Genomic DNA, 55851 nt, shown 5'->3' on the forward strand with positions numbered 1-55851 from the left:
GCTGGAACAGTCGCGCAACCGCCAGACCGGCGGTCTCGGCCTCGGCCTGACCATTGCCCGCAACATCGCGCGTGCCGCCGGCGGCGAGGTCCACCTGTCCAACCATCCCGGCGGCGGCCTGCAAACGGAACTGCGCCTGCCACTGGCAGTATAAGGCAGCAGGCTACCGTCTCGATGAGCGCCGGGCTGGATCGGGCCGCCCTACCTTGCAATAGTGCGGCCGCTCGAACGCGAGGAGATCGCCGCATGTTCTACGCCATCCTGGCCTATCACGTCGAACAGACCATCCAGGCCCTGACGCCGCAGCAGGATGCGGCGCTGATGCACGACCTGCTCGAGGTCAATGCCAGGCTGACCCGTGAGGGCAAGCTTGGGCCGGCGGCAAGGCTGGGCGCGACCGCCGACGCCGTCACGCTGCGCGGCCCGGGAGACGGCATCGTCATCGACGGGCCGTTTGCCGAGACCAAGGAACAATTGCTGGGTTTGTATGTCCTCGACTGCGCGACCCAGGAGGAGGCCATCGCGGCCGCGCGCGACTTGCGCCGCGTGAACCCCTCGGCCGTCTACGAGATCCGACCGATCACATTCTACCTGCCCGGCCTGACGTTCCCCGTCACGGAAGGGGCCGAGTGAGGGCGGCAAAGCCGCCTCCGGCAAGGCAGCGGTAGCGAGCAACTGAGGACATCCAGCAACGGCCCCGACCGCGGCAAGATCAGGCAGCCGCGATCTCGTTGCCCAAGCGAACCGTTTCGGCGACCAGAAGGTCGAGGTCTTCGCGCCGGGTCCGGTGGTTGTTGATTGCTACCCGCAGGCAATGCCGGCCTTGCACCGTCGTGTCGGAAATGGCGGCGATGCCCTCTTCTTGCAACCGCAGCATGATCTCGGTGTTGAGCGCCTTCGAGCGCTCACCATCCAGCCCTCCCGCGCGATAGCGGAAGCAGACGATGTTGATGCTGGTCGGCGCCGTCAGTTCGAGCGCCGGTTCGGCCTCGATCAAGCCCGCGAGATAGTGCCCTTGCGCGATGTTCTGGTCGATCAGGAGGCCGAACTTCTCGACGCCATGTTCCCGCAGCGCCATCCACACTTTGAGCGCGCGAAAGCCGCGTGTCGTCTGCAGGCCGTAATCGTGCAGCCATTGCCCGGAGGCGAGACCCCGCGGCGTCGATTCGAGATATTCCGGCGTCACCGCGAAGGTCTTGCGATGCGCCGAGGCATCCCTGACCAGAGCGCAGCCCGCCTCGAACGGCGCATGCAGCCATTTGTGCGGATCGAGCGCGATGGAATCGGCCCATTCGATGCCGGCGACGCGATGCGCATTCTCAGGCGCGATCGCAATCAACGCGCCGATGCAGCCGTCGACATGGAACCACATGTCTTCCTCATGCGCCAGCTTGGCCAGCGCCTGCAGATCGTCGATGGCGCCGGTGTTGACGGTGCCGGCATTGCCGATGATGCAGGCCGGCTTGAACCCGGCCGCGCGATCCTCAGCAATCGCCGCCCGCAAGGCCGCGATGTCAACGCGCAGGCTGGCGTCGCTGGTAATGCGGCGCAGCGCCCTGTTGCCGAGGCCGAGTGCTTCCATTCCCTTGCGATGACAGGAATGGATCTGGTCCGAACCATAGAAACGCAACGGCTTCTCGATGGCGGCAACGCCATGCTCGCGCACGTCGATGCCGGCCTTGGTGTTGCGCGCCACGGTCAGCCCGATGATGTTGGCCATCGAGCCGCCGCTGACCAGCGTGCCGCTGGCCGAAGCCGGCATGCCCATCATCTGCTTGCACCAGTCGACGACCTGGCCGTCCATCAGGGCGGCGGCATGGTTGCCGCCGCCGAGATTGGAGCCCTGGATGGCCGCCAGGAAATCGCCGAGCGCACCGGTAAAATTGCTCGACCCCATATACCAGGACCAGAAGCGCGGATGGATGTTGCCCATCGGATAGGGCATCACCTTGTCGACGACATCGCCATAGATTTGGGCAAGCGGCGTCGGCGATTGCGGCAGGGCCGCAGTGAAGAAATCCCTCACATCTCCAGGCATCTCCTGCCACACGGGCCGTTGCCTGACGTCGCGCAAATAGGCAACGGCATCGTCAACGATCCGATGCGACAGGACCTGCACATCGGCCCAGTCCGAGGGGTCAAGCGTTTCCTCGGTACTGGTAGCCGAGTGTCCAGACATCGCGTCCATGCAGATTGCTCCCGCGCCATCATGCCGGGAACTGGCAGCCGGGCGTCGAGCGCGAGAGAGCAAGCTCTTCCGCATTCATCTCGGCCTCGATGCCATCGAACAGCGGCGTCGAAATATAGCGTTCGCCGGTATCGGGAAGCATGCACAGGATCACCGATCCGGCCGGCGCCGTGCCGGCGATCTGGCGTGCAACGGCAAAAGCCGAACCGCCGGAAATACCGGTGAAGATGCCTTCCTGCTGCGCCAGCGCCTTGGCCCATTTCATGCCCTCCGGCCCGGCGATCGGCATCACCTCGTCATAGAAGTTGCCATCGATCGCTTTCTGCAGGACGTTCGGGATGAAGTCCGGCGTCCAGCCTTGGATCGGGTGCGGCTCGAAGGCCGGATGGCTGGCGGCCGGCGCGCCACCGGCGCCGCGCTCCTGCGGCTTGCCGCTGCCCACAAGCTGTGCGTTGGCTGGCTCGGTCAGCACGATCCTGGTCTCCGGCCGCTCGCGGCGCAGCACACGCGCCACGCCAGCGACAGTGCCGCCGGTGCCGTAGCCGGTGACGAAATAGTCGAGCCGCGAACCGGCGAAATCGTTGATGATCTCGCGTCCCGTGGTCGCTTCATGAATGTCGGCGTTGGCCTTGGTCTCGAACTGGCGGGCCAGGAACCAGCCATTGGCTTCGGCCAGTTCGACCGCCTTCTTGTACATGCCGAAGCCTTTTTCGGCGCGCGGCGTCAGCACCACCTTGGCGCCCAGCATGCGCATCAGCTTGCGGCGCTCGACCGAAAAGCTGTCGGCCATCGTCACCACCAGCGGATAGCCCTTCTGCGCGCACACCATGGCAAGGCCGATGCCGGTGTTGCCGCTGGTCGCCTCGATGACGGTCTGTCCCGGCTTGAGCGCGCCGGTGCGCTCGCCTTCCTCGATGATGTTGAGCGCCAGCCGGTCCTTCACCGACGCCGCCGGATTGAAGAACTCGGCCTTGACGTAGATGGTGGCGTGCGCCGGGCCGAGATTGTTGACGCGGATGACCGGCGTGTCGCCGACCGTGTCGAGAATGCTGTCGAACAGGCGGCCGCGGCCGGCCGTGGTTCTGATTTTCTGCTTATGCAACATGGATGAACTCCTGGTTTTGCTCACGGGCCGGTTACACACCGGCGGTTTGGGCGACGAGGTTTCGACACCTTGCCGCACTACAGGTGCTTGACGTGTCGCAATGTGGTAAATCCCACATTCGGCGCGCACATTTTGCGAGCCGGGTGCACTTTGTCGTGTTCGGTGATAAAGCAAGGGCTGGAGGCCCAGCGTGGGAGCAGGCGTGGAAACTGGCGTGGAATCGAGCCAGGCGAAAAGCCATAAAGGTCTTAGCATGCGCCTGTTTGGGTCGCCGGCGATTGTGCGCGACGGCGTCCCGGTGGCTTTGCCTGCCTCGCGCAAGCTGCGCGCGCTGCTGGCCTATCTGGCCTTGGCGCCTCACCCGGTAGGACGTGGCAAGCTGTGCGAATTGCTGTGGGATGTCCCAAATGACCCACGGGGCGAGCTTCGCTGGTGTCTGAGCAAATTGCGGGCCGCTCTCGACGAACCGGGCCGCCGCAGGATCCAAACCGCTGATGATACGATCGCGCTTGATCTCGACGGCATCTCTGTCGACGTGCTGGATGTCGCGTCGGCGGCTGCCGCGGGCATCGAAACGCTCGACCCCGAGCGACTGCAGGCGCTGTCAAAGCTCTTCGCCGGTGATTTTCTGGAGGGGCTGGAGATCGACCGCAGCCCGCTCTTCAACAGCTGGCTAACCGCGCAGCGCCGCCGTTTCGGCTCCTGCCACGCGGCCATACTGGAGCACCTGGTCAAGACGCTCCCGGCCGAGTCCGAAGACGTCTCCGCCCATCTCGAAAAATGGCTGGAGCTGACCCCGTTCGACAGCTGCGCCCACATCGCGCTTCTGGCAAGGCTGGCGCGGCGCGGCCAGTTCGGCGCCTGCGAGGACCATCTTGCCGCCGCAGCAACGCTCTTCCAATCGGAAGAGCTGGATTTCGGTCCTGTGCGCCAGGCGTGGCTGGCCATTCGCGCGGAACGTCCCGGCGCAACTGCGCCGGCACGGCCGGCGGCCCCACCCACGCCGAACCAGAGCCCGATCATGCTTGCCGGCTCCGAAGCGGCAACGCCGCACAAGGCTTCGCTTGCCGTGATGCCGTTCGCCGAAGACGCCGGCGGCGTTCGTGGTGGGCTGGCCGACGGCTTGACCCACGACATCATCACCCGCCTCGCCAAGCTCCGGGATTTCTTCGTCATTGCCCGTGGCTCGGTCTTCGCGCTGGCTGAAAAGAACATCGCGCCGGAGGATGCCGGCCGCAGGCTGAATGTCGACTATGTCGCCACCGGCACCGTGCGTAGCCTAACAGGCCGCGTCATCGTCACGGTCGAACTGGTCGAAGTGCGCACCGCCAGGATCGTCTGGGCCGAGACCTTCGAGCGCAAGCCCGAGGATATCTTCTCCGTGCTCGACGATATCGGCAACAGCATCGTGGCCTCGATCTCATCCGAGATCGAGACGGTCGAGCGCAACCGCGCCATGCTGAAGGCGCCCAATTCGCTCAATGCCTGGGAGGCCTACCATCGCGGCCTCTGGCACATGTATCGCTTCACCCGCAGCGAAAACGATCAGGCCAGGCATTTCTTCGGCATCGCCCTGAGCCAAGACCCCACCTTCACCCGCGCCTATGCCGGCCTGTCCTTTACCCATTGGCAGAGCGCCTTCCAGCGCTGGGGCGACCGCGACCATGACACCGCGCTCGCCTTTGAGGCGGCCGGCCAGAGCCTGCTGATCGACGATCACAATCCGGCCGCGCACTGGGCGATGGGGCGGGCGCTGTGGCTGCGCGGCGAAGCCAACGCGTCCCTGCTCGAGCTGGAGCAGGCCGTCGACCTCAGCCCCAATTTCGCGCTCGGCCACTATGCGCTGTCTTTCGTGCAATCGCAGTCGGGCGACCCGCAAGCCGCAATCGGGTCGTCGGATCATTCGCGCCATCTGTCGCCGTTCGACCCGATGCTGTTCGGCATGCTGGGCGCGCGCGCCATGGCCCATGTCCGCCTCGGCCAGTTCGACGAGGCAGCCGAATGGGCGCTGAAGGCAGCCGCTCGCCCCAACGCCCACATTATCATCCTGTCGATCGCCGCCCACTGCCTGGCGCTGGCCGGGCGGCTCGACGAGGCGAAAACCTTCGCCGCCGCCATCCGCAAGACGCTTCCGGGCTACCGCGCCGCCGACTTCATCGACACCTTCCGCTTCGACCCGGACGCCACAGCCCTGTTCAAGCTCGGCGCCACGCGCATCGGACTGAACTGAAGTCCTACCGCCGCAACACCGCGCTCAGCACATCGCGTATGCCGATGGCGCCGACAAAGCGCGATTGGTCATCGAACAGCGCCACCGGTGCCGTCTGCGAGCGGTGCATGGCCAGCATCACCGTCTTCAGCGACGTCCCGGGATTGGCCCAGAACACCTGGGCCGTCTCTTCCTTCTGGGCCTCGACATCGGCGCATGACACCCATACTGCCGGTTTGCCGTCGCGCTCGGCCGCCGCCACCAGCCCGTGCTCATCGATCTTGAAGCGCGTCGTCCTGCGCCGGTCGAGCCACACCCAACCGTTATCGCCGTGCTCGAGGTCGCGGCTGTCGCGCATGACGTTCCAGGCGGTCAGCACCGAGAGCGGGTTCACATTGGCGATGAAGTCGCGGACATAGTCGTTGGCGGGCCGCAGCACGATGTCTTCCGGCGCGCCGGTCTGCACGATGCGGCCGCCTTCCATGATGGTGATGTGGCTGCCGATCTTCAGCGCCTCTTCCAGATCGTGGCTGACGAAGATGATGGTCTTCTTCAGCTCCGCCTGCAGCTGAAGCAACTCGTCCTGCAGCTTGGTGCGGATCAGCGGATCGAGCGCCGAGAACGGCTCGTCCATCAGCAGGATCGGCGCCTCGGTGGCGAAGGCGCGGGCCAGGCCGACACGCTGCTGCATGCCGCCGGACAGTTCATGCGCGTATTTCTTCGACCACTGGTCGAGGTGGACCAGTTCGAGCTGCTTTTTCACGCGCTCCTTGCGCTCCTGCTCCGGCACGCCGGCAAGCTCGAGGCCGAGGCCGACATTTTCCTCCACGGTGCGCCATGGCAGTAGGCCGAACTGCTGGAACACCATCGCCACCTGCTTCTGGCGCAGCCGCCGCAAAGTGGCCTGGTCGCAGGTCACGACATCGACGATGTTGTCCCCGTCCTTGACCAGCACCTGGCCGCGCGACACCACGTTGAGCCGGTTGACGGCCCTGAGCAGCGTCGACTTGCCTGAGCCGGACAGGCCCATCAGCACCGAAATCTCGCCCTCATGCACGGTCAGGCTGGCGCCCGCACAGCCCAGCACATTGCCGGTCTTTTCGAGAATTTCGGCGCGCGTGGCGCCGCCGTCGATCAGTGCCAGCGAACCGGCCTGGTCGGACCCGAAGACGATATCGACATTCTTGAAGTCAACGGCGACGGTCATTTCTTGCCTCCAACGCCGATACGCGTCATCCGGTCGAGCACGATGGCGAGCACGACAATCGCCAGGCCGGCCTCGAGGCCGAGGTCGATGCGGCGCGAGCCGAGCGCGCGGTTGATTTCAGTACCGAGCCCGCCGGCGCCGATCAGCGCGGCGAACACCACCATCGACAGCGACAGCATAATCGACTGCGTCAGGCCGGCCATGATGGTCGGCAGCGCCGAGGGCAGCTCGACCTTCCACAGCAGCTGCTGTTTGGTGGCGCCGAACGCCTCGCCGGCTTCGATGATCGACTTCGGCACCGAGACGACGCCGAGATGGGTGAGCCGCACCGCGGTCGGGATGACGAAGATGATGGTGACGATGAGGCCGGGCGCATTGCCGAGGCCGAACAGCGTCAACACCGGGATCAGGTAGACGAAGGTCGGCAGCGTCTGCATCAGGTCGAGCACCGGCAGCATGATGCGGTAGACCTTCGGCTTGTGCGCGGCCCAGATGCCGAGCGGCACGCCGATCGCCATCGCCATGGTAGCCGCCGCCACGACCAGCACCAGCGTCTGCACCGTCTGCTTCCAGAGGTTCTGATTGATGATGAAGATCAGGCCGAGAAAGACGCCGATGGCCAGCGGCCGCGAGCGCTGCAGCAGCCAGGCGATGATGGCGACGATCAGCGCCAAGAGCACCGGCGGCACCAACAGCAGGATGTCGACCAGCCCGTCGAGCAGGAAATTGAGGCCGTTCGAAAAAGCCCTGAACACAGTGTCGAAATTGTCGGTGAGGAACCCGAAGAACGCCTTTCCCCAAGCGCCGATCGGTATCTTGTGATCGACCATGAATTTCGAAATCGGATCCATATTGCCCCTCTCATGCGCGAGACCGCCTGCCCCCGGCCTCTGCTGTCGTTACGTCATCTTCTCACAGGATATGAAAAAGGGCAGCCTTTTCTAAATTGGCTGCCCTTCCTGGTTCGGCTTTGCCGAATTCAGTCGGCTCAGCTTCCGAGCGCGGTCTTGACCGCCGCCGCCGCATCGCCGCCATCGAAGGTGGTGACGCCGGCAATCCACGGCGCAACCGCGTCGGGGTGCTTCTTCAGCCAGTCGCTTGCGACCGTGTTGGCGTCGCCGCCCTTCAGGATCGCGTCCATCATCTCGCCTTCCATGTCGAGATTGAACTTCAGGTTGGCGATGAACTTGCCGGCATTCGGGCATTCGGTGGTGTAGCCCTTGCGCACATTGGTGAAGACGGTGGCGGCGCCGAAGCCGCTGTCGCCCATGCCGTCGAGATAGGTGATCTTCATGGCGCCCATGACCGGATGCGGCGTCCAGCCGAGGAAGGCGATCCACTCATTGTTCTTCATTGACTGCTCGGCCTGCGTCAGCATGCCGGCTTCCGAGGACTCGACCAGTTCGAAACCTTCGAGATTATCCTTCGGGTTCTTGATCATGTCGAGGATGATGCGGTTGCCGTCATTGCCGGCCTCGATGCCATAGATCTTGCCGTTGAACTTGTCCTTGAACTTGCCGATGTCGGTCAGCGACTTGACGCCGGCGTCCGCGACATAGGTCGGCACGACGATGCCGTAGCCGGCGCCCGTCAGGTTGGTGCTGATCGTCTCGACCGAACCGTCGGCGGTATAGTCCTTGATGTCGTTGGTCATCGACGGCATCCAGTTGCCGAGGAAGACGTCGAGATCCTTGTTCTTCAGCGACGCCATCGTCACCGGCACCGAAAGCTGGATCGTCTGCGGCTCGTAGCCAAGCGCGGTGAGCAGCACCGAAGCGACGCCGGTCGTCGCCTGGATGTCGGTCCAGCCGACATCGGAAAGGCGCACCGCCTTGCAGCTTTCCGGATCCCCGGCGAGGGCTGCGCTCGTGGAGAGGAAAGTCGCCAGACCGAGGCCGGCGACGAAGGTGTTCATACGCGACATTGGTAGTCTCCCATTGTGATTCTTTGGCGAAGCGTAGTTACGGTTTCTCTGCCCGCCTTGTTTCGTCAGCCAAACACCATTCTGGTGTGGTTTCAAGCGCTAAGGCAATCACGATCAACGGCGCGGACTGGCCAAACAGCGACACGCCTGCCGCTTTTTCGATGGCAGATGGCTTTTCCAGTGAAATGCTGCGGTGCCCCCTCCCCGCGGCGGGACAACTCGGCTTAAAAGGGCGGCATGGCCAAGCTATATTTCCACTATGCGACGATGAATGCCGGCAAGACGACGATGCTGCTGCAGGCGTCCTACAATTATCGCGAACGCGGCATGACAACGATGCTGTTCGTCGCCGGCCATTACAGAAAGGGCGACACCGGGCTGATCTCGTCGCGCATCGGCCTGGAGACCGAGGCCGAGATGTTCCGCGACGGTGACGATCTCTACGCCCGCGTCGCCGAGCATCATGAGCACACGACCGTGCATTGCATCTTCGTCGACGAGGCGCAGTTCCTCGAGGAAGAGCAGGTCTGGCAGCTGGCCCGGATCGCCGACCGGCTGAACATCCCGGTGATGTGCTACGGCCTGCGCACGGATTTCCAGGGCAATCTGTTTTCCGGCTCGCGCGCCCTTCTGGCCATTGCCGACGACCTGCGCGAAGTGCGCACCATCTGCCGCTGCGGCCGCAAGGCGACAATGGTCGTGCGCCTCGGCCCTGACGGCAAGGTGGCGCGGCAAGGCGAACAGGTGGCGATCGGCAAGGACGTCTATGTCTCGCTCTGCCGCCGCCACTGGGAAGAGGAAATGGGCCGCGCCGCGCCCGACGACTTCATCGGCTTCACCAGAGGCTGAGCGGCCGGGGCAACATGAGAATTCTCCAGTTCACAGTCGACTGCCCGTTTCCGCCTGTGTCCGGCGGCGAGATCAGGAACGCCGCCAATGCGCGCGCCCTGGCATCGATGGGCGAGGTTCTGACGGTAAGCCTGACTGGCGCCCCGGCGCCCTCGCCACCGCCGAATATCCGGCACCGGACCATCGAGGCGGCGCGCGGCCGGGCTTCCTGGTCCAGGCGTAGCCCCCACCCGACCATGCACATCCTACCAGACGACGAACTGGCTGAGGCAGACGCGCTGTGGGGGCAATTCGACCCTGACCTCGTGGTTATCGAGGAGGTCGTACTTGCGCAGTTGCTGACGCTGGCGCCGAAGCATCGCGCGCGCACCGTCCTTGACCTGCACAACATCGATTCCCAAACAGTGGCGGACCGGATTGCCGGCCTGACGCTGTGGCAGCAACTTCGAGGCTGGCGCCAAAACAGGCGCAAGAAGGCAGAGGCGCGCGATGCCGACAGGCGTGCGGCAGCCACCGCCGATCAGGTCTGGGTCTGTTCGCGGACCGACGGGACGCTGCTATCGGCTCTCGGCCCCGTCACCGACGTCAGGCTCATCGCCAACCCTATTCCGGACGAGAGCGTGCTTTCCCTGCCGATTGGTGCCGAGCGGTACCGCGCGCTCAGCCTGTGCTTCATCGGCCATCTCGGCTATTTCCCCAACATCGACGCCGTCAAGCAGATCGGCCGCAGAATGGTGCCGCGCCTTGCCGCCTCCGGCCGGCCTTGGTCGATCACCGTCGCTGGCAAGACGCCAGCCGATGTCGTGCGTGGTTTGTGCGCCAGGCATGGTCTGCAGCTGATCGAGAATCCACCGCATCTGCCGGAATTGCTCGGACGTGCCGGCTACGCGCCGATCCCGCTGCGCTTCGGCGGCGGAACCCGCATCAAGGTATTGGAGGCGATGGCGGCGGGCATGGTCGTCGCCGCCACCGAAAAAGCCGTCGAAGGCCTCGGCCTGCAGGCGGGCGGGCATTTCCTGTCGGGCAGCGATGCCGGAGAACTGGCGTCGAAAATCGTCGATCTCGCGAAACGCCCGCAAGCGGCGGCCGAGATGGCGGAGAGCGGCCGTACCTTCGTGCGCGACAACCACTCATCGGCAGCAATTGAAAAAGCGATCCGGCAGGCAGTCGCGGAGTTGCCGCTCCGCCGAACGGGATAGGACCGGCCTTGCAATCCAGCCACCATGCGGCGTTTGTTAAGGCCTGCGGTCTATTTTGCCCGCAGCCAGAGCCAGCCGGGGACCGCCATGCTTCGAGCCATTTCGTCAGCTATTGTCTTTTACTTAGCCGGCATCCTCGCCGCGCAAGCCGACGGCGACGCCGCGATGGGCAAGAAAGTGTTCTACCGCTGCATGGCCTGTCACGAGGCGGCAACGGACCACGACAAGATCGGCCCGCATCTCCTGGGTGTTGTCGGCCGCACCGCCGGCACGGCCGTGAATTTCAACTATTCGCAGGCCATGAAGGACGCCGGCGCCGCCGGCCTCGTCTGGGACGAGGCGAATCTCAAGGCCTATCTCGGCGCTCCAAAACTGAAAGTGCCCGGCAACAGGATGGCCTTCTCCGGCCTGAGCAGCGACGAGGACATCGCCAACGTCATCGCCTATCTGAAGGCCGATCCAAAACCCTGATCCGCGGCTAGAATCGAAAATTACTTGAGAGCGATTGCCGCGCCGGCTGCCAAAGTCCAGCCACAGTTGAATCGGCAGCGGCTGACTTGGTGGCATCGCCTTATGCATGGCCTGCCCGCCATACAATCGCCGCGCCCATCCTTTTGTTTTCGCGGCCTTCGATGTCTTGCGCCTTTCATTCCTGAAATGCCCCACATATATTCGCGCCGACACGAAACTGATGCCGAAGCGGGAGGCTCCTATGGCGACATTGCAGAATTTCGATGCCGAAATTGCCAAGACCAGGCAAGTCGTGCAGGACATGCGCACCAAGATCGAGCAGTCCGGCACCGTGCTTGATACGCTGGCCACGGCCGACAAGAAGATCGGTGACGCCAATTTCGACATCGAGAATGCCCGCATCGAAGACGTGCTGAAGCAGCAGAAGGTGATGGAAGGCAACATCGCCGACCTGATCATCGGGCTGGAAGACGCCACCAACGTCTTCGGCACCGAATTCGAGAGCATGAAGAATTACACCGGCTGGGAAAGCTTCGTCGGCGTCTTCTCGGCACAACGCAAGCAGCGCATGCGCACCGACCGCGTCCGCAACATGTCGCTGGCCGGCAATCTGCAGGAGCTTCTGGTCAAATCCGACACCATCGTCGGCATCCTCAAGGCGCAAAAAGAGGTCCTCGACCAGCGCTACAAGACCTCCGAAGCCAGCCTGTCGCAGGTGATCGAGCGGCGCAAGACCACCATGACCAACCTAGAAGCGGTGCAGAAACGCATCGAGGAGGTGAACCCGCTGCTGCTCGACATCGAGAACAAGATCGCGGCCTCGACCAGCCAGAAGGAGCGCACGCAGCTTGAGGGCGAGCGCTCGAAACTGGCCACCGAATACAATGAAAAGCAGGCCAAGGAGCAGGAATTGCTAGCCGAGAGCCAGACGCTGGAGCGCTACACCTCGATGTTCCAGACCTTCGTCGATTCGCTCAACAACCAGATTGCGGCGCAGTCGACGCTGATCAACAAGCTGACCATCGATACCGAGCAGCGCATCGTGCTCTACAAGGCGCTGGAAGATTCTTTGAAGACCGCCGCCCAGCAGGACGTCGCCCACAAGATCAACACGCTGGGCAGCCAGGTCGACAACACCGCCGAAGAGACCATGGCCGGCATTGGTGCCGCCGCGCAGAAGCACATTGGCGATCTCCTCGAAATGCACGAGAAGAACATGGTCGCCTCCGCCGACATCCAGCGCCGTAAGAAGCTCGCCGACGATGCCTTCGCCCGCCGTTTCGACGACGTGATGAAGAAGCACAATTCGGCGAACTACGTGCAGTCGTAAGGGGCGGCTGTACGCGAGCACACCCGGCATGACTCCCGAAAACGAAGCGGCGGCGCGCTATTTTTCCGCCATTACGGCCGCACTCAGCGGCCTTGAAGTGTTCATGCGCGACGACCGCTCGCCGCTCTACCGGCACGGCATCGTCGCCAAGATCGTTGCCGAATACATTGCCCGGCTGGACAAATCGTTCTCCTGCTGGCGCAACCGTCTCGGCTTCATGGACACATTCCGCATTTCGCGCGCCGACAGCGGTTATCCCGTCTTCCAGAACCTGCTCGAACTGGAAAACGACCGCCGCCAGGCCGACGCGCGCCTGGCCAACATCCCGCTCGCCGGCGAATTGCGCGAGGAAATGGCCGACTTCATCCTGCGCCACAAGGAGTTCCCCGAGGCGCTGCAGAAATCGATGGCCGAGCGGCTCTATCTCGAGGACGTCAAGAGCGAGCAGACCTTTGGCCCATTCTCGCTGGCGCAGACCGCCAAAGTCTCGGTCAATCCAAAAACCTTCCGGCCCTATTACCTCGTCCACTGGGCGACATTCGACGGCAGCGCCAACCTGCCGCTGGTCTACATGGTGACGGTGGAAGATTCCTCCGAAGCCATGATCCGCCAGCTTGTCGACAGTAACGGCAAGCTCAACGAACAGGTCGACATCCCGCTGCCCGTCGACGGCCTGCTCAACCCCGAGCTTGCCCACCGTTTCGACGATTTCACCGAGAAGAATTCCGCCTACACGCTGTCGCCGGCGACGATTGCGGTCAATCTCGACAAGGATTTCGAGCCGCTGCACCCCAAGCAGTTGCGCCGCGTCGTGCTTGGCCCCTTCTATTCCGCAGGGATTACCGACAACAATTCGACGGTGACCGAGGTACTGGCCAAGGTGCGCAAGCCCGAAAATGCCTGGCTGCTCACCTGGACCATCCAGGAGGTCTATTCCAAGGGCGAGAAACCCGGCCGCAAGGGCCTGTTTTCCAGCGAGAAGACGACGCAGGAATTCTTCATCAACACGGACGATCTCGAAGCCGCGCGCCAGGGTGTGTCGAGCTACGAGAACCACGCGCTCATCCCGCATGAAGCCTATCAGGCGCTCTACGCCGCCGGCGAAGCGCAGAAGATCTTTTCCGGCTACAAGGTTCACATCCTGTCCAACGGGCAGGTCATCTCAGACGTCTGACCGTCACACCACGGAGCATCCTTCATGGACACCGGCCTGACCACCATCCCGGAAGCCGCGATCGAAAAGCACCGCGCCACGGCGCAGAGCTTCATCACCCGCGTCGTCGTGCTGGAAGACCCTGCACGGGAATCCGGAACCGCGCTTGCCGGCACCAATCGCCGCTTCGTCTCGACCGTCTCGGTCGGTTCGGTACGCCGCACGCGCGAGGTCGAACTGTCGAAGACAGTCGCCGCCGTTCATCCCAACGATCAGTTGATGACCATCCCGCAGCACACGCTGTTGTTTCGCGCCCGGCGCGGCCTGGCGATTGCGCTGGCCATCGCCGATGTCTTCGCCGAAGGCTCGGACCTCGAAAGCCTGCAGGCCAAGAACACCCGCGCCCCGCTCGAAGGCGACGAGGCCACCACCTTCAAAAAACTTCTGTCAGCCTCGGCTTACATTTCCGCTTTCAGCCTTGCCTCCTATCTGTTCCAGCTGGTCGACAGCGACGGCGAGGCGCCCAACGATATCCCCGAACCCGACTTCCTGTTCGACACGCCGCAGGATGCGGTGAAGTCGATCGTCGCCGGTCTCGACAAGGCGATTGCCGGCTCCAAGGATGATGGCGATCTTACGACGCGAGCACGTGCTTTCGCGCGCGTCGCCATTGACGGGCTCTTGGCCCGCAAAGGCCGTTTCGACGGGATCGGTCCGTTCGAGAACGCCCATATCCGCATCGATGCCGACGATTTTACCCTCGACGGCTTCGACGTAGCACCCGGCAAACGCTCGAAGCCGCTGGTGATGACCTTCAAGAAGCCGGAAGAGGTCGTCGGCAATCACATCGCCAAATACCAGTCGGTCAAGCTCGCCAAGATGCTGATGGCCTATGATTTCGAGCGCGAACTGAACCCGTTCGTCGAACTCGGCGGCTTCCTCTTCACCTTCATCGGCGATGGCGCGCCCGGCACCGGCAAGACGACGCTGATCCAGATGATCGCCGGCCTCGTCAACAACTATTGCCAGGTCGCCGGTTATCCCTTCGCGTACGAGAATTTCGGTGTCGACCAGATCTCGTCCTATCAGGGCAAATCCGGCCAGAACTGCCGCCAGTTCATCAACAACGTGCTCAATCCGCGCGTCATCGGTTTCGGCACCGTTGACGACATCGACCAGGTGGCGGCGCGCCGCTCCGACGACCGCGCCTCGGCCGGCCAGCAGGAAATCACCGGCGTCCTCATGGACGCCTTTGCGGGCGCCGGCACAGTGGTGCGCGGCAACTGCGCCTTCGGCATGTTTTCCAACTATCCCGAAAATGTCGACGACGCGTTGCGCCAGCGCGCCGGCGCCCGCTGGCTGGTCGACGGGCCGCAGACCCGCGACGACTACATCGACATCTTCGTTCTGCTCGCCGGCAAGAACCACAAGATCCCGCTCGGCGACCACAAGCTCTACGCCGCGCAGGAAATCCAGCGCGCCGTGACCGAAGCTTATGAGGAGCACGAAAAGCCGCAGGAAGACGGGCTGATGAAGGTCTACGAGCGCTACATGAAGGAGAATGGCGCGCCGAAATCGATGGCCGACATCGGCACCTATCTGCACCTGATCAAGGACACCGAACCACGCTTCACCGGGCGCGCCATCAAGAACGTCACCGACGCCATCAAGATGCGCGCCATGGACATCGAGCTGCCGGATGAGTGGTTCGAGAAGCCGGAAGCCTTCATGCACAAGGGCTATGACGAGAAGAAAGCCATGATCGAGGAACTGCGCGGGCCGTTCTCGATGGACATGGTCATGCAGGAGATCAACCGCTACGCCGACTCAGAGTTCCGCTATTCCGACAAGTCAGACGACGCGGCTGTGGAGAAGCTTCTGCGCGACGCGAGGCTGCGTGAACGCGCGGCGCGGGAAATGGAGGAGATGAAGAAGAAGGGGCTTTGGAATGCGTAAACCTGTCACCTCTTCCTTCTCCCCGTTCACGGGGAGAAGGTGCCCGAAGGGCGGATGAGGGGCAGCGCGGTGCGAGGCAGTAACGAGCCAAAGGTAGCAAGAGCCCGGCAGCTCCGAAAAGTGGAGAATGATGCCGAAGAAAAGCTCTGGCACGAACTGCGCGGGCGACGACTGAACGGCTACAAATTTGTTCGCCAGCTGCCAATAGGTCCATATTTCGCAGACTTCGCCTGTCGTGAAGCCAATCTGGTTGTGGAAGTCGATGGAAGCCAGCATGCAAATCGATCTCATGATCTATACAGGGATGAGACCATGAACAGGAACGGCTGGTCGGTTTTGAGGGTTTGGCACGCTGATGTTCTGGCAAGCCACAAGAGCGTGTTGGATACGATTGTTGCGGCTCTGGACGGTCGGCTCAACCGAAAAATGATTGCTGTCGATGTGAAGTTTTTGCCATCGTCAGGAGAAAGATGATGAGCGTTTGCGCCGCCCCTCATCCGCCCTTCGGGCACCTTCTCCCCGTGAACGGGGAGAAGGCAAGGTGAGCAAAAAACCCGATCTTCTGCGCGACAACGAGCTGATCTACGGCCGGCTGCTCACCGTCGACGAGTCGCATCTCATCCAGCGCTACAACAAGGCGCTTGTTGCCTTCGGCCTCAAACCCACCAAGCTGAAGAGCTTCCAGATCGACCGCACCGGCTTCTCGCCCGAAGTGGCGGAGGAATGCGGCGACTACGACTATCTCGATCCCAACGAGGTCAACCGCCGCTTCATCATCCTGACGCCGTCGCAGATCGACCTGCCGGTGGTGCACACCGCCTTCTCCAACACCTCGCAGCTGATGTTCGAGTTCATGTCCAAGAACCAGCGCGCCATCGACGCGCTGACCATCAAGGACGTCATCTACGGCGAGATCGAGGATTCCGTCCCGTTGGTCAACGACATCGAGGACCTGCTGTCGATCAGCCAGGTCGAGTTCAGGGTGCTGTCGGCCGAGGACGTGCTGGGCAAGGCCGCAGAGCTCGGCAAGCTGGTCGACCGGCTGAAGCAGGAGCCCGACGCCTGGCGTGATAGCGCCATGCTCAACCGCATGGTCGAGCTGGCCAAGGTCTGCGGCGACATCCGCGAGAATGCGCTGGTGCCCGACCAGGTGATTTTCCGCCACAACGCCTATTGGACCAGCCATTTCGGCGGCCTCTACGTCTTCGTCGATCCTGATATGACGACCGTGATCGGCGACCCGGCGGCACCCGGCTTTCGCCGCTCGCGGCCATGGCAGGTCAGCTACCTCTCGATCAACGATGCCGACAAGGTGTTCAAATTCCTGGCCGGCACAGGCCGCATCGAACTGCCCAGGGCGTCATGGGTCGAAAGCTCGGGCTATCTCGAGCATCGGGCCGAGATGGTGGTGCGCTCGCTGATCCGCGACACCGAGCCAAACCGAAATCTGACCGACGTCGACAAGGTCTGGCTGCAGACCTGGATCCACGGCCATGCCGACCTGATCACCAGCGACGGCAATTTTCCCTTCCTCAACGCCGCCAAGCGCGAGATTGCCCAGCTCGGCCATCTCAAGATCGAGGATGTCCCGCCGCGCCAGCGCTTCCTGGTCATCCGCGGCAAGCCCGACCATCCCGACGCCTGGCTGACCAACCAGCTGATTTCGGATTTCGTGCCGCAGGACTTCGTCTCGCGCTACGTCTTCAACAAGCCCGGCTTCTACAAGGACTATGACGGCTACAGCGACGCCTGGCGATCGCATGTTGTGGACGTTCTGAAAACCACATATTTGAAGGACAAGGTGGCGTTTCGCACGCGCCTTTACGGCCTGACTGACTGAGGGGTGACGTGAGCCATGCTTGATCCGATCGTGAACTTCTTCACCCGCATCTTCCAGTGGATAGGCCGCGGTATCGGCCTCGCCATCGGCGTGGTCCTGTGGCCCTTCCTATGGGCCGGGCGCTGGTATACGCAGCGCGGCTGGATCCTGAAGGCGGTCGTCGGCCTGGCGCTTCTGGTGCTGATCGGCCTCTACGCCAACTTCTTCTACGCCACCCAGTGGTGGAACAAGTTCGACCCCAACTACGTCGACAAATACACCTTCGAGAACCGCAACATTTCCGCCGGCGAGCAGGTCGCCGCCGGTGCCGGCACCGAGACCGCCAAGACCTGCGGCAATTCGGGCATCGCCCAGGTGGCGGCTGACCTCACCGACTTCAACGTGAACCAGAACGCCTGGATCTCGTCGATGATCCTCTACAAGCTCGGCCTGTTCGGCATCGACTGGGATCACACGCCGTTCATGGACAACAAGGCCTCGTTCCAGCGCGGTATCAACCAGGCAGTGCGCCGCACCTCCACCGAGCTTGCCGACAATCTCGGCCGCGTGCGCACGACGTCGCAGATCGACGCCGACCTGCAGGATGCGCGCGGCAATCTGCAGTTCGACGAGGAGACCTGGTATTTCGGCCTCAACCCGTTCGGACCGAAGACGCCGACGCCGAGCTATTATCGCGACGCCGTCACCAAGCTGCGCTCCTTCAACGCCCGCCTGGCCACCTGCCAGGCGACGTTCGACGCCCGCGCCGACAATCTGAAACAGTATATCGACCGCATCTCTTCCGACATCGGCTCGACCTCGGCGATCCTCAAGGAGCGCGCCGAAAACCACAACAATGGCTGGTTCGACTTCCGCGCCGACGACCGCTTCTGGTTCGCCTATGGCCAGCTCTATGCCTATTACGGCCTGATGAAGGGCGCCCAGGCCGATTTCGAGGACGTCATCAAGGAAAAGCATCTCGGCAATCTGTGGGACACGATGGATGCGCAATTCGTCTCTGCGCTGCGCATCCAGCCCTTCATCATCGCCAATGGTCGCGAGGATGGCTGGATCATGCCGACCCACCTGACGACGATGGGTTTCTACGTCCTTCGCGTGCGCTCCAACATGGTCGAGATCAGCAACGTTCTGACGCAGTAACGTCTGTCGCTCGATGCATGTCGCCCAAAAGTGGTCCCGGTTTTGGGATAACGACATGCACAAGAATAATTGCCTAAAGCGCATTGCGCTTTAGGCGTGGCGATGGCGAATTTGCGCCGTCGCCTCTGTCGCATTCCGTGCATTGGGCGGCTGTTTTGAGACGGCGGAACGACGCGTCCTCTGGCTTCTATACGGCGCGGCAACGGAGCCAGGAAGAACCGACGGCAGGTCGGCCCAGCCGCACAGAGATTTTCTTCATAGGAAACATAGTTGCATGCAAGTTGACGCCATGGCAGCGACAGGGTTAGAACATGCCCGCGCCCGGGTTCAACATGCCTGCGAGTGAGACCAAACCCGTCCCCTCCACCGTCCAATCCGAAGGAAAGCCGTCATGGCCGAAGTGAAGTCCGACATCGAGATCGCGCGCGGCGCCAAGAAAAAGCAGATCCAGGAGATCGGCAAGAAGATCGGCATCCCGACCGAACACCTTTTGCCCTACGGCCACGACAAGGCGAAAATCTCGGCTGAATTCATCAAGTCGGTGAAAGGCAACAAGGACGGCAGGCTGATCCTGGTCACCGCCATCAACCCGACGCCGGCAGGCGAAGGCAAGACGACCACCACGGTCGGCCTCGGTGATGGCTTGAACCGCATCGGCAAGAAGGCGATCGTCTGCATCCGCGAAGCGTCGCTCGGCCCGAATTTCGGCGTCAAGGGCGGTGCCGCCGGCGGCGGCTATGCGCAGGTCGTGCCGATGGAGGACATGAACCTCCACTTCACCGGCGACTTCCACGCCATCACCACGGCGCACAATCTGCTCTCGGCGCTGATCGACAACCACATCTACTGGGGCAATGAGCTCGGCATCGACACCCGCCGCGTCGTCTGGCGCCGCGTCATGGACATGAACGACCGCGCTCTGCGCGAAATCATCGCCTCGCTTGGCGGCGTCGCCAACGGTTTTCCGCGCGAGGCCGGCTTCGACATCACCGTCGCTTCGGAAGTCATGGCGATCCTGTGCCTCTCCAACGACCTGAAGGATCTTGAAAAGCGCCTCGGCGACATCATCGTCGCCTACCGCCGCGACAAGACGCCGGTCTATGCCCGCGACCTCAAGGCCGATGGCGCCATGGCGGTGCTGCTCAAGGACGCCATGCAGCCCAACCTGGTGCAGACGCTGGAGAACAACCCGGCCTTCGTCCATGGCGGCCCGTTCGCCAACATCGCGCATGGCTGCAATTCGGTGGTCGCCACCACGACGGCGCTGAAGCTCGCCGACTATGTCGTCACCGAAGCCGGCTTCGGCGCTGACCTCGGTGCCGAAAAATTCTTCGACATCAAGTGCCGCAAGGCAGGGCTGAAGCCAGCCGCGGCCGTCATCGTCGCCACCGTGCGCGCCATGAAGATGAATGGCGGCGTCAAGAAGGAAGACCTCGGCAAGGAGAACATCGAGGCGGTGAAGAAGGGCTGCGCCAACCTCGGACGCCACATCGAGAACATCAGGCAGTTCGGCGTGCCGGCGGTGGTTGCCATCAACCACTTCTATTCCGACACCGACGCCGAGATCCAGGCGATGAAGGACTATGTCGCCTCGATGGGCGAAGAAGCGATCCTGTGCAAGCACTGGGCCCATGGCTCCGCCGGCATCGAGGATCTCGCCAACAAGGTGGTGGCGCTGGCCGAATCCGGTGCCTCGCAGTTTGCACCGCTCTACCCAGATGCCATGCCGCTGTTCGAGAAGATCAACACCATCGTCCAGCGCATCTATCGCGGCTCCGAGGCGATTGCCGACAAGTCGGTGCGTGATCAACTGCATGCCTGGGAGCAGGCCGGCTATGGCCACCTGCCGGTCTGCATGGCCAAGACCCAATATTCCTTCTCGACCGACCCGAACCTACGCGGCGCGCCGACCGGCCACACCGTGCCGGTGCGCGAGGTCAGGCTGTCGGCGGGCGCCGGCTTCGTCGTCGTCATCTGCGGCGAGGTCATGACCATGCCCGGCCTGCCCAAGGCACCATCCTCGGAAAAGATCTTCCTCAACGAAGCCGGCCAGATCGAAGGCCTGTTCTAAAAATTTCGAGATCGTTGCGAGATTCAAGAAGGGCGGCCAATGGCCGTCCTTTTTGCTTTCCGGGACGGATTTGCCTATGCGGCGTTGCGCGCCAGCGCGCGCTGGTTGGACGCATAGGGCGTGTCGCGTTCGGGCAGTGCGCCGGTCTTCAGGCAGTCGATCCATTCGGCGGTCTTGAGTACGGCCGCGAAGCGCGACTGCAGGATGATGCTCACCACGCGGTGGATCTCCTCGGCCGAGGCATAGCCGGCGCTGTTGGCATAGGGCAGCGAGCCGGTTGCGTCGGAGAGGAACTCGACCGTAAAGCCCATATGGACGGCATGGATGATGGTCGACAGGTCGCAATTATGCGTCATGTAGCCAATGACCGTGATCGTATCGATGGCATTGGCGCGCAACCACGCCTCGAGATCGGTGCCGGTGAAGGCGCTCGGCAAGTTCTTTTCGACATAGTGGTCGCGCTTGCGCCTGGCGATTTCGGGATGCAGTTCGCCACCATGGCTGCCCTTGGCGAAGACCGGCGATGTCTCGGGCGCCATTTGCTTGATGACCACCACCTTGACGCCGGCAGCAGTGGCGGCGTCCATGGCCTGGGCCACATTGACGACGCTGTCGCGAAACGGCGGATGCTGGATGGCGAGGTTGCCGCCATCATAATCGTTCTGGACATCGATGACGATGAGTGCGCGGCGCGGCGTGGTGTTGGCGGACATGGTGGTTTCCTCTAGGGCTTGAATGGGACGGGCCGAAAATAGTCGGATCGCCCGGCTGCCAAAAGTGGCCCGATTGACATCATTCGAAAGAATTGGGACAATCCGATCTCACTTGCCGGAAACGCCCATGACTGATCCGATCATTGCCGTCCTCGCCTTTGACGGCATCAGTCCCTTCCACCTCTCCGTGCCGTGCGTGGTGTTCGGCACCGACCGCACCAAGCTCGGCCTGCCGCGTTTCGACTTTCGCGTCTGCGCGCTCGACAATGGGCCAATCCACACCGATGCCGGGCTGACGATCGCGGTGCCACATAGGCTCTCCGCGTTCGACGATGCCGACATCGTCATCATTCCGAGCTGGAAAGATCTCGACGCCCCGCTTCCCACCCCGCTCCTCGAAGCGCTTACGCGCGCGAACCGACGCGGCGCACTGATCGTTGGACTCTGTCTCGGCACCTTCGCCATCGCCGCCGCCGGGCTGCTTGCCGGCCGACGGGCGGCCACGCACTGGTCCTCGACCGACCGGTTGCAGGCGCTGCATCCCGACATCGAAGTCGACGCCGACGTGCTCTATGTCGACGATGGCGACATCGTCACCTCGGCCGGCGTCGCCGCTGGCCTCGACTGCTGCCTGCACATCGTGCGCGCCCGCTATGGCGCCGAAGTCGCGTTGCGGCTGGCCAGGCACATCGTGCTGTCGCCGCACCGGCAGGGCGGGCAGGCGCAATTCATCGAGCGCCCGCTGGCGAAGACCCCGGCAACCGATCGCTTCACCCAGGCGCTCGACACGGTGCGGGCAACGCTCGGGCAAACGCACAGCCTCGACCGCGTCGCCGAGGTCGCCGGCCTGACCCGGCGCACCTTCACCCGCCGTTTCCAGAAATCGATCGGCACCAGCTTTGGCGAGTGGCTGGCCGGCCAGCGCATCGAACTGGCGCAACGGCTGCTGGAGGCGACGGAAAAATCGATGGACATCGTGGCCTTCGAAGCCGGCTTCGGCAGCGCCACCTCGCTGCGCCAGCATTTTTCAGCACGGCTCAAGACGTCCCCGGCCCAATACCGGCGTGAATTCTCACGACGAGCCGGTCCGGATGAACGTATGGCGCGCGTGGCTTCGCACTAATCGCCCTGCGAAGGGTTCAGCCGCGCTTGACCGCCCGCGCCGGATTGCCGACCACCGTGGTGTTGTCAGGCACGTCGCGCGTCACCACCGCACCGGCGCCGACAATGGCGCCATCGCCGATGGTGATGCCGCCGAGGATGATCGCGCTGCCGCCTATCCAGGCGTCATTGCCGATGGTGACCGGCCTGGCGGTCTCCAGCCCCGCCTGACGACCCACCGCCTCCTTGTGGTGCTCGGCGCAATAGATCTGCACATTCGGGCCAAGCAGCGTTCGCCTGCCGATACGCACCGGCGCGGTGTCGAGAATGGTGCAGCCGGCATTGAGAAAGGCGCCTGCGCCGAGATGGATGTTGAGCCCGTAGGCGCAGTGGAAGGGCGCCTCGATGCGGGCGCCCTCGCCCGCGCTGCCGAGCAGGGCCGATAGCGCCGGACCTATGTTGCCGCGTTGCCGGGGCGGCAGCGAATTGTGCTCGAACACCGCATCGCGCGCGATCACCCGCAACGCCTCCAACTCGTCGTCGATGCAGGTGTACCACTTGCCTGCAATCATCTTCGTACGTTCGCTTGCGGACATGGCCACGCCTCCAATTTGATCTCCTGCCAAAGCACAATCCTCATCCGGGGAAAAGCCCGCTGTCCAACTGCCCGGCCTATGCTAGCTTGCCGCGCGGACCGTCCGAGGTTCTGAGGGGATCAACCATGCTCTATCTGCTTGCACTTCTGATCGGCATCATCGCCGGTCTTCGCGCCATGACAGCACCGGCCGCAGTCGCCTGGGGCGCTTATCTCGGCTGGCTGCCGCTTGCCGGCACCTGGGCAAGTTTCATGGGCCATTGGGCCGCCGTCGGCATCTTCACCATCCTCGCCATCGTTGAACTCGTCACCGACCAGCTGCCCTCGACCCCGAGCCGCAAAGTTCCGCAGCAATTCGGCGCCCGCATTCTCATGGGCGCCTTTGCCGGCGCGGTGATCGGCGCCACCGCCGGTTCCACCATTGGCGGCCTGATTGCCGGCGCCATCGGCGCCGTCATCGGCACCTATGGCGGCGCCGAAGCACGCGGCCGGCTGGCGGCCACCTTCGGCAAGGATTTGCCTGCCGCCCTCATCGAGGACGCGGTGGCGATCATTGGCGGCCTGCTGATCGTGGCAGCGGCGGCATGACGGCCCAAGCCTCTGACGCCAAGACATTCGACGCCATCATCATCGGCGCCGGACAGGCCGGCCCGTCGCTTGCCGGCCGGCTGACGTCAGCTGGCATGAGCGTGGCGTTGATCGAGCGCAAGCTGGTCGGCGGCACCTGCGTCAACACCGGCTGTATGCCGACCAAGACCATGGTCGCCAGCGCCTATGCCGCGCATCTGGCTCGCCGCGCGGCGGATTATGGCGTGACGCTCTCCGGCCCTGTCGGGGTCGACTACGCCAGGATCAAGGCGCGCAAGGACAAGGTGACGATCGACGCCCGCTCAGGCCTGGAGACCTGGATTTCAGGCATGGACAAGTGCACGCTCTATCGCGGCCATGCGCGCTTCGAATCCGCCAATACGGTGCGCGTCGGCGACGAGCTTCTGACCGCCGAAAAGATCTTCCTCAACACTGGCGGTCGCGCCTCGGTGCCGGACCTGCCCGGCATCGATGACATCGACTATCTCACCAACTCGTCGATGATGGATCTCAACGTTTTGCCGCGCCATCTCATCGTCGTCGGCGGCAGCTACATCTCGCTCGAATTCGCGCAGATGTTCCGCCGCTTCGGCTCGGAAGTCACCGTCATCGAAAAGAGCCCGCGCCTCACCGGCCGCGAGGATGAGGACGTCTCGGCCGCCATCCTGTCGATCCTCGAAAACGAGGGCATAGCGGTCCATGTCGGCGCCGACGACATCGGCTTCGCCAAACAGGGCAATGACATCGCCGTGACCTTCTCCGCCGGCGAACCGCCGGCCGTCGGCTCGCATGTGCTTCTGGCGCTCGGCCGCACCCCCAACACCGACGATCTCGGCCTCGACAAGGCCGGCGTCGAGGTTGACCGGCGCGGCTTCGTCCTTGTCGACGACCAGTTGCGCACCACGGTGCCCGGCATCTGGGCGATGGGCGACTGCAACGGCAAGGGCGCCTTCACCCACACCTCCTACAACGACTATGAGATCGTTGCCGCCAATCTGCTCGACAACGATCCGCGCAAGGTCAGCGACCGCATCGAGGCCTATGCGCTCTACATCGATCCGCCGCTCGGCCGTTGCGGCATGACCGAGGCCGCGGTGAAGAAATCCGGGCGCAAGGCGCTGGTCGGCCAACGGCCGATGACCCGCGTCGGCCGCGCCGTCGAAAAGGGCGAGACGCAAGGCTTCATGAAAATCCTGGTCGATGCCGACACCAGGGAAATCCTCGGCTGCTCGGTGCTCGGCCCCGGCGGCGACGAAGCCGTGCACTGCGTGCTCGACCTGATGTACGCCAAGGCGCCCGTCGACACGCTGGCGCGCGCCGTGCACATCCATCCCAACGTCTCCGAGCTGTTGCCAACCATCGCCCAGGAGCTGAAGCCGCTCGCCTGAGATAACTCGGCGTCAAGCTCTCGACTTTCTGCATTGGTGCATTGCAGCAATGTGCATTGCGCATGGCTAGGCTTCTCGTTCAGTCTGAAATTGAACCGATTCAGTCTGGACTTTCCATGCCTTTGCCGATCCTTGCGCTTGCCATTGCATCCTTCTGCATCGGCACCACCGAATTCGTCATCATGGGCCTCCTGCCGGAAGTCGCCGCCGATCTCGGCGTGTCGATCCCCTCGGCCGGCCTGCTGGTTACCGGCTATGCGCTGGGCGTCGTCTTCGGCGCACCGATCGTTGCCATGGCGACCGCGCATCTGCCGCGCAAGCCGGTACTGGTCGCGCTGACGGCGCTGTTCGTCGTCGGCAACCTGCTCTGCGCCATCGCGCCCAATTACTGGCTGTTGATGGCCGCGCGCGTCTTCACCGCGTTCGGCCATGGCGCCTTCTTCGGCATCGGTTCAGTCGTTGCCGCGAGCCTGGTGCCGCGCAACAAGCGGGCCAGCGCCATGGCGATGATGTTCGCGGGATTGACGCTCTCCAACATTCTGGGCGTTCCCGCCGGCACCGCGCTTGGCGAAGCGTTCGGCTGGCGCTCCACCTTCTTCGCCGTCGTCGGCATCGGCCTGATCTCTGTTGCGGCCATCGCCTGGCTGGTGCCCTCCAATGTCGCCGAACCCAGCGGCGGCGGCCTGCGCAGTGAGTTGCGCGTGCTGGGCAAATTGCAGGTGTGGCTCGCCATGCTGATCGCCTCGCTGGCCTCGGCCAGCCTGTTTGCCGTCTTCACCTACATCAAGCCCTACCTCACCGAGGTCTCCGGCCTGTCGACCTCCGCGGTCACCTGGGTGCTGCTGCTGTTCGGCGCCGGCATGACCATCGGCAACATCATCGGCGGCCGGCTGGCCGACTGGAAATTGATGCCAACAGTCATCGGCACGCTGCTTTTGATGGCCGTGCTGTTTGTCGGCTTCATGCAGTTCGGCGCCATCGCCAGCGTCGCCATCGGCGTCGTCTTCCTTTGGGGTCTGCTCATCTTCGTCGTCGTGCCGCCGCTGCAGATCCGCGTCGTCGAGGCGGCGTCCGAAGGGCCGAACCTTGCCGCCACGCTCAACCAGGGCGCCTTCAATGTCGGCAATGCCAGCGGCGCCTGGATCGGCGGCGTCGCCTTGTCCGCCGGCGTTTCCTACGCCCATCTGCCGCTGGTCGGCGCGGTGCTGGCGCTACTGGCGGTTACCGTCGCCGTTGTCTCGCAGGCGCTAGAACGCTCAGCACCTGTGGCGACCGTTCCGGCGGCCGCAGAATAATCCCATTGCGCCCATGGCGGCGTGAACTGGACCAATCGACAGCCCTCCGGCAAACGTGCATGTGTTCTGCCTCTTTTCCTGGAGGCATCCCATGCAGAAATCGATCGAACGCATTGCCGGCGACAGCGAAGGCGTTTTCTACGAATTTCCGGTGTTCCGCTTCGCCGGCGCCGACAAGGCCGCACCCTCGGCCTATCTGCAGGCGGCCCTTCATGCCGGCGAATTGCCGGGCGTCGTCGCCATCGACGCGTTGATGCCGGCACTGAGCAAGGCCGAAGCCGAGGGACGCATCAAGGGCAACATCACTGTCGTGCCCTGGGCCAACCCGATTGGCCGCGCGCAATATCATTTCGGCGAGCATCAGGGCCGCTTCCATCTCGGCACCCGCAACAATTTCAACCGCGGCTTTCCACTGCTCGCCGCGCCCGACACCTCGCTGTTGCCGGACACCACGCTCGGCAACGCCGACCAGCGATTGAAGACCCGATTGGTGCAGCTTTCGCTCGGCCACGACATCGTGCTCGACCTGCATTGCGACGATGAGGGGCTGGCCTATCTCTACGTCCACACCAGCCTGTGGCCAGCGATGGCCGATTGCGCCGCCGCCATGGGCATCGATGCGGTGGTGTTGTGGAGCGAGGACACCGACGGCACCTTCGAGGGCGCCACGATCATGCCCTACCAGAACGTCCCCTCCGACGTAGCGAAGGTCGAGCGGCGCGTCGCCACCACGGTCGAATATCGCGGCATGCTCGATGTCGACGGCGCGCTCGCCGCTTCCGATGCCGAAGGGCTTTACCGGCTGCTGGTGGCGCGCGGTGTGATCGCCGATACCGCCCTCCCCGCGCCAGGCAAGTTCGCCGGTTTCGTCGCGCCGCTGGAAAACATCGACATGATGCCGGCGCCCCGGGCCGGCGCGATCCTCTACGACGTGAAGCCCGGCGACCGCGTCGCCAAGGGCGAGCGCCTAGCCACCATCGTCCACACACCGGGCGAGGCCGGCGGCCGCACCGAAGTGCTGGCGCCGCAGGACGGCGTCATCCTGACCCGCCGCTCGCGCCGCATCATCCGCGCCGGCGAGGATCTCTTGAAACTGGTCGGCGACAAGAAGAGCGTCGACGCCAGGTCGGGGACGCTGGAGGACTGACCTAGCCTGAAATAGCCAACCGCGCCTTGGCCTCCAGCCATTCGGCCATCTGCCGGTATGGCACAGGCCCGTGACTGACACGCGCGACACCCAGTTCCGCCAGCCGCTGGCGCGGCGGCACATGCGCCAGCGCGATGATGTTGACCGGCAAGGCGGTGGCCTCGCACAGCGCTTCAATCAGCCCCTCATCGCCAAGGCCCGGCGCAAAGAAGCCGCTCGCGCCGGCCTTTTCATAAGCCTTCGCCCGCTCGATCGCCTGGTCGAGCAGGGCCTTGTCATGCGCATCCGGCTTCGCCTTGAGGAAGATGTCGGTGCGGGCGTTGATATAGGCGGGAATGCCCGACGCTTTGACCGCCGCCGCTGCCGCCTCGATCCGCTTCACCTGTACGGCGATGTCGTGCAGGCCGGCGCCGCCGACAATCTGGTCCTCGAAATTGAAGCCGATAGCGCCAGCCTGCAGAGCGCGCGTGACCGTCTGAGCGACGGCCTCCGGCTCGACGCCGTAACCGCCCTCGAGATCCATGGTCACCGGCAGGTCGACTGCAGCCACGATGCGCCTGATGTTGTCGAGCGCCAGCTCCAGCGGGATTTTCTCGCCATCGGCATAGCCGAAGGCGGCCGCGACCGGCCAGCTTCCTGTGGCAATCGCCTTGGCGCCTGCCTTCTCGACAATCTTGGCCGAGCCAGGGTCCCAGGCATTGTACAGAACGATCGGGTTTCCCTTGACGTGAAGGGCGTGGAACGTGCGTGCGCGCTCGATCTGGTCGGTCATTTGCTACTTTCCCGTCTTCCTCGGTGTTGGACGGGTAGTCTAGGCACGCCCTCCAGCTCTGGCGATGTGCCATGAGCCCCGGAAGCGGCGGCCACAAACCGGCTTTTCAAACCTGTTGCGCATCCGGCTTTTCGCCGCTATGGATTTCGCCCATGAACATGCGTTCGATCAAGACCATTTGGTGGTGGGCTCGCTGACAGCGGCCTGTTCGAACGCGTGCGCGTGAAAATAGAAGGTGGCCGCAACGGAATGTCCGGGCGGCCATTTGTTTTTTCAAAGCCAGTCCCGGGTCCGTTGCCCAACAAGCCAGATGGAGACGGCAATGACGACGATGAAGGTTCTGGAAAACGGCGCGGAACGCTTCGTGACCGCGGGTGGCGTCACCATCACCCGCGATCGTCACGACAAGCCCTATGCCGGCGCGATCGACGCCTATGTCGACGGGCTGAATTCCCGTCGTGGCGCGGTGTTTTCCTCGAATTACGAATATCCCGGCCGCTACACGCGTTGGGATACGGCCATCATCGATCCGCCGCTGGTGATTTCCGCGCGCGGCCGTGCCATGCGCATTGAAGCACTGAACAGCCGTGGCGAGGTGCTGTTGCCGGTGATCGGTGCGAAGCTTGCCGCCCTGGCCGAAGTCACAATCACCGAAAGCTCGAAAAAGCTGATCCGCCTCGACGTCGCCAAGCCCGGCCGGGTCTTCACCGAGGAAGAGCGCAGCCGCGTTCCCTCCGTCTTCACCGTGCTGCGCGCCATCACCGCTCTGTTCAAGACCGATGAAGACGCCAATCTCGGCCTTTACGGCGCCTTCGGCTACGACCTCGCCTTCCAGTTCGATCCGGTCGACTACAAGCTGGAGCGCAGAGAGAGCCAGCGCGACCTCGTGCTGTTCCTGCCCGACGAGATCCTGGTCGTCGACCACTATTCGACCAAGGCCTGGACCGATCGCTACGACTATTCCGGCGAGGGCTTTTCGACCGAGGGCCTGCCGCGCGACGAAATCGCCGAACCGTTCAAGACCGCCGACCGCATCCCGCCACGCGGCGACCACGAACCCGGCGAGTACGCCAATCTGGTGCGCAAGGCGATGGATAGTTTCAAGCGCGGCGACCTGTTCGAGGTCGTGCCCGGGCAGATGTTCTACGAGCGCTGCGAGACACAGCCCTCCGAGATTTCGCGCAAGCTGAAGTCGATCAACCCTTCGCCCTATTCCTTCTTCATCAATCTCGGCGAAAACGAATATCTGATCGGCGCCTCGCCCGAAATGTTCGTGCGCGTCAATGGCCGCCGCGTCGAGACCTGCCCGATCTCCGGCACGATCAAGCGCGGCGACGACGCCATTTCGGACTCGGAGCAGATCCTGAAGCTGCTCAACTCCAAGAAGGACGAATCCGAGCTGACCATGTGCTCGGACGTCGACCGCAACGACAAGTCCAGGGTCTGTGATCCCGGCTCTGTGCGCGTCATCGGCCGCCGCCAGATCGAGATGTATTCGCGCCTGATCCACACCGTCGATCACATCGAGGGACGGCTGCGCGAAGGCATGGATGCCTTCGACGCCTTCCTGTCGCACGCCTGGGCGGTCACCGTCACCGGCGCACCGAAATTGTGGGCCATGCGCTTCATCGAGCAGAACGAGAAGAGCCCGCGCGCCTGGTATGGCGGCGCCATCGGCATGGTCAATTTCAACGGCGACATGAACACCGGCCTCACCTTGCGCACCATCCGCATCAAGGATGGCATCGCCGAGGTCCGCGCCGGCGCCACGCTGCTCTTCGACAGCATCCCCGAGGAAGAAGAAGCCGAAACCGAACTGAAGGCATCCGCCATGCTCTCCGCCATCCGCGACGCCAAACTAGGCAATGCCGCCGGCGCCGAACGCACCACCGCGCGCGTCGGCGACGGCGTCAACATCCTGCTCGTCGACCACGAGGACTCCTTCGTCCACACGCTGGCCAACTATTTCCGCCAGACTGGCGCCAATGTCTCGACCGTGCGCACGCCGGTGCCCGAAGAGGTGTTCGAACGGCTGAAGCCCGACCTCGTCGTGCTGTCGCCCGGGCCGGGCACGCCGAAGGATTTCGACTGCGCCGCGACCATCAAGAAGGCGCGTGCCCGCGACCTGCCGATCTTCGGTGTCTGCCTTGGCCTGCAGGCGCTGGCCGAGGCCTATGGCGGCGAGCTCCGGCAATTGCATGTGCCCATGCACGGCAAGCCGTCGCGCATCCGCGTCTCCAAGCCCGGCATCATCTTCTCCGGCCTGCCCAAGGAAGTGACCGTCGGCCGCTACCACTCGATCTTTGCCGATCCGGTACGGCTGCCCGACGGCTTCGTTGTCACCGCCGAGACGGAAGACGGTGTCATCATGGCCTTCGAGCACCGCAAGGAGCCGATCGCCGCCGTCCAATTCCATCCGGAATCGATCATGACGCTCGGCCACAATGCCGGCATGCGCATCATCGAGAACATCGTTGCCCATCTGCCGCGCAAGGCCAAGGAAAAGGCGGCCTGACCGATATGGCCGCAGCGGACAGCGTAACGGCGATCGCGGCAAAGGAGGCGGCCAAGCAAAGGGTTGCCGCCCTCGCCTTCTGGTCGATCATCGTCGCCTGCATCGTGCTCGCCCTGAAACTTGCCGCCTGGTACGTCACCGGCTCCGTCGCGCTCTATTCGGATGCGCTGGAATCGATCGTCAACGTCATTGCCTCGGCTGCCGCCTATTGGGCGATCCAGGTCAGCTACAAGCCGGCCGACCAGGACCATCCGTTCGGCCACCACAAGGCCGAGTACTTCTCGGCCGTGCTGGAAGGCGTGCTGATCGTGGTCGCCGCACTGCTGATCCTCAACGAGGTCTGGCGCTCCTGGCAGACGCCGACGCCGATCGAGCAACCCTGGGAAGGGCTGGGGATCAACGGCGTCGCCACCGTCATCAACGCCTTCTGGGCGTGGACGCTGATCCGCACAGGCCGCGCTGCGAAATCACCGGCGCTGGTTGCCGACGGCAAGCACATCATGACCGATGTGGTGACTTCCGTCGGCGTCTTCGGCGGTCTCGTCGGCGCAATCCTGACCGGCTGGCAGATCCTCGATCCGGCGCTTGCCGTCATCGTTGCGCTCAACATCCTGTGGCAAGGCTGGCATGTCATCGGCTCGTCGATGAACGGCTTGATGGACCGCGCAGTCGACACCACGGAGCACATGCATATCCGCGACATCATCTCGGCCAATTGCAAGGGCGCGCTGGAGGTTCACGACCTCAAGACCCGCATCGCCGGCCGCGCTACTTTCATCGAGTTCCATTTGGTCGTCGATGCCGACATGACCGTCGGCGCCAGCCACGTCATCTGCGACCGCATCGAGGATGCGCTGAAAGCCGAAATCCCCTCCGTGCGCGTGACCATCCATGTCGAGCCCGACGACGAGGCGAAACTGCCGAAAGGCACGACGGCGGTGCCTTTCGCGTAATCTCGCTCGGTGGCAAGGTCTGTCGAGATTCAGGTCAGGCCGAGCCGAGAATGGTGGCTTCCGAGAACCGGAGCGGAGCGTACTTGCAGTACGTGAGCACCGGAAGCGCAGGAAGCCGCCGTTCGCAGACCGGCATCACCTGAATATCGATAGGCCTTAAGGAGCACAGGCCGACTGCGGCATCGGCTCCAGCCGATAGACCTTGTCGTCCGACTTCGTCTTGCCTTCCGCCGCCTTCGAACACATGTCGACAATCGCCAGGCTGCTGTTGGGGTTGGCCAGCATCATGGTGCCGTTGGCGCCGCGCTTGAGGTAGATTTCCTTTTGGCTGATGTCGCACGAAAAATTGCTCATCTTCGAACTGGCCGCGCAGCGCCACTGGTCCGCCTCGCCCTGGCAGGAATAGGTCTGGGTGACCTTGGCTCCGCTCTTCCTGGTGGTCACCGAAACGGCGATGTCGGCGCCGTCGGGCCAGTTGGCGACATCGCCGCCTGAGGCAAAGGACGCCAGTTCGACCGGTCCGCGGAATACGCGGATCGACTGCGTCACCTGATCGGGATGAGAGGAGAGATGCGCGGCATCGTAGTCGCGCCCGAAGCAGAAAGGCTGGTCCGGCTTCAGCCGCTCGCGCAAAGGCGCGCCAAGCGCCGGATCGATCGGATCGATCTTGGCGAATTCGGCCTTGCAGGTTGCGACCGGCATCAGGTCGAGGCGGAAATTGTCGTCCTCTGAGCCCAGCGCCTGCCGGTCATACTCCGCTTCGCCCAGCTCGTCTTCCGATCCGGCGTCGAGATAGAGATCGGACGAGACATCGGTGAGGATCAGGCGGCCTTTGTCGTCGAGCTTCAGGGAAGCCATGGTGCGGTCGCAGTCCATGCCGCAGCGGATCGGGCCTGATTTGCCGTCCTCGGACTCGTGATTGCACCAGCCGCCGGCCCATTGCGGCGTCTTGGCGCCGCGCACGGTGGTGGTGAGAAAACCATTGTACGAGGTATCGGCGTTTGCCATCGGCTCCTCGTTCGGCCGGCTCACCGGATCATGGCCATAGAGGAAGAAAATCCGCGCCACCTTTTGCTTCGGATGGGCCTTGAGGTGCGCCGCGTCATAGACGCGGCCGAAACAGGCATCGGCGCCATTCGGGCTGAGTTCGGGCAGTTTGAGCGCATCGTCGGCAACGGCCGGACCCGCAAGCGCGCCGAGCAGCATGGCGCCAAATCCGGTGCCAGCGAAATTCTTCCACTTTCTGAACGTCATGTGACCCCTCCCTCGCATCGACAGGACGTAACGTCAGTTTATGCTAGGATCATGGCCGCAGCCACGCAATTTGCGGTGAGCGCCAGGACGAGGAGGATGCCATGCGCCGACGCGACATGTTCCGGGCCAGCCTTGCCGGCGCCGCCGGCCTGTTCGGGTTGAGCCGAGCGGCCGCCGCCGAAGACAGGCCGAAGGTTGCCTATCACCTCAGCGATGTCGACAAGGTCAATTTCGTGCTCGGCAACATCAAGAACCACTATGAAGGCACCGGCGGCAATGTCGACATCGTGCTGGTCGTCCATGGTCCAGCCCTTGCCGCCTTCAAATCGAAAGGCATATCGGCAGCGATTTCGGGACGCTTCGCCGGCCTGGTGCAGCAGGGTCTTGAGCCGCACGCGTGCGGCAACACCATGAAAGGCATGGAGATCACGCTTGCCGACCTGCTCGAGGGCTTCCACGCCGCCGACAAGGGCGGCGTCGTCAAGCTCGCCGAGTTGCAGCGCCAGGGTTACGCTTATCTCAGGCCATAGCCGGGGCTTGAACAGGAGGGCTGCGAGCGCCTACGAAGGACGGGCAGAAATTCCCGGAGAACCGACGTGCCCGCAACCCCCACCCTCGTCATCCCCGATCTTGCCGGCAAGGCGGTGCTGGTCACCGGCGCCTCGACCGGCATAGGCGCCGCCCTTGCGCTGGCCTATGCCGCGCAGAAATGCCGGGTCGCGCTGCATTACAATTCGAGCCACGAGGCGGCCGAGAAGCTGGCCAAGACCATCCGCGATGGCGGCGGCGAGGTGTTCCTGACCCAGGGCGATTTCTCAGCTGCCGCCGATGTCGAGCGTGTCGTCGAGGAAAGTGCGCAACATTTCGGCCGGCTCGACGGGCTGGTCAACAATGCCGGCGGTATGCTCGGCCGCGTGCCCTATGCCGAGCAGACCGAAGCGCACTACGACGCGGTGATGGACCTCAACGCCCGCTCGGTATTGACCGCGTCACGCAAGGCCATGCCATGGCTGAAGAAGCAGGGCGGCTTCATCGTCAACACCTCGTCGATCGCCGCGCGCAATGGCGCCGGTGGCGGCGCCGGGCTCTACGGATCGGCCAAGGCCTTCGTCTCCAACGTCACCCGCGGCATGGCCAAGGAACTGATCGGCTTCGGCATCCGCGTCAACGCGGTGGCGCCCGGTACCATCCTGACGCCATTCCACGAGCGCTATTCCACCGACGAACAGATCAAGGGCATGGTTGCCACCATTCCGCAGGGGCGTGCCGGCACCGCCGAAGACTGCGTCGGCGCCTATCTGTTCCTGTCGTCCGACCTCCTGAGCGGCTACATCACCGGCCAGGTGATCGAGGTGAACGGTGGCCAGTTGATGCCTTGAGCCGTCAACTGCATACTACGCCTCGCAACCATGCACGTTCTGCGAGCGTTGCTGAGTTTTGAAGGGGAGACGTAAGGCAATGTACGGACTGATCGGCAAGATGCGGGCGGCGCGCGGCCAGCGCGACGCGATCATGGACGTCCTGCTCGCCTCGACCGGCGCCATGCCCGGCTGCCTGAGTTATGTCATCGCCCGCGATCCGGCCGATGCCGACGCGATCTGGGTGACTGAAGTGTGGACCGACGCCGCGAGCCACAAGGCTTCGCTGCAGCTGCCCGAAGTCCAGGCGGCGATCGCCAAGGCGCGGCCGATCATCGCCGGCTTCGAATTCCAGGTCGAGACCCATCCCGCCGGCGGCTTCGGCCTGGCCGAGACCAAAACCGGCTGACATCCCAAGCAACGCGGACCCTGAATGCTGTTCGCGGGCGGGGTTCGCATTTCTCTTCTCCAGGTCTAAGACCCTGATATGGACTCCTCGCCAGAACAGCCGGCAGTCGAACGCATGGCACGCATGCGTCCGGTCCGGCAGTGGCTGGTGCTGCTGATCTTCTCGTTGCTGTTCGCCGGCGCTCTGGAATACGCCGCACTGCCTGCGGCGCTGCTGATCGGACCGATGCTGGCGGCGATCCTTGCCGGCACCAATGGTGCCACGGTGCGCGTGCCGCGCCCGCTGTTCGGCGCCGCTCAGGCCGTCGTCGGCTGTCTGGTCGCGGCGTCGATCTCGGCCGACATCTTTTCGGTTTTCTACAAGGAATGGCCGCTGTTCCTCGTCGTGGTGCTGGCGACCCTTGCGGCGTCCAGCCTGCTCGGCTGGCTGATCAGCCGCTGGCGCATTCTGCCCGGCACCACGGCGGTCTGGGGCTCGTCGCCGGGTGCTGCCACCGCCATGGTTCTGATGGCCGGCGCTTTCGGCGCCGACCAGCGCCTCGTCGCCTTCATGCAGTATCTGCGCGTCATCTTCGTCTCGATGACCGCGGCGCTCGTGGCCAAGATGTGGGTCGACACATCAGGCGTTGAAATCCCAGCCATTGTCTGGTTCCCGCCGATCGACGCAAAGGCCTTTGCCGCCACGCTCGGCGTGGCGCTGATGGGCGGCCTGCTCGGCCGACTTTGCCGGCTGCCCTCACCCTTCTTCCTCGGCACCTTCATCTTGGGCACCATCGTCCATCTCGGCTTTGGCGTGGCGATGCAATTGCCGCCATGGCTGCTGGCGCTCTCCTATGGGATGGTCGGCTGGTCGATCGGTCTGAATTTCACCCGGGCGATCCTGCGCCATGCGACGCGGGCACTGCCGCAGATCGTCGGCTCGATCGTCGTGCTGATCGCCTTTTGCGGCGGGCTTGCTTGGCTGATCAGCCATGTCCTCGGCATCGATCCACTGACCGCCTATCTCGCAACCAGCCCAGGCGGCATGGACAGCGTCGCCATCATCGCCGCCGCGGCGCAGAACGTCGACATATCCTTCGTCATGGCGCTGCAGTCGGCCCGTTTCCTGGTCGTGCTCATCGCCGGACCGAGCATAGCGCGGCTGGTGGCGAGAGCCGTCAGGGACTGAGCTTCAAAAATCCAGGAAGAGGAAAATTGCCCATGAACCGTCGCGTGAATGCTGTCGATCTCTCAGGCCGTGTCGCCGTGGTGACCGGCGGCGCGCAAGGCATCGGCCTTGCCGTTGCCCGGCGCCTGCTGTCGTCGGGCGCCAGCGTGGCCATCTGGGATGTCGACCAGGCCGCGATGAAGAACGCCGTCGCCGAACTCGCCCCGCTCGGTCGGATCGAGGCTTTGCTGTGCGATCAATCGCTGATCGAGGCCGTCGATCGCGCCGCCACCGAAACCGAGCGTTCGCTCGGTCCGGTCGATCTGCTGGTCAACAATGCCGGTATCGCCGGGCCCGCGGCAACCGTGGTGGACTATGATCCAGTCGCATGGCGCCAGATCATCGACATCGACCTCAACGGCGTCTTCTACTGCTGCAAGCGCCTGGTGCCCGGCATGATCGCGCGCGGCTACGGCCGCATCGTCAACGTCGCCTCGGTGGCCGGCAAGGAAGGCAATCCCAATGCCGCCGCCTATTCCGCCGCCAAGGCTGGCGTGCTGGCGCTGACAAAATCGCTCGGCAAGGAACTCGCCGGCCACGACATCGCCGTCAACGCTCTGACGCCGTCGCCTGCCCGCACCCGCATCCTCGAGCAGCTCACCGAGGCGCAGGTCGCCTACATGCTGGGCAAGGTGCCGCGCGGCCGGTTCGTCGAAGTCGAAGAGGCGGCCGCCATGGTCGCCTTCATGCTGTCGGACGAGAATTCCTTCACCACCGGCGCGACCTTCGACCTGTCCGGCGGCCGCGCCACTTACTGAGAAGCAGAGCTATTCCTCGCTGTCTTCGTCATCGCCATCGGCGCCGCGAAGGACTACGAGCCGCTCAGTGCCGCGGCAAGCCGGTCAGGAAGGAAATCAACGAAGGCGCGCACCTTCGGCGCCAGATGCCGGTTGGACGGCCACAGCAACCGGAACTGGCCGCGGCCGTCGACGTGATCGTCCAGCACGGTGCGCAGCATGCCGTCGCGCAGAGCCTCGCGCACGAGGAAATCGGGCATCGAGCTGATGCCAAGTCCCGCCATCGTGGCGCCCTTCAGCGCCTCGGTATTGTTGCAGGTCAGCATCGAACGGACCTGCGGCTCGGCACTGCCGCCGATGAACGGCCAGCCCTGCAGCTTGCCGCTGTTGGGAAAGCGGAAGCGTATGCCGTAGTGGTTCACGAGATCGTCCGGTCCGCTCGGGTTGCCGTGCAGCTCGATATAGGAAGGTGCCGCGCACAACAGCAGCCGGAAGGGCGCAAGCGGCCGCGCCACGAGACGGGAATCCGGCAGGTCTCCGCTGCGGATTGCGATGTCGACACCTTCGTCGATGAGGTCGACGATGCGGTCGTTGAAGTCGATGTCGAGTTCGATTTCGGGATAGCGCGCCATGAACTCCGACAGCACCGGGAACAGCAGGTGATAGGTCACGATCGGCGTCGACACACGCAGCCGTCCATGTGGCGTTTCCCGTGTCCGCGACAGCATTGCCTCGGCATCGTCGATGTCGTCGAGGATGCGCCGCACCCGCTCGTTGAACAGCTTGCCCTCTTCGGTCAGGCCGATGCGGCGGGTGCTGCGCTGTAAAAGCCGCACACCGAGGTCCTGTTCGAGCCTGGCGACGCTCTTGCCAACGGCCGATGCCGAGATGCCGAGCGTTCGGCCGGCGGCGATGAAGCTGCCGAACTCTGCCGTGCGGGCAAAGGCCAGAAGGCCGTTGAGGCGTTCCATCACATCTCTCCATTCGAGCGTTTCAGTCCGGTATATATGGAGATTTAATACTATTTTTCTGGAAGTGTCGCCAGCCTATCTTCTCGTCACGACCGGTGCCGCGCTCCCAACGGCAGGCCGGCGGATCCTGCTTCAGATAGGAAAATCCATGACTTCGAAGACCATAAACGGCGCGGCCGCGCCATGGCTCGTTCTGCTGTCCGTATGCCTTGCCGCCATGACCATGCCCTTGACCTTCACCGGCCCGGCCGTCGCACTCTCGCGCATTGCGGCCGATCTCGGCGGCAGCCCGATCGCGCTCAACTGGGTGACGAACGCCTTCATGCTGACCTTTGGCGCCACCCTGATGGCGCTGGGCGCGCTCGCTGACAATCATGGCCGCAAGCGGATGTTCCTTGTTGGCCTCGGCCTCTATGTCCTGGCCACGCTGGGCGCGATGCTGGCGCCTGACATCGTCTGGTTCGACACACTTCGGGCTGCGCAAGGGCTCGGCAGCGCCGCCGCCTTCGCCGGCGGCGCCTCCGCGCTTGCCCAGGAGTTCGAGGGCCAATTGCGGTTGCGCGCCTTCTCTTTCCTCGGCACCAGTTTCGGCATCGGCCTCGCCTTCGGACCGATCGCATCGGGTCTCATCATCGAAGCCTTCGGCTGGCGGTCGATCTTCGTTCTGGTGGCAGCGCTTGCGATTGCTGCCGCTCTGCTCGGCCGGCGCACCATCAAGGAATCGCGCGATCCCGATGCGATCGGCCTCGACTGGGCGGGCGCCGGCACTTTCACCATCGCGCTGGCCACGCTGACCTATGGCGTGCTGCAGGCGCCGCAGATCGGGTGGAGCGATCCGCTCGTCGTCGCGCTGCTTGCCATCGCTGCTCTCTTCTTTGCCGCCTTCGTCATCGTCGAGCGGCGCGTGCGCCGGCCGATGCTCGATCTCTCGCTGTTCCGCTTTCCCCGCTTCGTCGGCGTCCAGTTTCTGGCGGCTGCCCCCGCCTATGGCTTCGTCGTCCTGCTCGTGCTGTTGCCGATCCGCTTCATCGGCATTGAGGGGATGAGCGAGATCAAGGCCGGGCAATTGATGATCTGCCTGTCGGGACCGCTGTTGATCCTGCCTCTGCTTGCCGGCCAGGTGGCGCGTTGGATCGCTCCGGCGACGATCTGCGGCGTCGGCCTGCTGATCGCCGCCGGCGGCCTTGTCTGGCTGAGCCTGACGCCGCCGGTCGCCATCGCCCTGGTGGCGCCGCTGGTGCTGATCGGCGTCGGCATCGCTTTACCCTGGGGGCTGATGGACGGGCTTGCCGTCAGCGTCGTGCCGAAGGAGCGCGCCGGCATGGCGGTCGGCATCTTCAACACCACCCGCGTCGCTTGCGAAGGTGTGGCGCTGGCGATCGTCATGGCTGTCCTGTCGGGTTTCACGTCAGCGCAATTGGCGGTCCAGGGAACAGCATCTTCCCCGAGCACAACCGCCGCCGCCCAGCTGCTGGTGACCGGCAACGTCGGCGAGGCGGCAGCCCGCTTGCCGGGAGCCGAAGCCTCGGTCCTGGTCCAGGCCTACGAGACGGCGTTCGACAGGCTGCTGATCGTGCTGGCGGCAATCACCATCGTCACCGCGCTTGTCGTCTTCCTCGGCCTGCGCCGCGGATCGACCGTGGAGCACGAAACCGTTCCGCTGCCGGTATGCCAGGAAGGATAGGCTAGCGCGGCGTCAGCTGATGACGAGGCTCGCTATGCGGTCGCCGTTCAGCGTGAAAACCATGTCCCCTTCGCCGTTGAAGCCATCGCCTTTGACGGCGATGCGGACGTGGTAGCTGCCATCGGCCTCGACGATGCTGACAATGCGGAGATTGGATTTCACGCCGATATTGTCCGACTGGTTCCAGCGCGCGATCTGCTCGCGGCCATGGAATGATCTACCCCAGTCGGTCAGGGAGGCATCCGCTGCGAACGTGTCGAGAAACGCTTGGGTGTCACCTTTATTGGTGGCCTCTACGAAACGGCGAATGGGCTCGGGTGCGGTCATCAATCTAGTCTATGCATCAGATCATCATCCAGCCAGCGGCCGAAGAAATAGACCAGCTGCTTGTGCCACCACGGCCAGTCATGGCTGACGTCGCCACCCCAATAGTCGACCCAGGCGGGAATGGATTTGTCGCGCAGGATCTGTTCCAGCCTGCGCGTCTCGACCAGCATGCGCTCTTCCCAGGCGCCCTGCCCGCAGCAGAAGATCATCCTCAGCGCCTTCAGCCGTGCCAGGAGCTTGGGATCGACGATGCCGGGCAGATAGTCGAGCGGCGAATTGTAGAAGATGTCGCCTTCCAGCGCCTTGCCGAAGAAGTCACGCGCCGAGTAGACGCCCGACAGCGCAATGACGCCGCTGGCGAGTTCGGGAAAGCGGAAGACGAAATTCGACGAATGGTAGCCGCCCATCGAGCAGCCGGTGAACAGCGGCTTCAGCTTGCGCCCGCCATTGGCTTGCTCGGCGGTCGCCAAAAGCTCCGGCAACGCCTCCTCGCGGACATAGCGGAAATAGGCCTCGTGGCGACCGATGCGGTGGGCGGCGTCGGCATGCTTGTTGAAGAAGGATTCTGAATCGATGCCGTCGACCGCGAACAGCTGGATGCGGCCGGTGTCGATGAATTCGGAGAGCGCGCCCACCCCGCCGGAATCCTCGAACTGATAGAACCGCCCCTGCGAGGTCGGGAACACCACCACCGGCCGGCCGGCATGGCCGTAGCGCTTGTATTCCATGTCGCGGCCGAGCTTTTCCGAGAAATGCTTGTGATAGGAAATGTCCATCGCGTCTAAGCCTTTTCCGCGTGGATATAGGCGACGGCTGCGCGCAGCGCCGCTTCGTCCTTGGAGCGCATCTGGTAGGCGTAATTTCCCATGGCGCGGCTGAAAACCTTTTCTATCGGCTGATGGTGGACGATCTTGTCGCGATGCGCGGCTAGCACGTCCTCATGGCTGTGCAAATAGTGGAGGTGGTGCTTACGGCTGGCATAGGCGGTGAAATACTTGCCCTCGTAGGGTCCGCCCGCGGCGTCCTTCACCACCATGTCGGCCCACGCCGCATAGACGTCGATGTCGAACGTGTAGTTGATCGCATCGGTCATCCAGGCGCCGGGCGGGCGCATATTGACTTCGAGTGCGATGACACGGTCCTTGGTCTCGAACAGCTCGATGTGGAAGAAACGCTCGCGCACGTCGAACGCTTTCAGGATCTTGCGGCCCGCCTCTTCCACCGCCGGGCGGATCCTGGGAAAGCAGGTGTAGCTCATGTGGCGGTCCTTGTTGACCACCTCCATGACGCTCTGGTCGTAGCGGTGGCTGGCGGCCAGCACCACCTCGCCGTCGCGGTTGACCAGCCCATCATAGGTGACCACCAGCCCTTCGATGAACTGCTCCATGACGAAGGTCACATCCTCGGGCTTGTCTCGGAAGAACTGGTCGAGCTCCTTGGCGTTGGAGATCTTGAAGGTGTTCGAGGCGCCCGAGCCCGAATCCGGCTTCACCACCACGGGGTAGCCGACGCGGCGGATGAAGGTCATGGCGCCTGCCCGGTCGGAGCATTTGCGCTGTGCGATGGTGTCGACGCCGCTCTTGCGGAAGAAGGCGCGCATGCGGCTCTTGCGCTTCAGATTCTTCACGAAGTCGAGCTTGGTGCCGTAGATGTTGAAGTCGGTGCGGATGTTGGCTTCCAGCTCCAGCCAATGCTCGTTGAGCGACTCGAAGCGGTCGATGCGGCCCCATTTGTGGATGAAATGGCCCATCGCCCGGAACACCGGATCGTAATCCTCCATGTCGGCGACGCGGTAGTATTCCGAAAGTGCCGCCTTCAGCTTGCCGTCCAGCGCCTCATAGGGCGCATCGCCGATGCCCAGCACCGTGGCGCCGGCCTTCTTCAGCCGGTCGCAGAAATCGGCGCCATTGGTGGGAAAATGCGGCGAGAAGAAAACGAAATTCATGGATAACCCCCTCGACGGCGAAGCATTGCGACCTCGGCCATTCGCAAGTTTGGCGCATTTGCCGCGCATGGGGAAGAGCGCTCGGGAGCGGTCGAAACGGCAGCCCACTTGCCTGTCCATGGCCGCTCCTGTAAGAAACCCGCCATGAACACGCGCCACACCTCCGTCGCTTCCCGTCCGACCGGCTTTGCCGGCGAGACCGTGCGCGCGCTGGCATCGACCCTGCTTCTTCTCGGCCTTATCGGCGATCGCCGGGTTCGCTGAAGGAGCGCCCGGCGGTCGAACCGCCGCTTACGCGCACGCTCCTTGGCCAGTTTCAAAATTGGCAATTCACATCAAGCGAACGAAAATCTGGTAAGGCGCAGCTCGCCCTAGAATCCGTCCGAAGACCGATCCGTGAGCCGCCGGGAGAACAAGACGATGAACGCACGAGAAGAGATCCGATCCGGCGACGCCGAAAGCGTAAAACGCGCGGCCGGCCATATGCCGGACGCCGCCCGCAAATACCAACCCTATCCGACCGTCGGCCTCACCGACCGCACCTGGCCCAACAAGGTCATCGACACGGCGCCGATCTGGTGTTCGGTCGACCTGCGCGACGGCAACCAGGCGCTGATCGATCCGATGGGCCATGAGCGCAAGGCGCGCATGTTCGCCCTGCTGCTCGACATGGGCTTCAAGGAGATCGAGATCGGTTTCCCCTCGGCCTCGCAGACCGACTTCGATTTCGCCCGCTGGTGCATCGAACAAGGCAATGTGCCGGCCGATGTCTCGCTGCAGGTGCTGGTTCAGTGCCGTCCCGAACTCATCACCCGCACCTTCGAGGCACTGGAGGGCGCCACCAATCCGATCGTGCATTTCTACAATTCGACCAGCGAGTTGCAGCGCCGCGTCGTCTTCGAGAAGGACGTCGGCGGCATCAAGCGCATCGCCACCGACGCGGCCAAGATGATCACCGACATGGCGGCCAAGGCCGGCGGCGGCTACCGCTTCGAATATTCGCCGGAGAGCTTTACCGGCACCGAACTCGAAGTCGCGCTGGAGATCTGCAACGCCGTCACCGAGATCGTGAAGCCGACGCCCGACAACAAGCTGATCATCAACCTGCCCTCGACGGTCGAGATGTCGACGCCCAACATCTATGCCGACCGCATCGAATGGATGTGCCGCAACCTCGACAACCGCGACAACCTGTTGATTTCGCTGCACCCGCACAATGATCGCGGCACCGGCATCGCCACCACCGAACTCGGCCTGATGGCGGGCGCGGACCGCGTCGAAGGCACGCTGTTCGGCAATGGCGAGCGCACCGGCAATGTCGACATCGTCACCCTGGCGCTCAACATGTACACGCAAGGCGTCGATCCCCAACTGGATTGCTCCGACATTAACCGGATGAAGGACGTCTACGAATATTCCAACCAGCTGAAGATCCCCGAGCGCCACCCTTACGTCGGCGAACTGGTCTACACCGCCTTTTCCGGCTCGCACCAGGACGCCATCAACAAGGGTATGAAGGCCTTGAAGAAGGCCAACACGCCGGTCTGGGAAGTGCCCTATCTGCCGATCGATCCGGCCGATGTCGGGCGCAGCTACGAGGCGATCATCCGCATCAACTCGCAGTCCGGCAAAGGTGGCATCGCCTATGTGCTGCAGGCCGACTACGGCCTCAATCTGCCGCGCAACCTGCAGATCGAGTTCAGCCAGGAGATCCAGGCGATCACCGACGCCGAAGGCAAGGAAGTGCCGGCCAAGCGCATCCATGACCGCTTCATCGAGACCTATGTCGACCAGCCCGGCGGTCGGATCAAATTCCTCGACCATCAAACCTATCCCGACACCGAGAAAAAGGGCCGGCGCGTGGTCGAGGCGGTTATCCTCGACAACGGCAAGGAGACGACCATCACCGGCTCCGGCACCGGCCCGATCGACGGTTTCGTCGATGCGCTGTCGCGCCATGTCGGCGTCGACATGTCAGTGCTCGATTATTCCGAGCATTCGCTCCAGCGCGGCTCGAACGCCTCGGCGATCTCCTATGTCGAGATGGAATATCCCGGCGGCAAGCTGTTCGGCGCCGGCATCAACACCAACATCGTTGCCGCCTCGCTGGAAGCCGTGGTTTCGGCCGCCAACCGCATCATCAGCCGCAAGGTCAGCTGATATTCTCCCGGGCGCCGTATGTCCGCGGCGCCCGGAAATCCCCCATCTGCCAGGGTAAATTCCGATTTTTTCGTGTTAACCATCGGTAATTATCTGGTGCGGTACGCGATCGCATAACATAAGCAAGCTTGTATGGACCTGCAGGCGCTATATGATTGCGCCTCAACCTGTGCCGACTTCGAGAGGATCGACACTTGCAGCATGCCACGCCTGCCGCCCCCGCAGTGCGCGAGACACTGGAGCGACTACTCGCCAGCGAAACGTTCGGACGCTCCGAGCGCGCGCGCAAGTTGCTGCGCTATCTTGTAGAGCGCGAGCAGGCCGGCGAAGCCGACAGGCTCAAGGGTTTCTCCATCGCCATGGACGTCTTCGGCAAGGACGGCGATTTCGATTCGTCGACCGATGCCGTGGTCCGGGTGCAGGCCGGCCGGCTGCGCGAACTTCTCCAGCATTATTTCGCCAATGAAGGCATAGCCGAACCGGTCCGCATCGCCATTCCGCGTGGCGGCTATGTGCCGTCCTATGAACTCAACGCCATACGCCTGCCGGTTGGGCAGGAGCCGGTGGCGCTGGCGCAGGCGGTAGCCGCCTTGCCCGGATCGCCTGAGCAGGCGGCTCCTGCCGCGGTTCCCGCGACGTCGGTGGCTCCGGAACCTGGGCCTTCGCTGGCGCGCCATCTGCAGTTCTTCTGGGTCGCCATGACGCTGGTCATCCTCATGCTGGGCATGCTCATCCTGCGCCAGGGCAGCGGCGCATTGCTTGCCAATAGCGATCCGGCGGCGGTGGTCGACACCGCAGGTGCGACGAGCAGCATCGCATCGCCATCGATGGAAGCCCTGCCCCTCGTCTACATCGCCGTGAAAGCCACCGGCCCCGAGGCAGGCCGCGTCGCTGCCTCGCTGCGCGCCGGGCTTGCCGGTTTCGACACCATCGACTTCATCGGCCGTGACGCCGACAGCAAGCGCGACCCGAGCACCGACCCGACCAGCTTCGTTTTCGATGTCCTGCCGGGACCGATGGCAGGTGACGTGACGCTCGAACTGCAGAGCGTGGCGACCGGCCGCGTGCTTTTGTCCCGCAATCTGACGGCCGCCGACAATGCACCTGGCGCCGTCGAGGATCGGATCGCCGCCATCCTCAGTTCGACCATTCCCGCCTCCGGCCCGCTCTACAGCTACATCGAACAGAACGGCATCCAGACCGGCCTGACGAGCTGCCTGATCCTCAACGACCGATACTATCTCGACCAGAGCACCAAGACACACGAGGCCGCCTATCGCTGCCTGGACAACCTCGCCAGCCAGAGTGCGAAATCGTCGCTGGTCTATTCGGAACTGGCCTCGCTGACCCTTGAGGCTGCCACCGATCATTACGCCTATCCGCCTGGCGCGACGGTCGAACAGGCGATGTCTTTTGCCCATCGCGCCATCCAGATGGGACCGACCAGCCCCTATGCGCACCGCGCATACGGTTACCTTTACTCACGCCTCGGCAACACCGAGGAAGCGATCCGCTGGATGCGCAAGGCCTATGAGCTCAACCCCTACGACCTCAGCATGGCTGCCGCTTACGGCTATGGCCTGATCTTCGCCGGCAAATATGCCGAGGGAACACCGATCCTGGCCCATGCCGTCGAGACCTTCAGCGGCCACCCGACATGGTGGGACTACGGACTCTTCGCCGGTCAATTCATGCTGGGCGACATGAACAAGGCCGCGATCGCCAGCGAGTCGCTGCGCACTACGGCGATGAAATCGCATTATCTGGCGGCGCGGGTGATCGGCGCCAAGGCCGCCGGCCGCGATCAGCTGGCGGCCAAGCTTCTCGACGAACTGAACACCAAGTTCCCGAAATTCGCGGCCGATCCGCGCGCAGCTTTCGCCGAGCGGAAATATCCCGCCGATCTGACCGAGCGGCTGGTCGAGGCGCTGCGCGCCGCGGGCCTCGGCAACGCCAGCTGATATCGGATCGCGAAAATTTTACTGGCCATCGGTCTGGACTGGGAGCAATCCAGCCTCAATTCGAAATTTCCTGTCCGATCTTGCAACAATCATACATTTTTCATGGTCTCATCCCTCTATGTCGCCGAGCGGGGCGCCGGGTCGAAGACGGTCGTCCTGCTGCATGGCTTAGGCGGTTGCCATGACATCTGGCGCGAGGTGACTGCGGCGCTGGCGCCCGACATCAGGACCTTGGCCTACGATCTTCCGGGACACGGGCTGTCACTCGATTTCCCGGGCAGCGGTCCGGCCAGGACAGCGGCGCGAGGCGTTCTCGCGGATCTAGCCGCGCGCGGGATAGGAAAGGTGCATGTCGCCGGTCATTCGATGGGCGGTGCGGTAGCTGCACTGATGGCATTGGCCGAGCCTGATAGGATAGCCTCGCTGACGCTTGTGGCGCCGGGTGGTGTTGGCCCGGAGATCAACGGACCGCTATTGCGCCGCTACGCCGCGGCGGCCGACAGGCGTGAAATCCGCGCCTGCCTTGCCGCCATGTCCGGACCGCAAAGCCCGCCTCCCGAACGCATCGTCAGCGTCCTGGCGGAAGGACGCCGTCGCCCCGGCCAATTGCGCAAGCTGATCGAGATCGCAGCCGTCATGACCAGGGACGAGCGGCAAGGCGTCATCCCTCGCGAACAGCTCGACACGCTCAGCATGCCGGTGCTGGTGGTTTGGGGGACGGACGATCCGGTGCTGCCCGTCACCCAGGCTGATGGCCTGCCGGCGCATTTTCATGTCCATCACGTGCTCGATGCCGGCCATATGCTGGTCGAGGAGGCGCCGGGCGTGGTCGCCCAGGCCTTGCGCCGGAACATGGCCCGCCGCGGTAGGCTTGCGCGTCCGACACTCGGCGCCGCGGCGAGCTGAACCTCGCTGGCTTCCGGCATCTCGCGAGTGCATTTTGCCGGCGGCTGTGTTAACTCGCTATTAACCATATATTAGCGAGGCATCATGAAGGACCCAGACGAGCAATTCACCTCTATAAACTCGTCGCGCAAACTGTCCGATGCCATTCGCGACGTGAAGAACGCTTTTGCCGACCGCGACGATGTCGTGGTCGACATGCGCGAGGCGCACAGGATGCGGCTCGATTTGCTTGCTGCCGAACTCACCCCGGTCTTTGCCGACGTACCCGCCGACATGGACAATTTCGACTTCGTCGTCTCCTCCGGCCTGCAGCCGCGGCTGTGGATCGACGCCGTCAGCCATGTCGCCATGGGGCGCGACCGCCGCACCTACCGCTTCCTCAGAGATACCCGCATCGGCCGCGTGGTGCTCGCCGAATCGACCGATATGAAACCGGTCGCCGATCAGGTTACGCGCTATGTGGCGGAGCGCATCGTCGAGCGTCAGCGTATGATGGAAGGCGGCGTCGAGCCGGCCGCTGCCGGCCTGAACCGCGCCACCGTGCGGGAAGCCGAACCACCCCTGCAAGCAGCCGCATCGGCCAAGCGCTGGTCGACCTTCCTGTCGGGCCTCGGCCTGGTCGCCGCCGGCGCGCTGGTTGGCCTTGCTGTGGCGGCCGCGCTGTTCTGGGATCGCCTGATGGCGATGAAGATCAGCTTCTGATCAGCGGTTGCGAGGCCTCGGCATCGACGCCGAGCTCGACCACCTGCAGGTCCGACGGCGGTATGGCCGGCCCTGTCAGGCCGCGTCGCGTCAGCCGGATCCGCCAGCTGCCCTTTTCGCCGTCCATATCGAGCAGGTTGTACTGCGCCGCCGGGTTCTTGCCGCCGGGCGACTGCCCGGCAGCGGCAACGCCGACGACCGGTATCCTGGCGCCGCGGCCGCCGATGAAGGACAGCGACGGCAGGTGCGAATGGCCGTGCAGCACAAGCTCGGCGCCGTACCGGTGAACGATCTTGTGGAAGCGCGAGATGCCGAACAGGCGCTTTTGCTGGGTGACGGCGCCGCGCACCGGCGGATGATGGATCATGATCACCCGCAACAGCCCGCGTTTGGCCGTGGCGTCGAGCACCGAGGCCAGCCTTTCCGCCTGTCCCTCGAGGAAGAAGCCATTGGCCATGAACGGCGCTGTGGCACGCGCCGTCGAAACGCCGATAAGCGCGACATTGCCGCGCACGCGCAGATAGGGAAAGGTGTTGCGGTCGATCGGCGCATTCACGCCGTCGCCGGTCATCCATGCTGCCCAGGAGCGGCAGACCTTGTCGAAGGCGCCCGGCACATAGGCGTCGTGATTGCCCGGCACCACCGAGACATCTTCCGGCGAGCCCAGCGTCTCCAGCCAGTGCTTGGCCATCTCGATCTCGCCATCCAGCGCCAGGTTGACCAGGTCGCCGGTAACGGTGAGGTGGTCGGGACCGCTCGCCTTCATGTCGGCGACGATGGTGTCGATGACGGCATCATGCATATGGCGGCGGCGGTTGCGCTGCCAGTTGACGTAACCGACCACGCGCTTGGACGCGAGTTCGCGATAGGTTACACCGGGAAGCGGCCCCAGATGGACATCGGAAATATGCGCGAGCCTGAACATCTTTCCTTCATAGGCGACGCGCCTCCGGCTTTCCACTCACTGTTTCCTGTCCGCTCGCGGTTTCGCCGATGACGGCGATATCGGACCCGGAGCAGGCGTTTCGCCAGACCGGCTGGGCGGGCCTCAGGGCAAGGCTGTTCCATCTCTATTTCGTGCTGCGGCGGCCAATGACGCTTGGCGTGCGCGGCCTGATCCATGACCGCGCGTCGAACTCCGTCTTCCTCATCCGCCACACCTATGTTCCGGGCTGGCAATTGCCGGGCGGCGGTGTCGAGGCAGGTGAGACGCTTGGCGAAGCGCTGGCGCGGGAACTGGCGGAGGAATGCAACATCGCGCTCACCGCCCCGCCGGTGCTGAAATCGATGCATTTCAACCGCCGCTCCAGCCGCCGCGACCATGTCGCTTTGTACCTGATCGAAAGTTTTAGCCAGACCGCGCCAAAACTGCCGGACCACGAGATCGCCGAAGCCGGCTTCTTCCCGCTCGACCGCTTGCCCGAAGGCACGACGCCGGCAACGCTGCGGCGGATTGGTGAGGTTTTTGGAGGCAACCCCGCGTCGCCCTATTGGTGAGCAGCGATTTATCTTGTCGTGAGGGGGCAAGCCGCTATTGTCACCTGAGCTCTGGGGAAAACTGAATGCCATCCGACAGGACCGAAGCCGTAAATCTGTGGCCCTATGTTGGGGTTTATATTTTTACGCAAGTGACACTTTACTTCGCTTGGCTTGGCTTTGGCTTCCTGATACCTGCTCCGAGCAGTGTTAACTCAGCCGCCAGCTTCGTTATTATATTTGCTTCGACATTTTTCGCCTACTCAGTGTTCATTCGGCGAAACGGAAGACTTTTTAGCCGAGGTGAGTATTGGAGAATGGTGCTCTTTTCAACAGCAGCAGCGTTAATGTTTTCAGCGGCATGTTTGCTGGTTTCAATTACAGTCGGCATCGCGCCCGATGTCGCCGGCATCCCTGCTGTCGCCTGGATCATAGTGTTTGTCGTGTTGGCGGCTTTTGGCTTTTGCCTCAATGCAGTCGGCTTCTCCAAATGGTTCGGCAAGGTCATGCTGAAGACGTTCAGTGCCAGACAGATCCAACTCGATACAGAACCCTTCAAATAGACAGATTGCCAACGGGCAGATTCACGCCGCCTTCCTGAACCGCGCCCGATCATGCGGCGCGGCGTAGTCCAGCTCCGGCCCGACCGGCACAATGCGCGTCGGGTTGATGCTTTCGTGGCTGCCGTAATAATGCGTCTTGATGTGGTGCAGGTTGACCGTGCCGGCGACGCCGGGCACCTGGTAGAGATCGCGCAGATAGTTCGACAGGTTCGGATAGTCGGCGATGCGGCGCAGATTGCATTTGAAATGGCCGACATAGACCGGGTCGAACCGCACCAGCGTGGTGAACAGCCGCCAGTCGGCCTCGGTGATGCGCTCGCCGGTGAGATAGCGCTGTTTTGACAGCCTCTCCTCCAGCGTGTCGAGCGCCGAGAACAGCTCGCCAAAGGCTTCTTCATAGGCTGCTTGCGTGGTGGCGAAGCCGGCGCGGTAGACGCCATTGTTGATGGCCGGAAAGACCAGCGCATTGACCTTGTCGATCTCGCCGCGCAGCGCCGGTGGACAGAAATCGATGCTCGCATCGCCCCATTCGTCGAAGGCGGAATTGAGCATGCGGATGATCTCTGAGGATTCGTTGGAGACGATGGTCTGTTCTTTTTTGTCCCACAGCACCGGCACCGACACCCGGCCCGAATAGGCGGGATCGGCTTTGGTGTAGATCTGATGCAGGAAATCGAGACCGTTGACCCTGTCGCCGGTGGCGCCGTCTTCGGCCAGAAAAGTCCAACCGTCGGCGCCGAGGAAATGGTGGACGACCGAGACCGAGATGACGCCCTCGAGCTTCTTCAGAACGCGAAAGATCAGCGTGCGGTGCGCCCACGGACAGGCGAGCGAGACGTAAAGATGATAGCGGCCGGGTTCGGCCTTGAAGCCGCGCGTGCGGCCTTCGGCCGGCGCGCCATCACGCGTGATCCAGTCACGCCACTGCGTCTCGGCGCGGATGAACCTGCCGCCGCTATCGACTTTGACCGGGCGGTCCTGCCATTTGCCTTCGACCAGCAAACCCATGCGAAATCTCCTTGCCTGCTTTGGCCAATGTAGGCGCAAAGCGACAATGTCGAAGTCGTCATCTGCTGAACAGAGCGTCACTCGTCCGAAATGCCTGATAAAAGCGACCGATTGCAGCGGCTGAAAAATGATGCTAGCGGACATTCCGCATGCTCGACTTTGCCTTGATACGGTTTGACCGACGACGAAAGGGCGCCCGCGCTTGAAGCGCTGACTGGCGAACGCTGCCGCTTGCAGCAACCTTCCTCGTATATCGGACCGCGAAGACCATGAGCCTTGCCGACGTGAAATACCTGCCGGAAACTCCGGTGCACGACCCCGAAATCGAAGCCATCAACGACGAAGCCTTCGGGCCCGGCCGCTTCGTGCTGGCCGCCTACAAGATCCGCGAGGCCGGCGGCCACGAACGCTCGCTGTCCTTCGTCGCCGTCGACGGCGACATCGTCGTCGCTTCGGTGCGCATGACCCGCATCGCCGCCGGCGCCGGCCGTGCGCTGATGCTCGGGCCGCTTGCCGTGCGCCCTGCCTTCAAAAATCTCGGCATTGGCCGCCGGCTGGTGGCCATCGCGCTGGAGGCGGCCGCCAAGGCCGGCGCGCCGGCGGTGATCCTTGTCGGCGACGAGCCCTATTACGGCCCGCTCGGCTTCAGGAAGATCCCGCGGGGCCAGATTTCCATGCCACGCCCGGTCGACCTCGACCGGCTGCTGTCGCACGAGATCGTACCCGGTGCCGTGGCGCGGCTCTCCGGCGAGGTCTGCCATGCCAGCTTTGCCAGGATTGCCGAGAACATCCCGGCGATGGCCTGATTCCAGTCGATCGAGGCTCTCGATTGACTGGTCAGGTTGCACCATGGCGGCGACCTCCGTAGCATGACCCGCAAAAGAGGGAGGACGCGGCATGAACTCGAACGGCCAGATTGCGATCGTAACCGGCGGCGGCTCCGGCCTCGGCGAGGCAACCGCCCGCGCGCTGGCCGACAAGGGCGCGCGCGTTGCCATTTTCGATATCGGCATCGACCGGGCGGCGAAGGTGGCGGGCGATATTGGCGGCACCGCCATCCAGTGTGACGTCAGCAGCGCCGACAGCGGTGCAGCAGCGGTCGCCGAAGTGGAAAAAAGGCTTGGCCCCGCACGCATCCTGGTCAATTGCGCCGGCATCGCCATCGGCGTGAAAACCATTGGCAAGGATGGCCCGCACCCGCTCGACCAGTACCGCAAGGTGATCGAGATCAATCTCATCGGCACCTTCAACATGATCCGCCTCGTCGCCGACCGGGCCGCCAAGCTTGAGCCGCTGCAAGGCGGCGAGCGCGGCGTCATCGTCAACACGGCATCGGTCGCCGCCTATGACGGCCAGATCGGCCAGGCCGCCTATGCCGCCTCCAAGGGCGGTGTCGTCGGCATGACGCTGCCGGTCGCGCGCGATCTCGCACGCTCCGGCATTCGCGTCTGCACCATCGCGCCTGGCATCTTCAAGACGCCGATGATGGCCGGCATGCCGCAGGAGGTGCAGGATTCGCTTGGTGCAGCCGTGCCCTTCCCGTCCCGCCTGGGCGAACCGTCCGAATATGCCGCCCTGGCGCTCCATATCATCGAGAACCAGATGCTCAACGGCGAGACCATCCGCCTCGACGGGGCGATCCGCATGGCGCCGAAATAGACGGCCATGGCGGCCGGCGCAGCCGCAGTGAAGACCGGCCCCCTTGCCGGCCTCAAAATCATCGAGATGGCCGGGCTCGGCCCGGTGCCGCTGGCCGGGTTGGTGCTGTCTGAAATGGGCGCCGAGGTGCTGCGCATCGAGCGGGCCGGTGCGGAACAACCCATGCTGCCGCTCTCCGATGCGCACAATCTCGACCGTCACGGCCGTTCCATCCTGCGCGTCGACCTCAAGCAAGAGCAAGGCATCGAAATGGTGCTGGGTCTCGTCGAGAAAGCCGATCTGCTGGTCGAGGGTTTTCGCCCCGGGGTCATGGAGCGGCTCGGTCTCGGTCCGGATGCGGCACTGGCCCGCAACCCGGCGCTGATCTACGGCCGCATGACCGGCTTTGGCCAGGACGGGCCGCTGGCTGGCCGCGCCGGCCACGACATCACCTACCTCGCCTATTCCGGTGTGCTGCATGCCATCGGTCGGGAGGACGGCCGGCCGGTGCCACCGCTGAACCTGATCGCCGACAATGGCGGCGGCGCCATGATGTTGATCGCCGGCGTGCTCGCCGCGCTGTTCGAGCGTTCGCGCTCCGGCAAGGGCCAGGTGGTTGACGCGGCGATGGTCGAAGGCGCTTCGATGCTGGCAGCGCCCATACACGCCTTCATGGCGGCCGGCCTGTGGAGCGACCGGCGCGGCGCGAACCTGCTCGATTCCGGTGCGCCCTTCTACGACACCTATGAGACGGCGGACGGACGCCATGTCGCGGTCGGTTGCCTTGAGCCGCGCTTCTTCGCCGAATTCGCAAACCTGCTGCCGCTCAGTGAGCATTTTGTCCGCGGCCAGTACGACAAGGCGCTGTGGCCGGAGATGCGCGCCGCCATTGCCGGCCGGTTCCGGCAAAAGACACGCGACGACTGGGCCGGGCTGTTTGAGGAGACCGACGCCTGCGTTGCGCCGGTCTTGTCACTGACAGAGGCCGGGAATCACCCGCATATCAGCGCTCGTCACGCATTTGTGAAGACGGGCGCGTTCGAGCGACCGGCGCCCGCGCCGCGCTTCTCGGGCTCGCAACCGTCGCTCGCCGCCACACCGGTCGACGAAGACCAGCGGCCGCAAATCGTGCTGGCGCGCTTCGGCTTTTCGGCGGATGAGATCAAAGCGCTTGTCAAATCCGGTCTGATTGGCCAATAACTGGACGACTAAAATCAACTTAACCCGGTGAGCATCTTGGACCAGCCGAAGAAGGACGTCATTCGCGCGACGGACGCCGAGGCGACCAGGTTGGCTGCGACGCTGATCCGCAGCGCCCGTTTCGGCGCCTTGGCAGTGATCGAACCCAAAACCGGCTCGCCGCTGGCCTCCCGGGTCGGTGTCGCCACCGACATTGATGGCGCGCCGCTGATCCTTGTCTCGGCGTTGTCCGCCCACACCGGCGCGATCCTTGCCGACCCACGCTGCTCGCTGCTTGTCGGCGAGCCCGGCAAGGGCGATCCGCTGGCGCATCCCAGGGTTACGCTGGTTTGCCGGGCGCAGCCGCTTGAGCGCGGCTCGAGCGCGCATGTCCGCGCCGAGCGGCGCTATCTCAACCGCAATCCCAAGGCAAAGCTGTATTCCGGGCTCGGCGATTTTTCGATCTTCCGCCTCGAGCCGCAGCGCGCCAGCCTCAATGGCGGTTTCGGCAAGGCCTATCTGCTGGAACGTGCCGATCTCATCACCGATGGACCGATCGTCGACGAGCTGGCGGCCAGCGAACAGTCAGCCCTCGACCACATGAACGCCGACCACCTCGACGCAATCGCCGTCTATGCCCGTCATTTTGCCAAGGCCGACGGTGATGGCTGGACCATGACCGGCTTCGATGCCGAGGGCATGGACTTGGCATCGGGCGACGCCGTTTGCAGGGTCTATTTCCCGCAACCATTGAAGACAGCGCGTGACCTGCGGCCGGTTCTGGTCGACATGGCCAAGGCCGGACGTGCGCCGGCTACGCAGGGTTACCAAGGATAATCGTCATGAATCAAAAGCATGTCTTGAGATTTGGGCGAAATGATCTACGATTCAGGTAGCGCTGAATCAGCAGCGTGCATCCACAGCTGAATTATAGCACCCAACGCTATTTGCCCCCATAGCGTTCGGATGAGCAGGGAAACATGGGGCATCGATGGTCTCGACCAAATTAATCGCCAATGCCGAATCGGCGGCGACATTTCTGACCCTTATGGGCAACGAAAAGCGGCTTTTGATCATGAGCCATCTGACCGACGGTGAAATGTCGGTCGGTGCCATCGCCGAAAAGGTGGTGCTCAGCCAGTCCGCTTTGTCGCAACATCTGGCCAAGCTCAGGGCGCTCGACCTTGTCGAGACCCGCCGCGACCGGCAGATGATCTACTATTCGTGCAAGTCGGACGCCGTGCGCGATCTCTTGCGCATGCTGGACGGCATTTTCGGCGCCGGCGATTTGTCCCAGATGGCAACACGTCTGCGCCGCGCCGGGACTTGACCTGCGGCTCCGATCGCTCCTTACCTCGCTGACGATTTTCGCCGGCCGAGGTAATGATGGATCCAATCCAGATCGACGACGCGCGCGATCCGCGGGTCGCCGCCTATCTCGACATCCGCGAACGCGATCTCACCGGCCGCCATGGCCGGTTCGTCGCCGAAGGCAAGGTGGTGCTGGACGTCCTGCTGTCGGCCGGACGCTTCGCCGCCGAGTCGGTCCTGGTTCTTGAAAACCGGCTGGCCGGGCTCGACGACATCTTGCGCAAGGCCCCTGCCGACCTGCCGGTTTACGTCGCGACAAGCGACATCATGGACAGGATCGCCGGCTTCCACATGCACCGCGGCATATTGGCGATCGGCAGCAAGGGCACCGCGCTGCCCGCCGAAGCCTTGCTGGAAACCTTGCCTGCGAGCGCGTTGATCGTCGTGCTCGTCGGCATCGCCAACCACGACAATATGGGGTCGATCTTCCGCAACGCCGCCGCCTTCGGCGCCGATGCCGTATTTCTCGACGCGACCTGCTGCGATCCGCTGTACCGCAAGGCGATCCGTGTCTCCGTCGGCGCGGCGCTGAAGGTTCCCTTTGCATCGTTTGAGGACACGACCGGTTTCATCACCGCGTTCGGCCGGCTGGGCTTCAGCCAGTTTGCGCTGTCGCCACGTGGCGCGGCCGATATTCGCGACGCAGAGAGGACGAACCGGCTGGCGCTCTACCTCGGCACCGAAGGGGAAGGCCTGCCCGAAAGCCTGCTTGCTCGCCTGCAGACCGTGCGGATCGGCATGGCGCAAGGCTTCGACAGCCTCAATGTCGCCGCCGCCTCAGCGATTGCGCTGCATCATTTTTCGCGCTGATGCGCCTCGGCCGGCGGTCAGAGCCAATCTGATCGAAGGTTGAGCTGGTTTCGGGACAACGCGCGTGGTGCCGGCCTCGCTCGGCGCGGCCTCGATCCTGAAAGTCTCGACGTCGTCGGTCAACGGTATCGGAGCGCCGGTCGCCCCGCGATCTCTTACCGTCTTCTCGAACAGCGACGCCACAGCGTCCAACACCTCAAAAAGCAACGGATGAAAGTGCCAGAGCAGGAGCGACGAGATGACAAGCACGCCATAGACCATCATGACGTTAGACATGGGAATGGCCTGTTATGGGCGCAAGCCAGCGCCCTCGCCGTTCAACTCGGCAAATCTGCCCTCTGCAGCGCCCGGACGCGATCGGCGAGGCTGACGGTTCCCGATCGCGCTTCCTGCGGCGCCGCCAATGCCTTGGCGATCGGCGAATCCGGTCCTTCGAGCTTGGCCGTGAGGCTGACGACCTCCGCCGCCAGAGTGTTC

55 protein-coding genes (2 of these 55 only partly in view) are annotated in these 55851 nt (G+C 63.6%); 38 read left to right on the top strand and 17 right to left on the bottom strand.

Annotated elements, in window-relative coordinates; genetic code table 11:
* Positions 1 to 154, top strand: the 3' portion of a protein-coding gene (locus AC1DYC_RS13305) for an ATP-binding protein (protein WP_477406910.1). The gene continues 1256 nt to the left of window position 1, outside the view; 154 of the gene's 1410 nt are visible here — the last part of the coding sequence; its start codon lies off the left edge, out of view; the stop codon is at positions 152 to 154.
* A gap of 92 nt (positions 155 to 246) precedes the next feature.
* On the top strand, positions 247 to 633 hold the full coding sequence (locus tag AC1DYC_RS13310) for a YciI family protein (protein WP_477406912.1): 387 nt from the start codon (positions 247 to 249) through the stop codon (positions 631 to 633).
* A gap of 79 nt (positions 634 to 712) precedes the next feature.
* On the opposite strand, the gene AC1DYC_RS13315 is transcribed toward AC1DYC_RS13310, so the two are convergent.
* Both AC1DYC_RS13315 and AC1DYC_RS13320 read right to left on the bottom strand, forming a co-directional pair.
* Positions 713 to 2188, bottom strand: coding sequence for a pyridoxal phosphate-dependent decarboxylase family protein (locus AC1DYC_RS13315; RefSeq protein WP_477406913.1), 1476 nt, complete (start codon positions 2186 to 2188; stop codon positions 713 to 715).
* Between the two features lie 19 nt (positions 2189 to 2207).
* Positions 2208 to 3293: a PLP-dependent cysteine synthase family protein gene (locus AC1DYC_RS13320; RefSeq protein ID WP_477406915.1), complete on the bottom strand. Its 1086-nt coding sequence runs from the start codon at positions 3291 to 3293 to the stop codon at positions 2208 to 2210.
* Positions 3294 to 3546: 253 nt separating this feature from the next.
* On the opposite strand from AC1DYC_RS13320, the gene AC1DYC_RS13325 reads away from it, so the two are divergent.
* Positions 3547 to 5523, top strand: a complete 1977-nt coding sequence (locus AC1DYC_RS13325) for a transcriptional regulator (RefSeq protein WP_477406917.1) — start codon at positions 3547 to 3549, stop codon at positions 5521 to 5523.
* A 4-nt stretch (positions 5524 to 5527) separates the two neighbouring features.
* On the opposite strand, the gene choV is transcribed toward AC1DYC_RS13325, so the two are convergent.
* The 3 genes from choV to AC1DYC_RS13340 all read right to left on the bottom strand — a co-directional run bounded on the left by choV (position 5528) and on the right by AC1DYC_RS13340 (position 8633).
* A complete protein-coding gene (choV, locus tag AC1DYC_RS13330) occupies positions 5528 to 6709 on the bottom strand; it encodes a choline ABC transporter ATP-binding protein (protein ID WP_477303215.1) in 1182 nt (393 codons plus the stop codon).
* Positions 6706 to 7560: a choline ABC transporter permease subunit gene (choW, locus tag AC1DYC_RS13335; RefSeq protein ID WP_477406919.1), complete on the bottom strand. Its 855-nt coding sequence runs from the start codon at positions 7558 to 7560 to the stop codon at positions 6706 to 6708. The genes choV and choW overlap by 4 nt, the downstream gene beginning before the upstream one ends.
* A gap of 137 nt (positions 7561 to 7697) precedes the next feature.
* Positions 7698 to 8633 (bottom strand): choline ABC transporter substrate-binding protein, encoded by a 936-nt coding sequence (locus AC1DYC_RS13340; RefSeq protein WP_477303219.1) that lies wholly within the window; start codon positions 8631 to 8633, stop codon positions 7698 to 7700.
* Positions 8634 to 8870: 237 nt separating this feature from the next.
* On the opposite strand from AC1DYC_RS13340, the gene AC1DYC_RS13345 reads away from it, so the two are divergent.
* The 10 genes from AC1DYC_RS13345 (at position 8871) to AC1DYC_RS13390 (ending at position 20642) form a co-directional block, all read left to right on the top strand.
* On the top strand, positions 8871 to 9482 hold the full coding sequence (locus AC1DYC_RS13345; protein ID WP_112561118.1) for a thymidine kinase: 612 nt from the start codon (positions 8871 to 8873) through the stop codon (positions 9480 to 9482).
* A 56-nt stretch (positions 9483 to 9538) separates the two neighbouring features.
* The gene (locus AC1DYC_RS13350; RefSeq protein WP_477406921.1) at positions 9539 to 10681 is read left to right on the top strand and encodes a glycosyltransferase; all 1143 of its coding nucleotides are present in this window, start codon (positions 9539 to 9541) and stop codon (positions 10679 to 10681) included.
* An 87-nt stretch (positions 10682 to 10768) separates the two neighbouring features.
* Positions 10769 to 11152, top strand: a complete 384-nt coding sequence (locus AC1DYC_RS13355) for a c-type cytochrome (RefSeq protein ID WP_477406923.1) — start codon at positions 10769 to 10771, stop codon at positions 11150 to 11152.
* Between the two features lie 241 nt (positions 11153 to 11393).
* Positions 11394 to 12482, top strand: coding sequence for a hypothetical protein (locus AC1DYC_RS13360; protein WP_477406925.1), 1089 nt, complete (start codon positions 11394 to 11396; stop codon positions 12480 to 12482).
* Positions 12483 to 12510: 28 nt separating this feature from the next.
* Positions 12511 to 13656 carry a hypothetical protein gene (locus tag AC1DYC_RS13365; RefSeq protein ID WP_181061309.1) on the top strand — a complete coding sequence of 382 codons (1146 nt, stop codon included), beginning with the start codon at positions 12511 to 12513 and terminating at the stop codon, positions 13654 to 13656.
* Between the two features lie 24 nt (positions 13657 to 13680).
* Complete coding sequence (locus AC1DYC_RS13370) at positions 13681 to 15591, top strand: ATP-binding protein (RefSeq protein ID WP_477406927.1); 1911 nt, start codon at positions 13681 to 13683, stop codon at positions 15589 to 15591.
* 69 nt (positions 15592 to 15660) lie between these two features.
* Positions 15661 to 16065, top strand: a complete 405-nt coding sequence (locus AC1DYC_RS13375; RefSeq protein WP_477408288.1) for an endonuclease domain-containing protein — start codon at positions 15661 to 15663, stop codon at positions 16063 to 16065.
* Between the two features lie 67 nt (positions 16066 to 16132).
* Positions 16133 to 17431 carry a DUF6638 family protein gene (locus AC1DYC_RS13380; RefSeq protein WP_477406929.1) on the top strand — a complete coding sequence of 433 codons (1299 nt, stop codon included), beginning with the start codon at positions 16133 to 16135 and terminating at the stop codon, positions 17429 to 17431.
* 15 nt (positions 17432 to 17446) lie between these two features.
* Positions 17447 to 18571, top strand: coding sequence for a DUF2333 family protein (locus AC1DYC_RS13385; RefSeq protein ID WP_477406931.1), 1125 nt, complete (start codon positions 17447 to 17449; stop codon positions 18569 to 18571).
* A 391-nt stretch (positions 18572 to 18962) separates the two neighbouring features.
* Positions 18963 to 20642 carry a formate--tetrahydrofolate ligase gene (locus tag AC1DYC_RS13390; RefSeq protein WP_352588321.1) on the top strand — a complete coding sequence of 560 codons (1680 nt, stop codon included), beginning with the start codon at positions 18963 to 18965 and terminating at the stop codon, positions 20640 to 20642.
* 74 nt (positions 20643 to 20716) lie between these two features.
* Here the strand turns inward: AC1DYC_RS13390 and AC1DYC_RS13395 are convergent, their stop codons facing one another.
* Positions 20717 to 21355: a cysteine hydrolase family protein gene (locus tag AC1DYC_RS13395; protein WP_477406932.1), complete on the bottom strand. Its 639-nt coding sequence runs from the start codon at positions 21353 to 21355 to the stop codon at positions 20717 to 20719.
* Positions 21356 to 21482: 127 nt separating this feature from the next.
* On the opposite strand from AC1DYC_RS13395, the gene AC1DYC_RS13400 reads away from it, so the two are divergent.
* Complete coding sequence (locus AC1DYC_RS13400; RefSeq protein WP_477406934.1) at positions 21483 to 22478, top strand: helix-turn-helix domain-containing protein; 996 nt, start codon at positions 21483 to 21485, stop codon at positions 22476 to 22478.
* Positions 22479 to 22494: 16 nt separating this feature from the next.
* Here AC1DYC_RS13400 and AC1DYC_RS13405 read toward each other — a convergent pair whose 3' ends face one another.
* Complete coding sequence (locus AC1DYC_RS13405) at positions 22495 to 23052, bottom strand: sugar O-acetyltransferase (RefSeq protein WP_477406936.1); 558 nt, start codon at positions 23050 to 23052, stop codon at positions 22495 to 22497.
* Positions 23053 to 23177: 125 nt separating this feature from the next.
* Between AC1DYC_RS13405 and AC1DYC_RS13410 the strand changes: the two genes are divergently transcribed.
* From AC1DYC_RS13410 to AC1DYC_RS13425, 4 genes are all read left to right on the top strand, one after another.
* Positions 23178 to 23639, top strand: a complete 462-nt coding sequence (locus tag AC1DYC_RS13410) for a DUF4126 domain-containing protein (RefSeq protein ID WP_477406938.1) — start codon at positions 23178 to 23180, stop codon at positions 23637 to 23639.
* The gene (locus tag AC1DYC_RS13415; RefSeq protein WP_477406940.1) at positions 23636 to 25027 is read left to right on the top strand and encodes an FAD-containing oxidoreductase; all 1392 of its coding nucleotides are present in this window, start codon (positions 23636 to 23638) and stop codon (positions 25025 to 25027) included. The genes AC1DYC_RS13410 and AC1DYC_RS13415 overlap by 4 nt, the downstream gene beginning before the upstream one ends.
* A gap of 116 nt (positions 25028 to 25143) precedes the next feature.
* Entirely contained in the window at positions 25144 to 26322 is a 1179-nt protein-coding gene (locus tag AC1DYC_RS13420) for an MFS transporter (protein WP_477406942.1), read from the top strand.
* Positions 26323 to 26413: 91 nt separating this feature from the next.
* The gene (locus tag AC1DYC_RS13425) at positions 26414 to 27469 is read left to right on the top strand and encodes a peptidase M14 (RefSeq protein WP_477406944.1); all 1056 of its coding nucleotides are present in this window, start codon (positions 26414 to 26416) and stop codon (positions 27467 to 27469) included.
* A 1-nt stretch (position 27470) separates the two neighbouring features.
* On the opposite strand, the gene AC1DYC_RS13430 is transcribed toward AC1DYC_RS13425, so the two are convergent.
* Positions 27471 to 28241: an isocitrate lyase/PEP mutase family protein gene (locus tag AC1DYC_RS13430; protein ID WP_477406946.1), complete on the bottom strand. Its 771-nt coding sequence runs from the start codon at positions 28239 to 28241 to the stop codon at positions 27471 to 27473.
* 310 nt (positions 28242 to 28551) lie between these two features.
* Here AC1DYC_RS13430 and AC1DYC_RS13435 point away from each other — a divergent pair, with 310 nt between their 5' ends.
* Positions 28552 to 30756, top strand: coding sequence for an anthranilate synthase (locus AC1DYC_RS13435; RefSeq protein ID WP_477406948.1), 2205 nt, complete (start codon positions 28552 to 28554; stop codon positions 30754 to 30756).
* 5 nt (positions 30757 to 30761) lie between these two features.
* Positions 30762 to 31709 (top strand): cation diffusion facilitator family transporter, encoded by a 948-nt coding sequence (locus AC1DYC_RS13440; RefSeq protein WP_477338941.1) that lies wholly within the window; start codon positions 30762 to 30764, stop codon positions 31707 to 31709.
* 156 nt (positions 31710 to 31865) lie between these two features.
* Here the strand turns inward: AC1DYC_RS13440 and AC1DYC_RS13445 are convergent, their stop codons facing one another.
* Complete coding sequence (locus AC1DYC_RS13445) at positions 31866 to 32963, bottom strand: hypothetical protein (protein WP_477406950.1); 1098 nt, start codon at positions 32961 to 32963, stop codon at positions 31866 to 31868.
* 101 nt (positions 32964 to 33064) lie between these two features.
* Here AC1DYC_RS13445 and AC1DYC_RS13450 point away from each other — a divergent pair, with 101 nt between their 5' ends.
* From AC1DYC_RS13450 to AC1DYC_RS13470, 5 genes are all read left to right on the top strand, one after another.
* On the top strand, positions 33065 to 33493 hold the full coding sequence (locus tag AC1DYC_RS13450; protein WP_477406952.1) for a DsrE family protein: 429 nt from the start codon (positions 33065 to 33067) through the stop codon (positions 33491 to 33493).
* 66 nt (positions 33494 to 33559) lie between these two features.
* Positions 33560 to 34342 (top strand): SDR family NAD(P)-dependent oxidoreductase, encoded by a 783-nt coding sequence (locus AC1DYC_RS13455; RefSeq protein ID WP_477406954.1) that lies wholly within the window; start codon positions 33560 to 33562, stop codon positions 34340 to 34342.
* A gap of 79 nt (positions 34343 to 34421) precedes the next feature.
* Positions 34422 to 34730, top strand: a complete 309-nt coding sequence (locus AC1DYC_RS13460; protein ID WP_436261115.1) for a putative quinol monooxygenase — start codon at positions 34422 to 34424, stop codon at positions 34728 to 34730.
* Between the two features lie 78 nt (positions 34731 to 34808).
* Positions 34809 to 35897 (top strand): AbrB family transcriptional regulator, encoded by a 1089-nt coding sequence (locus AC1DYC_RS13465; protein ID WP_477406956.1) that lies wholly within the window; start codon positions 34809 to 34811, stop codon positions 35895 to 35897.
* A 44-nt stretch (positions 35898 to 35941) separates the two neighbouring features.
* A complete protein-coding gene (locus tag AC1DYC_RS13470) occupies positions 35942 to 36694 on the top strand; it encodes an SDR family NAD(P)-dependent oxidoreductase (RefSeq protein WP_477408290.1) in 753 nt (250 codons plus the stop codon).
* A 53-nt stretch (positions 36695 to 36747) separates the two neighbouring features.
* Here AC1DYC_RS13470 and AC1DYC_RS13475 read toward each other — a convergent pair whose 3' ends face one another.
* The gene (locus AC1DYC_RS13475; protein ID WP_477406958.1) at positions 36748 to 37644 is read right to left on the bottom strand and encodes a LysR family transcriptional regulator; all 897 of its coding nucleotides are present in this window, start codon (positions 37642 to 37644) and stop codon (positions 36748 to 36750) included.
* Positions 37645 to 37792: 148 nt separating this feature from the next.
* On the opposite strand from AC1DYC_RS13475, the gene AC1DYC_RS13480 reads away from it, so the two are divergent.
* Positions 37793 to 39328 (top strand): MFS transporter, encoded by a 1536-nt coding sequence (locus AC1DYC_RS13480; protein ID WP_477406960.1) that lies wholly within the window; start codon positions 37793 to 37795, stop codon positions 39326 to 39328.
* A gap of 12 nt (positions 39329 to 39340) precedes the next feature.
* Here the strand turns inward: AC1DYC_RS13480 and AC1DYC_RS13485 are convergent, their stop codons facing one another.
* From AC1DYC_RS13485 to AC1DYC_RS13495, 3 genes are read right to left on the bottom strand one after another with little or no spacing between them, the layout of a single operon-like run.
* A complete protein-coding gene (locus AC1DYC_RS13485) occupies positions 39341 to 39655 on the bottom strand; it encodes a nuclear transport factor 2 family protein (protein WP_477406962.1) in 315 nt (104 codons plus the stop codon).
* Complete coding sequence (locus AC1DYC_RS13490; RefSeq protein ID WP_477406964.1) at positions 39655 to 40431, bottom strand: esterase family protein; 777 nt, start codon at positions 40429 to 40431, stop codon at positions 39655 to 39657. Before AC1DYC_RS13490 ends, AC1DYC_RS13485 begins: the two co-directional genes overlap by 1 nt.
* A gap of 5 nt (positions 40432 to 40436) precedes the next feature.
* On the bottom strand, positions 40437 to 41600 hold the full coding sequence (locus AC1DYC_RS13495) for an ATP-grasp domain-containing protein (RefSeq protein ID WP_477406966.1): 1164 nt from the start codon (positions 41598 to 41600) through the stop codon (positions 40437 to 40439).
* Between the two features lie 420 nt (positions 41601 to 42020).
* Between AC1DYC_RS13495 and leuA the strand changes: the two genes are divergently transcribed.
* From leuA to AC1DYC_RS13515, 4 genes are all read left to right on the top strand, one after another.
* Positions 42021 to 43760 (top strand): 2-isopropylmalate synthase, encoded by a 1740-nt coding sequence (gene leuA / locus AC1DYC_RS13500; protein WP_477406968.1) that lies wholly within the window; start codon positions 42021 to 42023, stop codon positions 43758 to 43760.
* Between the two features lie 194 nt (positions 43761 to 43954).
* Positions 43955 to 45721: a tetratricopeptide repeat protein gene (locus tag AC1DYC_RS13505; RefSeq protein ID WP_477406970.1), complete on the top strand. Its 1767-nt coding sequence runs from the start codon at positions 43955 to 43957 to the stop codon at positions 45719 to 45721.
* Between the two features lie 102 nt (positions 45722 to 45823).
* Positions 45824 to 46627 carry an alpha/beta fold hydrolase gene (locus AC1DYC_RS13510; protein WP_477406972.1) on the top strand — a complete coding sequence of 268 codons (804 nt, stop codon included), beginning with the start codon at positions 45824 to 45826 and terminating at the stop codon, positions 46625 to 46627.
* Between the two features lie 84 nt (positions 46628 to 46711).
* The gene (locus AC1DYC_RS13515; protein WP_477406974.1) at positions 46712 to 47329 is read left to right on the top strand and encodes a hypothetical protein; all 618 of its coding nucleotides are present in this window, start codon (positions 46712 to 46714) and stop codon (positions 47327 to 47329) included.
* Here the strand turns inward: AC1DYC_RS13515 and AC1DYC_RS13520 are convergent.
* Positions 47319 to 48254, bottom strand: a complete 936-nt coding sequence (locus tag AC1DYC_RS13520; RefSeq protein WP_477408292.1) for a metallophosphoesterase family protein — start codon at positions 48252 to 48254, stop codon at positions 47319 to 47321. The two genes, AC1DYC_RS13515 and AC1DYC_RS13520, sit on opposite strands and share 11 nt — an antisense overlap.
* A gap of 68 nt (positions 48255 to 48322) precedes the next feature.
* Here AC1DYC_RS13520 and AC1DYC_RS13525 point away from each other — a divergent pair, with 68 nt between their 5' ends.
* Positions 48323 to 48826: an NUDIX domain-containing protein gene (locus tag AC1DYC_RS13525; RefSeq protein ID WP_477406976.1), complete on the top strand. Its 504-nt coding sequence runs from the start codon at positions 48323 to 48325 to the stop codon at positions 48824 to 48826.
* A gap of 65 nt (positions 48827 to 48891) precedes the next feature.
* Positions 48892 to 49368 carry an ABZJ_00895 family protein gene (locus AC1DYC_RS13530; RefSeq protein ID WP_477406978.1) on the top strand — a complete coding sequence of 159 codons (477 nt, stop codon included), beginning with the start codon at positions 48892 to 48894 and terminating at the stop codon, positions 49366 to 49368.
* A gap of 21 nt (positions 49369 to 49389) precedes the next feature.
* On the opposite strand, the gene AC1DYC_RS13535 is transcribed toward AC1DYC_RS13530, so the two are convergent.
* Complete coding sequence (locus tag AC1DYC_RS13535) at positions 49390 to 50376, bottom strand: glutathione S-transferase family protein (RefSeq protein ID WP_477406980.1); 987 nt, start codon at positions 50374 to 50376, stop codon at positions 49390 to 49392.
* A gap of 269 nt (positions 50377 to 50645) precedes the next feature.
* Between AC1DYC_RS13535 and AC1DYC_RS13540 the strand changes: the two genes are divergently transcribed.
* The 6 genes from AC1DYC_RS13540 to AC1DYC_RS13565 all read left to right on the top strand — a co-directional run bounded on the left by AC1DYC_RS13540 (position 50646) and on the right by AC1DYC_RS13565 (position 55374).
* Positions 50646 to 51182 carry a GNAT family N-acetyltransferase gene (locus AC1DYC_RS13540; RefSeq protein WP_477406982.1) on the top strand — a complete coding sequence of 179 codons (537 nt, stop codon included), beginning with the start codon at positions 50646 to 50648 and terminating at the stop codon, positions 51180 to 51182.
* A gap of 91 nt (positions 51183 to 51273) precedes the next feature.
* Positions 51274 to 52035: a 3-hydroxyacyl-CoA dehydrogenase gene (locus tag AC1DYC_RS13545; RefSeq protein WP_477406984.1), complete on the top strand. Its 762-nt coding sequence runs from the start codon at positions 51274 to 51276 to the stop codon at positions 52033 to 52035.
* A 6-nt stretch (positions 52036 to 52041) separates the two neighbouring features.
* Positions 52042 to 53214, top strand: coding sequence for a CaiB/BaiF CoA transferase family protein (locus AC1DYC_RS13550; RefSeq protein WP_477406986.1), 1173 nt, complete (start codon positions 52042 to 52044; stop codon positions 53212 to 53214).
* 36 nt (positions 53215 to 53250) lie between these two features.
* Positions 53251 to 54030 (top strand): HugZ family pyridoxamine 5'-phosphate oxidase, encoded by a 780-nt coding sequence (locus AC1DYC_RS13555; RefSeq protein WP_477406988.1) that lies wholly within the window; start codon positions 53251 to 53253, stop codon positions 54028 to 54030.
* A gap of 154 nt (positions 54031 to 54184) precedes the next feature.
* Positions 54185 to 54523, top strand: a complete 339-nt coding sequence (locus tag AC1DYC_RS13560; RefSeq protein ID WP_477406990.1) for an ArsR/SmtB family transcription factor — start codon at positions 54185 to 54187, stop codon at positions 54521 to 54523.
* Positions 54524 to 54579: 56 nt separating this feature from the next.
* Complete coding sequence (locus tag AC1DYC_RS13565) at positions 54580 to 55374, top strand: TrmH family RNA methyltransferase (protein ID WP_477408294.1); 795 nt, start codon at positions 54580 to 54582, stop codon at positions 55372 to 55374.
* Here AC1DYC_RS13565 and AC1DYC_RS13570 read toward each other — a convergent pair.
* The gene (locus AC1DYC_RS13570) at positions 55342 to 55638 is read right to left on the bottom strand and encodes a hypothetical protein (protein WP_477406992.1); all 297 of its coding nucleotides are present in this window, start codon (positions 55636 to 55638) and stop codon (positions 55342 to 55344) included. The genes AC1DYC_RS13565 and AC1DYC_RS13570 overlap by 33 nt on opposite strands.
* A 53-nt stretch (positions 55639 to 55691) precedes the next feature.
* Positions 55692 to 55851 carry the 3' portion of a coiled-coil domain-containing protein gene (locus AC1DYC_RS13575; protein ID WP_477406994.1) on the bottom strand. It continues 992 nt past the right edge of the window, so only the last 160 of its 1152 coding nucleotides appear in the window; the start codon falls outside the window, past its right edge; it ends in the stop codon at positions 55692 to 55694.

This window comes from Mesorhizobium sp. P2_E7 (genome assembly GCF_056403855.1).

Bases quoted from the DNA above. Each gene is read 5' to 3' on its own strand.
- AC1DYC_RS13395 (WP_477406932.1), bottom strand. From the start codon at position 21,355: ATGTCCGCCAACACCACGCCGCGCCGCGCACTCATCGTCATCGATGTC.
- AC1DYC_RS13430 (WP_477406946.1), bottom strand. From the start codon at position 28,241: ATGACCGACCAGATCGAGCGCGCACGCACGTTCCACGCCCTTCACGTC.
- choW (WP_477406919.1), bottom strand. From the start codon at position 7,560: ATGGATCCGATTTCGAAATTCATGGTCGATCACAAGATACCGATCGGC.
- AC1DYC_RS13400 (WP_477406934.1), top strand. From the start codon at position 21,483: ATGACTGATCCGATCATTGCCGTCCTCGCCTTTGACGGCATCAGTCCC.
- AC1DYC_RS13425 (WP_477406944.1), top strand. From the start codon at position 26,414: ATGCAGAAATCGATCGAACGCATTGCCGGCGACAGCGAAGGCGTTTTC.
- AC1DYC_RS13310 (WP_477406912.1), top strand. From the start codon at position 247: ATGTTCTACGCCATCCTGGCCTATCACGTCGAACAGACCATCCAGGCC.
- AC1DYC_RS13325 (WP_477406917.1), top strand. From the start codon at position 3,547: ATGCGCCTGTTTGGGTCGCCGGCGATTGTGCGCGACGGCGTCCCGGTG.
- AC1DYC_RS13475 (WP_477406958.1), bottom strand. From the start codon at position 37,644: ATGGAACGCCTCAACGGCCTTCTGGCCTTTGCCCGCACGGCAGAGTTC.
- AC1DYC_RS13525 (WP_477406976.1), top strand. From the start codon at position 48,323: ATGACGGCGATATCGGACCCGGAGCAGGCGTTTCGCCAGACCGGCTGG.
- AC1DYC_RS13535 (WP_477406980.1), bottom strand. From the start codon at position 50,376: ATGGGTTTGCTGGTCGAAGGCAAATGGCAGGACCGCCCGGTCAAAGTC.
- AC1DYC_RS13355 (WP_477406923.1), top strand. From the start codon at position 10,769: ATGCTTCGAGCCATTTCGTCAGCTATTGTCTTTTACTTAGCCGGCATC.
- AC1DYC_RS13390 (WP_352588321.1), top strand. From the start codon at position 18,963: ATGGCCGAAGTGAAGTCCGACATCGAGATCGCGCGCGGCGCCAAGAAA.
- AC1DYC_RS13450 (WP_477406952.1), top strand. From the start codon at position 33,065: ATGCGCCGACGCGACATGTTCCGGGCCAGCCTTGCCGGCGCCGCCGGC.
- AC1DYC_RS13320 (WP_477406915.1), bottom strand. From the start codon at position 3,293: ATGTTGCATAAGCAGAAAATCAGAACCACGGCCGGCCGCGGCCGCCTG.
- AC1DYC_RS13440 (WP_477338941.1), top strand. From the start codon at position 30,762: ATGGCCGCAGCGGACAGCGTAACGGCGATCGCGGCAAAGGAGGCGGCC.
- AC1DYC_RS13405 (WP_477406936.1), bottom strand. From the start codon at position 23,052: ATGTCCGCAAGCGAACGTACGAAGATGATTGCAGGCAAGTGGTACACC.
- AC1DYC_RS13345 (WP_112561118.1), top strand. From the start codon at position 8,871: ATGGCCAAGCTATATTTCCACTATGCGACGATGAATGCCGGCAAGACG.
- AC1DYC_RS13560 (WP_477406990.1), top strand. From the start codon at position 54,185: ATGGTCTCGACCAAATTAATCGCCAATGCCGAATCGGCGGCGACATTT.
- AC1DYC_RS13385 (WP_477406931.1), top strand. From the start codon at position 17,447: ATGCTTGATCCGATCGTGAACTTCTTCACCCGCATCTTCCAGTGGATA.
- AC1DYC_RS13410 (WP_477406938.1), top strand. From the start codon at position 23,178: ATGCTCTATCTGCTTGCACTTCTGATCGGCATCATCGCCGGTCTTCGC.
- AC1DYC_RS13465 (WP_477406956.1), top strand. From the start codon at position 34,809: ATGGACTCCTCGCCAGAACAGCCGGCAGTCGAACGCATGGCACGCATG.
- AC1DYC_RS13545 (WP_477406984.1), top strand. From the start codon at position 51,274: ATGAACTCGAACGGCCAGATTGCGATCGTAACCGGCGGCGGCTCCGGC.
- AC1DYC_RS13365 (WP_181061309.1), top strand. From the start codon at position 12,511: ATGACTCCCGAAAACGAAGCGGCGGCGCGCTATTTTTCCGCCATTACG.
- AC1DYC_RS13550 (WP_477406986.1), top strand. From the start codon at position 52,042: ATGGCGGCCGGCGCAGCCGCAGTGAAGACCGGCCCCCTTGCCGGCCTC.
- AC1DYC_RS13490 (WP_477406964.1), bottom strand. From the start codon at position 40,431: ATGGACATTTCCTATCACAAGCATTTCTCGGAAAAGCTCGGCCGCGAC.
- AC1DYC_RS13485 (WP_477406962.1), bottom strand. From the start codon at position 39,655: ATGACCGCACCCGAGCCCATTCGCCGTTTCGTAGAGGCCACCAATAAA.
- AC1DYC_RS13520 (WP_477408292.1), bottom strand. From the start codon at position 48,254: ATGTTCAGGCTCGCGCATATTTCCGATGTCCATCTGGGGCCGCTTCCC.
- AC1DYC_RS13530 (WP_477406978.1), top strand. From the start codon at position 48,892: ATGCCATCCGACAGGACCGAAGCCGTAAATCTGTGGCCCTATGTTGGG.
- AC1DYC_RS13445 (WP_477406950.1), bottom strand. From the start codon at position 32,963: ATGACGTTCAGAAAGTGGAAGAATTTCGCTGGCACCGGATTTGGCGCC.
- AC1DYC_RS13480 (WP_477406960.1), top strand. From the start codon at position 37,793: ATGACTTCGAAGACCATAAACGGCGCGGCCGCGCCATGGCTCGTTCTG.
- AC1DYC_RS13420 (WP_477406942.1), top strand. From the start codon at position 25,144: ATGCCTTTGCCGATCCTTGCGCTTGCCATTGCATCCTTCTGCATCGGC.
- AC1DYC_RS13340 (WP_477303219.1), bottom strand. From the start codon at position 8,633: ATGTCGCGTATGAACACCTTCGTCGCCGGCCTCGGTCTGGCGACTTTC.
- AC1DYC_RS13495 (WP_477406966.1), bottom strand. From the start codon at position 41,600: ATGAATTTCGTTTTCTTCTCGCCGCATTTTCCCACCAATGGCGCCGAT.
- AC1DYC_RS13360 (WP_477406925.1), top strand. From the start codon at position 11,394: ATGGCGACATTGCAGAATTTCGATGCCGAAATTGCCAAGACCAGGCAA.
- choV (WP_477303215.1), bottom strand. From the start codon at position 6,709: ATGACCGTCGCCGTTGACTTCAAGAATGTCGATATCGTCTTCGGGTCC.
- AC1DYC_RS13460 (WP_436261115.1), top strand. From the start codon at position 34,422: ATGTACGGACTGATCGGCAAGATGCGGGCGGCGCGCGGCCAGCGCGAC.
- leuA (WP_477406968.1), top strand. From the start codon at position 42,021: ATGAACGCACGAGAAGAGATCCGATCCGGCGACGCCGAAAGCGTAAAA.
- AC1DYC_RS13570 (WP_477406992.1), bottom strand. From the start codon at position 55,638: ATGATGGTCTATGGCGTGCTTGTCATCTCGTCGCTCCTGCTCTGGCAC.
- AC1DYC_RS13370 (WP_477406927.1), top strand. From the start codon at position 13,681: ATGGACACCGGCCTGACCACCATCCCGGAAGCCGCGATCGAAAAGCAC.
- AC1DYC_RS13540 (WP_477406982.1), top strand. From the start codon at position 50,646: ATGAGCCTTGCCGACGTGAAATACCTGCCGGAAACTCCGGTGCACGAC.
- AC1DYC_RS13435 (WP_477406948.1), top strand. From the start codon at position 28,552: ATGGAGACGGCAATGACGACGATGAAGGTTCTGGAAAACGGCGCGGAA.
- AC1DYC_RS13510 (WP_477406972.1), top strand. From the start codon at position 45,824: ATGGTCTCATCCCTCTATGTCGCCGAGCGGGGCGCCGGGTCGAAGACG.
- AC1DYC_RS13315 (WP_477406913.1), bottom strand. From the start codon at position 2,188: ATGGACGCGATGTCTGGACACTCGGCTACCAGTACCGAGGAAACGCTT.
- AC1DYC_RS13565 (WP_477408294.1), top strand. From the start codon at position 54,580: ATGGATCCAATCCAGATCGACGACGCGCGCGATCCGCGGGTCGCCGCC.
- AC1DYC_RS13415 (WP_477406940.1), top strand. From the start codon at position 23,636: ATGACGGCCCAAGCCTCTGACGCCAAGACATTCGACGCCATCATCATC.
- AC1DYC_RS13515 (WP_477406974.1), top strand. From the start codon at position 46,712: ATGAAGGACCCAGACGAGCAATTCACCTCTATAAACTCGTCGCGCAAA.